The 54,615-nt window shown below is 59.7% G+C and carries 62 protein-coding genes and 2 tRNA genes (2 of these 64 only partly in view); 26 read left to right on the forward strand and 38 right to left on the reverse strand.

The window, feature by feature from the left end; translation table 11 throughout:
* From XMD517_RS06800 to XMD517_RS06860, 13 genes are all read right to left on the reverse strand, one after another.
* A protein-coding gene (locus tag XMD517_RS06800) for a DNA gyrase inhibitor YacG (RefSeq protein ID WP_173485635.1) crosses the window boundary here: on the reverse strand, positions 1-140 show its 5' portion. It extends 55 nt beyond the left edge of the window; only the first 140 of its 195 coding nucleotides appear in the window; its start codon is at positions 138-140; its stop codon lies off the left edge, out of view.
* Entirely contained in the window at positions 137-1,171 is a 1,035-nt protein-coding gene (locus XMD517_RS06805; RefSeq protein WP_173485636.1) for a ribonuclease E/G, read from the reverse strand. The genes XMD517_RS06800 and XMD517_RS06805 overlap by 4 nt, the downstream gene beginning before the upstream one ends.
* A gap of 12 nt (positions 1,172-1,183) precedes the next feature.
* Complete coding sequence (locus XMD517_RS06810; protein WP_173485637.1) at positions 1,184-1,765, reverse strand: nucleoside triphosphate pyrophosphatase; 582 nt, start codon at positions 1,763-1,765, stop codon at positions 1,184-1,186.
* Positions 1,766-1,781: 16 nt separating this feature from the next.
* Positions 1,782-2,000 (reverse strand): translation initiation factor IF-1, encoded by a 219-nt coding sequence (gene infA / locus XMD517_RS06815; RefSeq protein ID WP_008186030.1) that lies wholly within the window; start codon positions 1,998-2,000, stop codon positions 1,782-1,784.
* 86 nt (positions 2,001-2,086) lie between these two features.
* Positions 2,087-2,974, reverse strand: coding sequence for a carbon-nitrogen hydrolase family protein (locus XMD517_RS06820; RefSeq protein WP_173486308.1), 888 nt, complete (start codon positions 2,972-2,974; stop codon positions 2,087-2,089).
* 50 nt (positions 2,975-3,024) lie between these two features.
* Entirely contained in the window at positions 3,025-3,621 is a 597-nt protein-coding gene (locus XMD517_RS06825) for a GNAT family N-acetyltransferase (protein ID WP_173485638.1), read from the reverse strand.
* Positions 3,618-4,013, reverse strand: a complete 396-nt coding sequence (locus XMD517_RS06830) for a ketosteroid isomerase-related protein (protein ID WP_173485639.1) — start codon at positions 4,011-4,013, stop codon at positions 3,618-3,620. Before XMD517_RS06830 ends, XMD517_RS06825 begins: the two co-directional genes overlap by 4 nt.
* Before the next feature lie 138 nt (positions 4,014-4,151).
* A complete protein-coding gene (locus XMD517_RS06835) occupies positions 4,152-4,616 on the reverse strand; it encodes a low molecular weight phosphatase family protein (protein ID WP_173485640.1) in 465 nt (154 codons plus the stop codon).
* A gap of 3 nt (positions 4,617-4,619) precedes the next feature.
* Entirely contained in the window at positions 4,620-5,102 is a 483-nt protein-coding gene (locus XMD517_RS06840) for a UPF0262 family protein (protein WP_173485641.1), read from the reverse strand.
* A gap of 10 nt (positions 5,103-5,112) precedes the next feature.
* Positions 5,113-6,414: a histidinol dehydrogenase gene (gene hisD, locus XMD517_RS06845; RefSeq protein WP_173485642.1), complete on the reverse strand. Its 1,302-nt coding sequence runs from the start codon at positions 6,412-6,414 to the stop codon at positions 5,113-5,115.
* A 259-nt stretch (positions 6,415-6,673) separates the two neighbouring features.
* Entirely contained in the window at positions 6,674-7,159 is a 486-nt protein-coding gene (locus XMD517_RS06850) for a DUF2948 family protein (protein ID WP_173485643.1), read from the reverse strand.
* 6 nt (positions 7,160-7,165) lie between these two features.
* Positions 7,166-8,431 carry a UDP-N-acetylglucosamine 1-carboxyvinyltransferase gene (gene murA, locus XMD517_RS06855; RefSeq protein ID WP_173485644.1) on the reverse strand — a complete coding sequence of 422 codons (1,266 nt, stop codon included), beginning with the start codon at positions 8,429-8,431 and terminating at the stop codon, positions 7,166-7,168.
* Between the two features lie 15 nt (positions 8,432-8,446).
* A complete protein-coding gene (locus tag XMD517_RS06860; protein WP_055189795.1) occupies positions 8,447-8,629 on the reverse strand; it encodes a hypothetical protein in 183 nt (60 codons plus the stop codon).
* 90 nt (positions 8,630-8,719) lie between these two features.
* On the opposite strand from XMD517_RS06860, the gene XMD517_RS06865 reads away from it, so the two are divergent.
* The 4 genes from XMD517_RS06865 to XMD517_RS06880 all read left to right on the forward strand — a co-directional run bounded on the left by XMD517_RS06865 (position 8,720) and on the right by XMD517_RS06880 (position 11,344).
* A tRNA-Thr gene (locus tag XMD517_RS06865) sits at positions 8,720-8,794 on the forward strand.
* A gap of 273 nt (positions 8,795-9,067) precedes the next feature.
* A complete protein-coding gene (locus XMD517_RS06870) occupies positions 9,068-9,679 on the forward strand; it encodes an autoinducer binding domain-containing protein (RefSeq protein ID WP_173485645.1) in 612 nt (203 codons plus the stop codon).
* 76 nt (positions 9,680-9,755) lie between these two features.
* Entirely contained in the window at positions 9,756-10,343 is a 588-nt protein-coding gene (locus XMD517_RS06875) for an acyl-homoserine-lactone synthase (RefSeq protein ID WP_173485646.1), read from the forward strand.
* A 419-nt stretch (positions 10,344-10,762) separates the two neighbouring features.
* Positions 10,763-11,344 (forward strand): outer membrane protein, encoded by a 582-nt coding sequence (locus XMD517_RS06880; RefSeq protein WP_173485647.1) that lies wholly within the window; start codon positions 10,763-10,765, stop codon positions 11,342-11,344.
* Between the two features lie 116 nt (positions 11,345-11,460).
* On the opposite strand, the gene XMD517_RS06885 is transcribed toward XMD517_RS06880, so the two are convergent.
* The gene (locus tag XMD517_RS06885) at positions 11,461-13,353 is read right to left on the reverse strand and encodes an acyl-CoA synthetase (protein ID WP_254449854.1); all 1,893 of its coding nucleotides are present in this window, start codon (positions 13,351-13,353) and stop codon (positions 11,461-11,463) included.
* 209 nt (positions 13,354-13,562) lie between these two features.
* Positions 13,563-15,362, reverse strand: coding sequence for an ABC transporter transmembrane domain-containing protein (locus tag XMD517_RS06890; RefSeq protein WP_173485648.1), 1,800 nt, complete (start codon positions 15,360-15,362; stop codon positions 13,563-13,565).
* 256 nt (positions 15,363-15,618) lie between these two features.
* Here XMD517_RS06890 and XMD517_RS06895 point away from each other — a divergent pair, with 256 nt between their 5' ends.
* Positions 15,619-16,773, forward strand: coding sequence for a class I SAM-dependent RNA methyltransferase (locus tag XMD517_RS06895; RefSeq protein ID WP_173485649.1), 1,155 nt, complete (start codon positions 15,619-15,621; stop codon positions 16,771-16,773).
* Between the two features lie 12 nt (positions 16,774-16,785).
* Here the strand turns inward: XMD517_RS06895 and XMD517_RS06900 are convergent, their stop codons facing one another.
* Positions 16,786-17,175 (reverse strand): carboxymuconolactone decarboxylase family protein, encoded by a 390-nt coding sequence (locus tag XMD517_RS06900; protein WP_173485650.1) that lies wholly within the window; start codon positions 17,173-17,175, stop codon positions 16,786-16,788.
* A gap of 39 nt (positions 17,176-17,214) precedes the next feature.
* Positions 17,215-17,913: a GntR family transcriptional regulator gene (locus XMD517_RS06905; RefSeq protein WP_173485651.1), complete on the reverse strand. Its 699-nt coding sequence runs from the start codon at positions 17,911-17,913 to the stop codon at positions 17,215-17,217.
* A gap of 100 nt (positions 17,914-18,013) precedes the next feature.
* Here XMD517_RS06905 and XMD517_RS06910 point away from each other — a divergent pair, with 100 nt between their 5' ends.
* From XMD517_RS06910 to XMD517_RS06930, 5 genes are read left to right on the forward strand one after another with little or no spacing between them, the layout of a single operon-like run.
* Positions 18,014-18,616, forward strand: a complete 603-nt coding sequence (locus XMD517_RS06910; protein ID WP_173485652.1) for an amino acid synthesis family protein — start codon at positions 18,014-18,016, stop codon at positions 18,614-18,616.
* The gene (locus XMD517_RS06915; RefSeq protein ID WP_173485653.1) at positions 18,588-19,412 is read left to right on the forward strand and encodes an alpha/beta fold hydrolase; all 825 of its coding nucleotides are present in this window, start codon (positions 18,588-18,590) and stop codon (positions 19,410-19,412) included. The genes XMD517_RS06910 and XMD517_RS06915 overlap by 29 nt, the downstream gene beginning before the upstream one ends.
* Positions 19,405-20,331 carry a flavin reductase family protein gene (locus XMD517_RS15810; RefSeq protein ID WP_173485654.1) on the forward strand — a complete coding sequence of 309 codons (927 nt, stop codon included), beginning with the start codon at positions 19,405-19,407 and terminating at the stop codon, positions 20,329-20,331. The genes XMD517_RS06915 and XMD517_RS15810 overlap by 8 nt, the downstream gene beginning before the upstream one ends.
* A complete protein-coding gene (locus XMD517_RS06925) occupies positions 20,328-21,365 on the forward strand; it encodes an LLM class flavin-dependent oxidoreductase (protein ID WP_173485655.1) in 1,038 nt (345 codons plus the stop codon). The genes XMD517_RS15810 and XMD517_RS06925 overlap by 4 nt, the downstream gene beginning before the upstream one ends.
* Before the next feature lie 18 nt (positions 21,366-21,383).
* Positions 21,384-22,847, forward strand: a complete 1,464-nt coding sequence (locus XMD517_RS06930) for an aldehyde dehydrogenase (RefSeq protein ID WP_173485656.1) — start codon at positions 21,384-21,386, stop codon at positions 22,845-22,847.
* Between the two features lie 31 nt (positions 22,848-22,878).
* On the opposite strand, the gene XMD517_RS06935 is transcribed toward XMD517_RS06930, so the two are convergent.
* From XMD517_RS06935 to XMD517_RS06955, 5 genes are all read right to left on the reverse strand, one after another.
* Positions 22,879-24,102 carry an NnrS family protein gene (locus XMD517_RS06935; RefSeq protein ID WP_173485657.1) on the reverse strand — a complete coding sequence of 408 codons (1,224 nt, stop codon included), beginning with the start codon at positions 24,100-24,102 and terminating at the stop codon, positions 22,879-22,881.
* Between the two features lie 109 nt (positions 24,103-24,211).
* A complete protein-coding gene (locus XMD517_RS06940; protein ID WP_173485658.1) occupies positions 24,212-24,733 on the reverse strand; it encodes a DUF2478 domain-containing protein in 522 nt (173 codons plus the stop codon).
* Between the two features lie 14 nt (positions 24,734-24,747).
* The gene (locus tag XMD517_RS06945; protein ID WP_173485659.1) at positions 24,748-25,653 is read right to left on the reverse strand and encodes a U32 family peptidase; all 906 of its coding nucleotides are present in this window, start codon (positions 25,651-25,653) and stop codon (positions 24,748-24,750) included.
* 13 nt (positions 25,654-25,666) lie between these two features.
* Positions 25,667-26,644 (reverse strand): peptidase U32 family protein, encoded by a 978-nt coding sequence (locus XMD517_RS06950; RefSeq protein WP_173486310.1) that lies wholly within the window; start codon positions 26,642-26,644, stop codon positions 25,667-25,669.
* Positions 26,644-27,186: an SCP2 domain-containing protein gene (locus tag XMD517_RS06955; RefSeq protein ID WP_254449680.1), complete on the reverse strand. Its 543-nt coding sequence runs from the start codon at positions 27,184-27,186 to the stop codon at positions 26,644-26,646. Before XMD517_RS06955 ends, XMD517_RS06950 begins: the two co-directional genes overlap by 1 nt.
* A gap of 143 nt (positions 27,187-27,329) precedes the next feature.
* Between XMD517_RS06955 and XMD517_RS06960 the strand changes: the two genes are divergently transcribed.
* Both XMD517_RS06960 and XMD517_RS06965 read left to right on the forward strand, forming a co-directional pair.
* Positions 27,330-28,835 (forward strand): UbiD family decarboxylase, encoded by a 1,506-nt coding sequence (locus XMD517_RS06960; protein ID WP_173487806.1) that lies wholly within the window; start codon positions 27,330-27,332, stop codon positions 28,833-28,835.
* Positions 28,832-29,398 carry a UbiX family flavin prenyltransferase gene (locus XMD517_RS06965; protein WP_173485660.1) on the forward strand — a complete coding sequence of 189 codons (567 nt, stop codon included), beginning with the start codon at positions 28,832-28,834 and terminating at the stop codon, positions 29,396-29,398. Before XMD517_RS06960 ends, XMD517_RS06965 begins: the two co-directional genes overlap by 4 nt.
* A gap of 44 nt (positions 29,399-29,442) precedes the next feature.
* Here the strand turns inward: XMD517_RS06965 and XMD517_RS06970 are convergent, their stop codons facing one another.
* From XMD517_RS06970 to XMD517_RS07015, 10 genes are all read right to left on the reverse strand, one after another.
* Positions 29,443-29,856, reverse strand: coding sequence for a CBS domain-containing protein (locus XMD517_RS06970; protein WP_173485661.1), 414 nt, complete (start codon positions 29,854-29,856; stop codon positions 29,443-29,445).
* The gene (locus XMD517_RS06975; protein WP_173485662.1) at positions 29,853-30,206 is read right to left on the reverse strand and encodes a P-II family nitrogen regulator; all 354 of its coding nucleotides are present in this window, start codon (positions 30,204-30,206) and stop codon (positions 29,853-29,855) included. Before XMD517_RS06975 ends, XMD517_RS06970 begins: the two co-directional genes overlap by 4 nt.
* The gene (locus tag XMD517_RS06980) at positions 30,203-30,985 is read right to left on the reverse strand and encodes a DUF1538 domain-containing protein (protein WP_173485663.1); all 783 of its coding nucleotides are present in this window, start codon (positions 30,983-30,985) and stop codon (positions 30,203-30,205) included. The genes XMD517_RS06975 and XMD517_RS06980 overlap by 4 nt, the downstream gene beginning before the upstream one ends.
* Positions 30,982-31,737 carry a DUF1538 domain-containing protein gene (locus tag XMD517_RS06985; RefSeq protein ID WP_173485664.1) on the reverse strand — a complete coding sequence of 252 codons (756 nt, stop codon included), beginning with the start codon at positions 31,735-31,737 and terminating at the stop codon, positions 30,982-30,984. Before XMD517_RS06985 ends, XMD517_RS06980 begins: the two co-directional genes overlap by 4 nt.
* Positions 31,738-32,006: 269 nt before the next feature.
* A complete protein-coding gene (nqrF, locus tag XMD517_RS06990) occupies positions 32,007-33,230 on the reverse strand; it encodes an NADH:ubiquinone reductase (Na(+)-transporting) subunit F (protein WP_173485666.1) in 1,224 nt (407 codons plus the stop codon).
* 10 nt (positions 33,231-33,240) lie between these two features.
* Positions 33,241-33,849, reverse strand: a complete 609-nt coding sequence (nqrE, locus tag XMD517_RS06995) for an NADH:ubiquinone reductase (Na(+)-transporting) subunit E (RefSeq protein WP_173485667.1) — start codon at positions 33,847-33,849, stop codon at positions 33,241-33,243.
* Positions 33,849-34,502: an NADH:ubiquinone reductase (Na(+)-transporting) subunit D gene (locus XMD517_RS07000; protein ID WP_173485668.1), complete on the reverse strand. Its 654-nt coding sequence runs from the start codon at positions 34,500-34,502 to the stop codon at positions 33,849-33,851. Before XMD517_RS07000 ends, nqrE begins: the two co-directional genes overlap by 1 nt.
* The gene (locus tag XMD517_RS07005) at positions 34,502-35,320 is read right to left on the reverse strand and encodes a Na(+)-translocating NADH-quinone reductase subunit C (protein ID WP_173485669.1); all 819 of its coding nucleotides are present in this window, start codon (positions 35,318-35,320) and stop codon (positions 34,502-34,504) included. The genes XMD517_RS07000 and XMD517_RS07005 overlap by 1 nt, the downstream gene beginning before the upstream one ends.
* The gene (locus tag XMD517_RS07010; protein ID WP_173485670.1) at positions 35,313-36,512 is read right to left on the reverse strand and encodes an NADH:ubiquinone reductase (Na(+)-transporting) subunit B; all 1,200 of its coding nucleotides are present in this window, start codon (positions 36,510-36,512) and stop codon (positions 35,313-35,315) included. The genes XMD517_RS07005 and XMD517_RS07010 overlap by 8 nt, the downstream gene beginning before the upstream one ends.
* A 3-nt stretch (positions 36,513-36,515) precedes the next feature.
* A complete protein-coding gene (locus XMD517_RS07015) occupies positions 36,516-37,868 on the reverse strand; it encodes a Na(+)-translocating NADH-quinone reductase subunit A (RefSeq protein WP_173485671.1) in 1,353 nt (450 codons plus the stop codon).
* Between the two features lie 173 nt (positions 37,869-38,041).
* On the opposite strand from XMD517_RS07015, the gene XMD517_RS07020 reads away from it, so the two are divergent.
* Both XMD517_RS07020 and nqrM read left to right on the forward strand, forming a co-directional pair.
* Positions 38,042-39,070, forward strand: coding sequence for an FAD:protein FMN transferase (locus tag XMD517_RS07020; protein WP_368493334.1), 1,029 nt, complete (start codon positions 38,042-38,044; stop codon positions 39,068-39,070).
* Between the two features lie 106 nt (positions 39,071-39,176).
* Entirely contained in the window at positions 39,177-39,425 is a 249-nt protein-coding gene (nqrM, locus tag XMD517_RS07025; RefSeq protein WP_055189845.1) for a (Na+)-NQR maturation NqrM, read from the forward strand.
* Positions 39,426-39,467: 42 nt separating this feature from the next.
* Here the strand turns inward: nqrM and XMD517_RS07030 are convergent, their stop codons facing one another.
* Positions 39,468-39,662, reverse strand: a complete 195-nt coding sequence (locus XMD517_RS07030) for a hypothetical protein (RefSeq protein ID WP_055189847.1) — start codon at positions 39,660-39,662, stop codon at positions 39,468-39,470.
* Between the two features lie 80 nt (positions 39,663-39,742).
* Here XMD517_RS07030 and XMD517_RS07035 point away from each other — a divergent pair, with 80 nt between their 5' ends.
* Positions 39,743-40,264: a CBS domain-containing protein gene (locus XMD517_RS07035; protein WP_173485672.1), complete on the forward strand. Its 522-nt coding sequence runs from the start codon at positions 39,743-39,745 to the stop codon at positions 40,262-40,264.
* 272 nt (positions 40,265-40,536) lie between these two features.
* On the opposite strand, the gene XMD517_RS07040 is transcribed toward XMD517_RS07035, so the two are convergent.
* Positions 40,537-40,623 (reverse strand) — tRNA-Leu (locus XMD517_RS07040).
* A 171-nt stretch (positions 40,624-40,794) separates the two neighbouring features.
* Here XMD517_RS07040 and lipB point away from each other — a divergent pair.
* The 4 genes from lipB to XMD517_RS07060 all read left to right on the forward strand — a co-directional run bounded on the left by lipB (position 40,795) and on the right by XMD517_RS07060 (position 44,915).
* Positions 40,795-41,466, forward strand: coding sequence for a lipoyl(octanoyl) transferase LipB (lipB, locus tag XMD517_RS07045; RefSeq protein ID WP_254449679.1), 672 nt, complete (start codon positions 40,795-40,797; stop codon positions 41,464-41,466).
* Between the two features lie 461 nt (positions 41,467-41,927).
* Positions 41,928-42,404, forward strand: a complete 477-nt coding sequence (locus XMD517_RS07050; protein ID WP_173485673.1) for a cytochrome c family protein — start codon at positions 41,928-41,930, stop codon at positions 42,402-42,404.
* Between the two features lie 203 nt (positions 42,405-42,607).
* Complete coding sequence (locus XMD517_RS07055; RefSeq protein WP_173485674.1) at positions 42,608-44,281, forward strand: cytochrome c oxidase subunit 1; 1,674 nt, start codon at positions 42,608-42,610, stop codon at positions 44,279-44,281.
* A gap of 130 nt (positions 44,282-44,411) precedes the next feature.
* Entirely contained in the window at positions 44,412-44,915 is a 504-nt protein-coding gene (locus tag XMD517_RS07060) for a DUF2244 domain-containing protein (RefSeq protein ID WP_173485675.1), read from the forward strand.
* Positions 44,916-44,963: 48 nt separating this feature from the next.
* Here XMD517_RS07060 and XMD517_RS07065 read toward each other — a convergent pair whose 3' ends face one another.
* Positions 44,964-45,422, reverse strand: a complete 459-nt coding sequence (locus XMD517_RS07065) for a GatB/YqeY domain-containing protein (protein WP_173485676.1) — start codon at positions 45,420-45,422, stop codon at positions 44,964-44,966.
* Positions 45,423-45,611: 189 nt separating this feature from the next.
* On the opposite strand from XMD517_RS07065, the gene carA reads away from it, so the two are divergent.
* On the forward strand, positions 45,612-46,775 hold the full coding sequence (carA, locus tag XMD517_RS07070; protein ID WP_173485677.1) for a glutamine-hydrolyzing carbamoyl-phosphate synthase small subunit: 1,164 nt from the start codon (positions 45,612-45,614) through the stop codon (positions 46,773-46,775).
* A 166-nt stretch (positions 46,776-46,941) separates the two neighbouring features.
* Positions 46,942-48,885 carry a glycosyltransferase family 2 protein gene (locus tag XMD517_RS07075; RefSeq protein WP_173487781.1) on the forward strand — a complete coding sequence of 648 codons (1,944 nt, stop codon included), beginning with the start codon at positions 46,942-46,944 and terminating at the stop codon, positions 48,883-48,885.
* A 73-nt stretch (positions 48,886-48,958) separates the two neighbouring features.
* On the opposite strand, the gene XMD517_RS07080 is transcribed toward XMD517_RS07075, so the two are convergent.
* Entirely contained in the window at positions 48,959-49,597 is a 639-nt protein-coding gene (locus XMD517_RS07080) for a GntR family transcriptional regulator (RefSeq protein WP_371732381.1), read from the reverse strand.
* Positions 49,598-49,751: 154 nt separating this feature from the next.
* On the opposite strand from XMD517_RS07080, the gene XMD517_RS07085 reads away from it, so the two are divergent.
* The 4 genes from XMD517_RS07085 (at position 49,752) to XMD517_RS07100 (ending at position 52,592) form a co-directional block, all read left to right on the forward strand.
* Positions 49,752-50,399, forward strand: coding sequence for a pyrimidine 5'-nucleotidase (locus XMD517_RS07085; protein WP_173485680.1), 648 nt, complete (start codon positions 49,752-49,754; stop codon positions 50,397-50,399).
* A gap of 7 nt (positions 50,400-50,406) precedes the next feature.
* Positions 50,407-51,606, forward strand: coding sequence for an FAD-dependent monooxygenase (locus XMD517_RS07090; RefSeq protein ID WP_173485681.1), 1,200 nt, complete (start codon positions 50,407-50,409; stop codon positions 51,604-51,606).
* A 160-nt stretch (positions 51,607-51,766) separates the two neighbouring features.
* Positions 51,767-51,967, forward strand: coding sequence for a hypothetical protein (locus tag XMD517_RS07095; RefSeq protein ID WP_173485682.1), 201 nt, complete (start codon positions 51,767-51,769; stop codon positions 51,965-51,967).
* Between the two features lie 298 nt (positions 51,968-52,265).
* Positions 52,266-52,592, forward strand: coding sequence for a helix-turn-helix transcriptional regulator (locus XMD517_RS07100; protein WP_173485683.1), 327 nt, complete (start codon positions 52,266-52,268; stop codon positions 52,590-52,592).
* Here XMD517_RS07100 and XMD517_RS07105 read toward each other — a convergent pair.
* Positions 52,589-53,044 carry an Lrp/AsnC family transcriptional regulator gene (locus XMD517_RS07105; RefSeq protein WP_055189896.1) on the reverse strand — a complete coding sequence of 152 codons (456 nt, stop codon included), beginning with the start codon at positions 53,042-53,044 and terminating at the stop codon, positions 52,589-52,591. The two genes, XMD517_RS07100 and XMD517_RS07105, sit on opposite strands and share 4 nt — an antisense overlap.
* On the reverse strand, positions 53,041-53,496 hold the full coding sequence (locus XMD517_RS07110; RefSeq protein WP_173485684.1) for an Lrp/AsnC family transcriptional regulator: 456 nt from the start codon (positions 53,494-53,496) through the stop codon (positions 53,041-53,043). Before XMD517_RS07110 ends, XMD517_RS07105 begins: the two co-directional genes overlap by 4 nt.
* Before the next feature lie 142 nt (positions 53,497-53,638).
* Between XMD517_RS07110 and ilvC the strand changes: the two genes are divergently transcribed.
* Positions 53,639-54,615 carry the 5' portion of a ketol-acid reductoisomerase gene (gene ilvC / locus XMD517_RS07115; RefSeq protein ID WP_173485685.1) on the forward strand. It continues 46 nt past the right edge of the window, so 977 of the gene's 1,023 nt are visible here — the first part of the coding sequence; it begins with the start codon at positions 53,639-53,641; the stop codon falls past the right edge of the window.

A 54,615-nucleotide genomic window follows, 5' to 3' on the forward strand; every position in this document is an offset into this window, starting at 1 on the left:
TCATCCGCATCCTCCGGTGTGTCCGCCGGAACAGCGTAGGAGCCGTTCAGCCAGCGCCCCAGGTCCACATCTGCGCAGCGCCGCGAACAGAACGGGCGGTATTTCGGATCGGTATCCTTGGCACAGATCGGGCAGCTCATGACAGGCTTTCCTTGAGCGCGATACGCTCTCTTTTACGCTGCAATTCGAAATTTCCCAGCACGGTCCACCCCGCCAGAGAGGTCTCAACCCCATCCGCCCTGAAGGCGTTGCGCAAAGCCGTTTCGATCTGGTGGCGTTCTTTCTTGGGGCTGGGGGCGAAATCGACAACAATCTGCCCGCCGAGCCCCCGCACCCGCAACGCACGCGGCAAAACCTTTGCCAGGGCGATATTGGCCTTAAGACCCGCCGCAGGGCTGGCATCCGGGCCGGTATTCACATCCACCGCAACCAATGCCCGCGTGGCTTCAACAAAGGCATACGCCCCGCCCGGAAGACGCACCCGCGCCCCGAGGGCCTCATCAATCAGCTCCTCGACACCGTGACGTTCAAACGCCCCCTCGGCATCATCAAGCTGGTCGGGCAGGTCCCATTCACGCCAGGCAAGCGCATGGGCATCCGCCCCTTCCACCAAAAGCTCCGGATCGCTCCCCTCGGCATCGGCCATGACCGCGCGGGACAGATCCAGCATCGACACAATATCATCCGCCACTTCCGCATCGGATCCGCTGACCGAGACCGACCGCAGAATCAGCCCCTCCTCGGCCTCCCCCATCACGTCATGGGCAATTTCCAGCAGGCGCTCGCGTTCCTCTTCATCCCGAATGGCGCGGCTGACATTCAGACCGGGCGCGCCGGGGGTGACAATGGCATAGCGGCTTTTAAAGAGCACTTTCTGCGTGACCGGCACCGCCTTGCCCGCCTCGGCAAATCCGATCACCTGCACCAGGATCGCCTGACCGGGCGAAAGCCCTTTGCCCTGACGCAGAAACGCCGTTTCCCCATCCGGCAGGCGCAGCATCATGCCCCCCTGCCCCTTCAACGGACGGTCACAGATCGCCCGGTAAATGGCACCGGGCAGTGCGTATTGCGCGGGTGGTTCGATCAGAAGGTCATCCAGTTGCCCATCGACAATGCGCGCCGCCGCAAGGCGGCCCCGATAGGTGTCAAGCGCGACAATGCTGCCCTTCATGATCTTCGTTCCTTATATATCGTAAAGCGGAAAGCCGGCGGCGATCAGCAGGTTGGCGGTCTCATGCACCGGCAATCCCACCACCGAGGTATAGCTCCCCTCGATCCAGCTGACAAAAGCGCCCGCCGGACCCTGAATGGCATATCCGCCCGCCTTTCCCTGCCAGTCCCCCGAGGCCAGATAGGCTGCAAGCTCCTGATCTGACAGGCGTTTCATCTTGACCGCGGTCACGACATCCCGCGCCCAGCGGCCTGTCGCGTTGCGCACCACAACCGAGGTGATCACTTTGTGACGCCGCCCTGCAAGCGCGCGCAGGAACGCGGCGGCCTCGGCCTCATTACGGGGTTTTCCCATGATCCGACGCCCCAGCGCCACGGTGGTATCGGCGCACAGCACAACCTCATCGGTGGCCACGTCCATCGCATCGGCCTTGGCACCGGCAATGCGGCGGCAGTAATTCAACGGAAGCTCGCCCTTCAGCGGAGTTTCATCCACATCCGGTGGGCGCACCGCATCAGCACGAAGGCCGAGCTGACCCAACAGCTCGGCCCTTCGGGGGCTTCCAGACCCGAGAATCAACTTGGGACGCGTCATGCGCCTGTGATCCCGATTACTTGAAGCGGTAATTGATCCGACCCTTGGTCAGATCATAGGGGGTCATTTCGACCTGCACCTTGTCGCCAGCCAGAACACGGATGCGGTTTTTCCGCATCTTGCCTGCCGTATGCGCGATGATCGTATGGCCGTTTTCCAGCTCGACCAGAAATGTCGCGTTCGGCAGGAGTTCCTTCACGACACCGGGGAATTCGAGCAGTTCTTCCTTGGCCATGTTCACTCCTGTTAAAACACCCGTCCATCACGGGCGCCCTTTAAATGGTCCCAAACGGGAGGGTTTTCAAGGGAAATTCGGCCGTTTCAGCACAAAGTGACATTTGTGACGGGGAAAACGCGGTTTTCCTGTTCATCCCAATGGGTTTTGGTCAGCACATTGCCGTCGCGCCGCACCTCTCGGATCGCCTGCAAATCGACCTCGGCCAGGGTCCATCCCGGCGTGTCGAAACTGCCCTGTGCAAGGATGCCATTGGCGGGGAACCCCTTGTCGGGCGGGCCATAAATGGCCGCAGCCCCCGTGTTGACATCCACCACCTCATTCCAATCCGCCCGTCCCTGCGTCGGGGCATGAACGGTGATGCATTGCCCTTCCAATGCCCGCGCCATGGCCCCCACCCGCACACGGGTATAGCCCTCCAGCCCTTCCGTGGCAGAGGGCACCAGAATGATCTCGGCCCCCGCGTCGATCAGCGCCCGCCCCAACAGGGGAAACTCGCTGTCATAACAGATCAAGACACCGATCTTGCCCAGCGCAGTGTCCATCACGACAAGCGGCCGCCCGCCCTGCACCTGCATCGGGTCCCGCTCCCACCGGGTCATGATCTGCTTGTCATGAATGACCTGCGCCCCGTCCGGGGTGAAAAATGTGGCGCGGTTCACAGGGCGTGAAAAATCCGGGTCAAAACACGGGCCGGAGGGACCAAGGATGTGGACACCCTGCGCCGCTGCAAGCCCCGCGAGAACCGCGTTCATCTCGTCCATCCGGTCCGCAACCGCCTGCATCGAGCCCTGCACGTCAGCGGCAATATCGCGCCCCGCCAGCGACGCGAGCTCCATTGCACCATATTCGGGGAAAACCAAAAGCTCTGCCTTCTGCTCCGCCGCCGCCCGGACCCAGCGCGTGAGCTTGTCTTCAACGCTGGCCCAGTCGTCATGCCAGTCGATCGGATAGGCCGCCGCCGCAATATGCAGTTTGCTCATGATCTTCCTCTTATCGTTCAGGGGCGCTGCCCCTGCCTCCCTCACAGGGCGCGGATCCAGAACTGAAGTTGCTTTACATCTTCTTTCACTTTTCCAACATCTTTCCAGGAAAAAGACGCCAGAACCCCATCAATCTTTTCATATCCCCGCTTTCGCCAAAAATCATCCAACGGGCGATAGTTGGCGGGTCTGGCCGGGTGGTCCAATGGGCGGATCACGCTGCAAAACGCGGCGTATCGGCGCCCGAGGGTGCGGGCATGCGCTTCGCGGATGTCAAAAAAGCGATGCCCGATACCGCGCCCGCGAAAGCTCGGCAACAGCACGCTTTCCGCATGATAAAAGATGTCGCCAAGCTCATATCCGCTCTTTGCAAAAGCCGCGGCGAAATCATCAGCATGATCTTCCATCGGCGTGCCAGTTGCCGCACCGACCAGCTGGTCATCCTCAAAGGCCCCAACCAGCACCGCCCCTTCGGATTTGCGATAGCTCTGCAGGTAGCGGTGTTCATATTCGAAGGTCCCATCATAAAGATAAGGCCAGTCGCGAAACACCTGCATGCGCAGCCGGGCCACGTCTGCCAGATGATCCTCCAGATCCGCACCTGTCAGGGGGCGAACATCAATCCCCGCGGACGTCATGAGACCTGCCGGATCCAGTCGTTGAGGTTGTAATAGGTGGTCACCCGCGTGATCAGCCCGTCCTTGAGCGAGAAGAATGCCCCGGCGGGCAGTACATAGGTCTGGCCATGCGCCTCTGGCAGTCCCGGATCGGTTTTCAGATAGGTGCCATTCACGGTAAATTCGGCCGCGCCACGGGTGCCGTCCGCGCTGACCATCACCACCATATCGGTGAGCTGCTCGCGATAGGTTTCATTCATATGGGCACAAAACTCACCAAACGCGTCTTTGCCCACGCGCCGCGCCCCTTCATTCACGTCATGCACGAACTCATCCGACAGGCAGGCCACCATGCCCGCGATGTCCCCCGCATTGAATGCGGCATAGTAGCGTTGAATAGTGTCGCGGCTCATCCGGTTTCCTCAGCTGATCTCATGGACTTTTTGCCAAACTGCCGCCATGGCACCAGCAGCACAAGCCGGAATGCGACGCTTCACGCCGTATTCCCACCGCAAGTGTCCCGTTTCCACCCGGCAACAGCGCCCGGATGATTAAAGCGGTGACACCCCTTCGGGCAGACCGAAATGCGCCTGCAGCTTTGCGCGGATCTGGTCGCGGGCCTGACGGTAAGCGTCAAGCTTTTCCTCGCGCCGCGTTCCAATCGCGGTGGGATCAATAATGGGCCAGTAGATCACCTCAAGATGACAGCGCCGGGTCAGTTCCTCAGCGCGGGCCTGACTGGCGGGCGACAGCGCAATCACCAGATCGAAACTGGACAGGTCATCCCCCCATTCCTCCATCTGGTCAAAACTGCGCACCTTATGCGCCGACAGTTCGACCCCAAGTTCGGAACAGACCGCCACGGCAAAGCCGTCGATTTCCAGCTCGGAATGCACCCCCGCTGACTGGACATATATGTCCTGCCCGTAAAGTGCCTTCATCAGCCCTTCGGCCATCGGTGAGCGCACCGAATTATGATCACAACAAAAAAGAACCGACTGCGGTCGATCAACCATGTATTATCCCCAGTGCAATACACAGATCAGAGTGAACAGGCGGCGCGCGGTGTCAAGATCAATTTCCGCTTTGCCCTCAAGCCGCTCCTGCAGCACCCGCGCCCCTTCGTTATGAATCCCACGCCGCGCCATGTCGATGGCTTCGATCTGGCTCGGTGGCAGGGTCTTGACCGCATCGAAATAGCTTTCACAGATCGCAAAGTAATCCTTCACCACCTGACGAAATGGCCCAAGCGACAGAAGAACCAGACCCGCAGGCGTGCCCTCTTCGGTCTTGGCCTCCATCACCAGACGTTTTTCCTGAATGGCCAGACGCAGATGATAGGGGCCTTCCGGCACGACCTGATCGCCCCGTGCCTCCAGGGCAAAGCTGTTGTCTTCCAGCAGGTCGAACACCGCCACCTTCCGCTCCTGCTCAATCGCAGGGGTGGGGGCGGCCAGTCCGGTCTCGTCAATGTCGATATGGGTGATACGGTTTGTGCTCATGGTCTCAGGTCTACTCGTTCAGGGCGTCAAGCCGCGCACGCACGGACAGGCCATGCGCCTCAAGGCTTTCGGAAATGGCAAGGGTTTCAGCCGCTGGTCCGATCGCGGCCAATGCGGCCGGGGTCATCCGCGCCAGGGTGGTGCGCTTGATGAAATCCATCACCGACAGACCCGACGAAAAACGTGCCGAGCGCGCGGTGGGCAGCACATGGTTCGGCCCCCCAACGTAGTCGCCAATGGCTTCCGGCGTGAACTGACCAAGGAAAATCGCCCCGGCATGGGTGCATTTCTGACCCAGCGCATCCGGGTCCGCGACGCAAAGCTCCAGATGTTCCGGCGCAATGCGGTTCGACAACGCCGCCGCCTCATCCAGATCGCGCACGGTGATCACCGCGCCAAAATCACGCCAGCTTGCCCCGGCAATCGCGCGCCGTTCCAGCGTCTGCAACCGGGCATCAACGGCATCCGCCACTGCGCGCCCAAACTCCTCATCGGTGGTGATCAGGAGAGATTGCGCGCTCTCATCATGCTCGGCCTGGCTCATCAGATCGAGCGCCAGCCAGTCCGGGTTGTTATCCGCATCCGCAATCACAAGGATTTCCGACGGGCCCGCAATCATGTCGATGCCCACCTTGCCAAACACCCGGCGCTTGGCAGCCGCCACAAATGCGTTGCCCGGCCCGGTGATCTTGTCGACCGGCGCGATGCTCTCTGTTCCATAAGCCAGCGCCGCAATCGCCTGCGCCCCGCCAACCCGGTAAATCTCATCCACACCTGCAATTTTCGCAGCCAGCAGCACAAGCGGATTGACCTGTCCATCCGGCGTGGGCACGGTGATCGCCAGACGCTCAACCCCCGCCACCTTGGCCGGAATTGCGTTCATCAAAACCGAGGACGGATAGGTCGCCAGCCCGCCGGGCACATAAAGCCCCGCCGCCGAGACCGGCGTCCAGCGCCACCCCAGATCAGCACCGCTGTCATCGGTCCACATGGCGTCCGCAGGCAGTTGTTTCTCGTGATAGGCCCGGATCCGCGCGGCCGCCAGCTCCAGCGCCTCCCGGTCGGCCTCTGCCACCTTCGCACATTCCGCCGCAATTTCGCTTTCGCTAAAACGCAGACGATCTGCCGTCAGCTCCAGACGGTCAAACTTCGCCGTCAGCTCCAGAACCGCCGCATCCCCACGCGCACGCACATCCGCAATGATGCCCGCCACGATATCATCCACCTCCGGGCTGTCCTCACGCTTCATCGACAAAAGTCCGGCAAAGCGCGCTTCGAAATCGGCGTCCTGACTGTTCAGAAACTGGGGCATGGTGATCTCCTTTGACCAACCTCTAACGGCCCGCCCCCCTGCCCTCAAGCCCGCACCCGCCACTTGGGCGCATTTTTCCGCCCTTACAGCGTTTCGACTTCAACCTGAGACAAGGAAAAATCGAAACGCCGCAAGAGATATCAATGTCGTGGGCGTTTCGGAATAATCATGTGTCTCAAGCTTATCCCGAAACGCTTTATTTTCTGGTTTGAAATATCCTGGGGTGAATTGGCGCAGCCAAGAGGGGCAAAGCCCCTGTTTACTGAGGGTGCCCCGGCGTATGTTTCGAGGGCGCAATATAGGGTCGGGTCACATCCTGAAGCGTGACATCCAGGGCCTCAACCTCCAGCTGGATCGCGCCATCGCCCGCCAGTGTCAGTTCGACCACGCCGGTGCCATCCTCACCGGCGGCAAATGACAGCGACAACAGGGACAGGATCGTGTCCGCATCTCGTGACACTCCCTGACTTTTCACCTTCATCACATCTGATACCGACAGCACCGCCTGCACCCGCTCCACCTCGCGTCCCCGCAGCTTTGCCGCCTCCAGGTCTTCCCAGCGGAACCGGTTCAGGAGCAGGGAAAACCGGCGTTTCCCTGCCTGCCACGACATCTCGGACGCCGGAAACACCGCATCTTGCGTCAGCGTCGACAGAACCTGCAGATCTTCCGTGTCATAGGCCAGAAGGCGCAGCGCCTCTTCGCCGCCATCTTCGAACCGGGCATCCGCGATCTCGTGTGTCATGTGGGCTTACTCCTTGATCCGTTCGATCTTCGCCCCGATCGACGACAGTTTGCGCACCACTTTCTCATACCCCCGATCAAGGTGATAGACCCGGCTGACAATGGTTTCCCCCTCGGCCGCCATGGCCGCCAGGATCAACGAGACCGAGGCGCGCAGATCGGTGGCCATCACCGGAGCGCCCTTCAGCTTCTCAACCCCATGCACAGTGGCCGTGCCCCCATGCACCTCGATATTGGCCCCCATCCGCATCAGTTCCGGCGCATGCATGAACCGGTTTTCAAAGATCGTTTCATGCAGGGTCGACGTGCCTTCCGCGGTGCAGAGCATCGCCATCATCTGCGCCTGAAGGTCGGTCGGGAAGCCGGGGAACGGTTCGGTGGTCACATCCACCGCCGAGACACGCCCGTTGCGGCGGGCCACTTTCAGCCCCTTTTCGGTCTCTTCCACATGGATGCCTGCCGCGTCGAGCTTTTCACAAAAGCTCTCAACCAGCGAAATGCGCCCGCCGAGGCATTCCACCTCACCCCCGGCAATCGCAGGCGCCAGCATGTAGGTGCCCAGTTCGATCCGGTCGGTGACAACCGGATGGGTGGCGCCATGCAGGCGATCAACCCCCTGAATGACGATCTCGGACGTGCCATCCCCCTCGATCTGCGCCCCCATCTTGCGCAGGCAATCCGCAAGGTCGACGATCTCGGGCTCGCGGGCGGCATTTTTCAGCACCGTTGTGCCCTTTGCCAGTGTGGCGGCCATCATGATGTTCTCGGTCGCCCCTACCGAGGCAAAGCTGAGCTCGATCTCGGCCCCTTTCAGACCGCGCGGCGCCTTGGCGTGCAGATACCCTTCCTTGAGCTCGATCTCGGCACCCAGTTTTTCGAGGCCAAAGATATGCAGGTCCATCGGGCGGGCGCCAATCGCGCAGCCGCCGGGAAGCGACACAACCGCATGGCCAAGCCGCGCCAGCATCGGCCCCAGCACGAGGTTCGACGCGCGCATTTTGCGCACGATGTCATATTCGGCCACGTGGTTGTCGATGTCATGGCTGGACATGGTCAGGACCTGCCCCTCCTGCATTGACGCAGCTTCAGCCCCAAGGCTTTCCAGAAGCTCGGTCATGGTCTTGATATCAGACAGGCGCGGCGCGTTGGTCAGGGTCAGCGGCTCTTCGCTTAAAAGCGTCGCGGGCATCAGGGTCAGGCAGGCGTTTTTGGCCCCTGCAATCGGGATTTGCCCGTTCAGAGCACCACCGCCTGTTACAATAATCGAATCCATCTGAACCGCCTCTCTTTACTCTTTCTGCTCTGGTCCGGGCTGTTCACCCGCCTGATATGCCTGATTTTCAGCCTGATCCGCCCGCGCACGGGCCTGGGCCTTGCGCCGCCCCATATTGGCCTTCAGCGCAGCCTTCAATCGGTCTTCACGGGATAGCCCTTTTTTTGCGGGCTTTGCAGGGGAGTTTTTCTGTTCCATGGAAAATTATTTACCCCAGACCAAAAAAAGGGTCCAGAAGGGGCTTGCACCCCTGAGCGAATATGAGTATTCCCCGCCTCACACAACGATGCTGTGGTAGCTCAGTGGTAGAGCGCACCCTTGGTAAGGGTGAGGTCGGGAGTTCAATCCTCCCTCACAGCACCATCCCCTCCCCCAGAAAATCAGAATGCACAGCAAGCTAAAACCTGTGAGCCATGACCTGTGGAATTCAATCCTCGCGGGTCTTCTGTGACATCCTACCGCATGGGAAGAGCTGGATTTTTCGGCGTTTTTTCCACGGACCCCCAAAGAAAAAAGAACTTTGCGCAGCCGGCGTGGCACAAAGGAGTGTGGCGCAGCGCGCGCTATGGCGGATTACCTTAAGGTAATGCGCAATTTTGGGTTGTAAAGCCCCGTTAAGGTAAACAGAATTTGCCCATGGGACGTAACCAGAGTATCGATTCTTTGTTGTCAGAACTGACCCCCTTGGCGGAAGCGGGGTATTTCATCGGTTTGCACATCCGGTTTGTCTCGCCGCTGATGACATTTCAGACCTTCCCGCAGGCCTGGACCGATCACTACACCCAAAATGCCTACGCCCTGCGCGATCCGCTGATCGCAACCGGGATTTCCCATACCGGCGCCATCCGCTGGAGTGCAATCACCCTGCCGGATCCGTTTGGCATTATGGACGAAGCCAAGACCTTCGGACTGGCCTACGGGGTCTGCGTCTCTTGTGGGCCTGTGACCTCGCGCACGGTTGCAAGCGTGGCGCGCAGTGATCGCGAATTCACCGACGAAGAGATTGCCACGATTACGGGCATCGTCCTGAGATTGCATCATGAAACCCAGCCCCCTGACAGCCTGACCAATGCCGAAATCGAAGCCCTGCGCATTCTGGCCGCAGGGGAAAGATATGCCAATGGCGCTGCCCTGCTTGGCATTTCGGAAAGCGCGCTGAAGGCCCGACTGAGCTCGGCGCGCAAGAAACTGTTTGCGCGCACCTCGGCCGAGGCCATCCAGCGCGCCAAAGATTACCGCCTGATCTAGGCGGCGACCCCGGGACATCGACCACTGCCACTGGCGGTGTCCTCTACATTTGCTCAATCTTACCTGGAGGGAAGTCATGCAAACCACCACTCTTTCGTTCGAAAATCTGCACAACCATGGCGAGCTTTTCGCAAATCTGCTTCGCGCAAGACGGCAGAGTTTCATCGTTCAAAACAACTGGGACCTGCCCGAGGCGCTGGGGATGGAATATGACCAGTATGACACCCCGGCCAGCCGTTGGGTTGCGGTGCATGAATTTGGACAGATCCTTGCCGGGATCCGGCTGACCCCGACCACCACGCGCTGCGGCATCTACAGCTACATGATCCGTGACGCTCAGCTGGGCCTGCTGGAGTCGATCCCGCAGGATCTGCTTTATGACGAGGCCCCGGTGGCCGACAATATCTGGGAATCGAGCCGCGTTTTCGTGGCCCATGACACGCCGCAGCGCATTCGCAACGTGGTGCATGGGATGCTGATCAGCCAGATGACCAAAACTGCCCGCGATCTGGGGGCAACCCAGGTTCTGGGCCTCATTCCCGCTGCCTGGCCCCGCTTTGCCAAACGGCTGAAACTGGATATCGAAGCCGCCGGGCGCATCATGCATCTCGACGGTGTCGACAATCAGGTCGTGAAGATCAACCTGACCAAGAAACTGCACTGACCCTGCCGAAGGCAGGGCAAGAAGGGCGCAACCCTGCGCCCTTTCTTGCCGGTTTTGACCGATTTTCTCCCCGCTCTGGCGGAACAATATTATTTTAGCTAGTCTTTCAGGGCATTTTCGCACCACGAATGCGCCTTAAGACGTCCCCGCCCACGCAATGATTATCCGTGTTCAGTGGGTGTTTCGGCTGCCATGAACACCCACTCATATGCAGCGGATCCGGGGGCTGGCATTCTGATCAGGCCCTTGGGGGTCTGGCAAAATAAACGTTTCGGGACATCTGGGTGTCCTATCTTTCCAGTGACGTTTCCTGTGACCATTATTTTCCCGAAGCGCCCAAAACATTGACATCTCTTGCCGCGTTTCGGCTGTTCAAACCCTCTGGGAAAGGCCGATCCGCATTAGGAAAGGATCAGACCATGTTCAAAACGATTTCCTGTTTTTCAATTGTTGCACTTATGGCTGGCGGCAGCGCCCATGCGGGCAACCCCAGCCCCGCCCCTGCGCCCCAGCCGGTTTACGTGGCCCCGGCCCCACCCCCCTCGGTCGACTGGACCGGCGCGTATATCGGCGCGGAGATTGGCTATGGCGATGTTGGCACAAATGTTCCCGGCGCAAATGGGGACGGGCTGATCGGCGGGATCATCGCCGGGTATGACTATGATTTTGGCACCTGGGTGGCCGGGCTTGGCATTGATTATGACGTCACCGATATCGATATCGGCGGCGAGGCCAATCTGGAGCACGTCCTGCGCCTCAAGGCCCGTGGCGGACCCAAGCTGGGACGAGGGCTGGCCTATCTCACCGGCGGCTATGCCCACACATCCGTTGAGGATCGGGACGACAGCGGATATTTCATCGGCCTTGGATATGAACACCGCATGACCGACAATTTCAGCGTCGGGGCTGAGCTTCTGTATCACGAGTTCTCGGATTTTGACGGATCCGGCGTGGATGTGGATGCCACCACCATCCAGCTGCGCGCCAGCTATCGGTTCTGATCCGATCAAGGCGTTTCGGGGACACGCGACTGACACCTGATGTCACGGCGCTTCAAACGCCAAACGCCCGGGATCGGTCCCGGGCGTTTGCGGTGATTTTCTTTGTGGACTGCGTGTCATTCCATCCATTCATAAGGCCGGGTGAACTCCCCCAGCACATGGGAAATCGCTTCGTAATCCACCTCACCGCGGGCCTTGAGGCGCGCCACAAGACCGCGTTTCTTGTCGTCGATCACCTCAGCCACAAACGCCTCATGCCCAGCCTCAGAAAGGGCCTGATCATAGATCCGGGCAATTGCCTTTTTACGCAGATCCGGTTTGAACACCTTGCCCACGGCAGTTTTCGGCAGCTCGTCCAGGATCTCGATATATTTCGGCAGGGCGGCCTTTTCATGGATATGGGTCTTGGCATAGGCGCGCAGTTCTTCCGGGGTGGTCGAGCCCCCCGCAACCAGTTCCACATAAGCGCAGGGCAGCTCACCCGCATAGCTGTCAGGCTGGCCAATGGCGCCCACCATGGCAATGGCGTCATGCCCGGCCAGGCATTCCTCGATCTCGGCCGGGTCGATATTGTGACCACCGCGAATGATCAGATCCTTGGCGCGGCCGGTGATCCACAGATAGCCATCTTCATCCAGACGCCCGAGGTCACCGGTGCGCATATAGGTGCCGCCCGCGAACATGCCAGCATTCTTTTCGACCTCGGTATAGGTATTGCCGGTGAACACACCGGGGTTGGTCAGGCAGATCTCACCCACCTCATCCACACCATGTTCCTTCAGGATCGTGCCGCTTTCATCGCAGCTGAGGATCTTGATTTCGGTATAGGGGAACGGCACCCCGACCGACCCCACCTTCTTGGCCCCGGTCGGTGGGTTGCACGACACCAGACAGGTGGCCTCGGTCAGACCATACCCTTCGACGATGTTCACACCAGTCGCGTCAACAAAGCGGTTGTAAAGCTCGATCGGCAAGGGGGCGGATCCCGAAAACGCCGTCTTCAGCGTTGACACATCCGCATCCACCGGGCGCTGCATCAGGGCGGAAATGGCGGTGGGCACGGTGATCATGAAACTGACCTTGTAACGCTCGATCAGCTTCCAGAAATTGTCAAACACGCCATCCCCGCGATAACCCGCCGGGGTCGGATGCACAAAATGCGCCCCCGACATCAGGCAGGACATCCAGATCACATGCACCGCAAAAACATGAAACAGCGGCAGCGGGCACATGATCACATCTTCTTCGTTGAACAGAAGATTGGCCCCCAGCCAGCCATTATAGACCATGCCCGAGTTTTTATGCTGCGCCACTTTCGGCGTGCCGGTGGTGCCGCCGGTATGGAAATAGGCCGCCACGCGATCCTCGCCGCTATCGGAAAAGTCCAGAACCTTGTTCTGCTTGGCCATCTCGGCATTGAAATTCAGCACGCGCGCATTGTGTTTCACCGGCACTTTCGGGCGGATGAGTGGCACGATCCAGCTTTTCGGCGGCTTGAGATAGCGGTTGAGGTCAATCTCCAGCACCGTTTTCACATTGGGCGCCATCGCCACGGCTTCATTGGCAAGCTGGGCAACCTCGGCCTTGGGAAAGGCCCGCAGCGTGACCAGCACCTTGGCGTTGGTTTCCCGCAGGATGCCCGCCACCTGTTCGGCATCCAAAAGCGGGTTGATCGGGTTCACGATCCCAGCGATCCCGCCCCCCATCAGCGTATACATCGTCTCGTTCGAGTTCGGCAGCAGATAGGCGATCACATCGTTTTCACCAATCCCCAGCGACCGAAACAGGTTTGCCGCCTGACAGGACCGCTCCAGCATCTCACGCCAGGTCACGGTCTCCTTCGGATCCGCCGCCCCGGAAGTCAGCTGAAACGACACGGCCGGACGGTTCGGGAATTTCTTCGCCGTGCGTTCCAGCATCTGGTAAAGCGACTTTGGCGTGCCGCGCTCCTCCCATGTCATTTCGGCCTCAACCGCGTTCCGGTCAATCATCGAGCCAAAATCATACATTCTTCTTCCTCCCGCGCCCTTTTATGTGGGTCGTCTGATCCGAAAAGAATGGTCGCAAAAGCGAGGCCGGGCAAGGGGAACCTGACGCGCGAGTAAAGTGCAGTTGCGTCACTTCATAAAAACAACGGAAAAAACGAAAAAACGGACCGATCCCAAAGGGTCGATCCGTTTCTTAACGTGTTTGCAATAGTTTACCTTAGGTTAGACCCTCAGGCCCCGCCTTCGGTGAATTGCAGCTTGGCCAGGCGCGCGTAAAGCCCGCCCCCCTCGACCAGCTCATCATGGGTGCCCTGGGCCACAATCCGCCCCTCTTCGAACACCACAATCCGGTCCGCCTTTTTCACCGTTGCCAGGCGGTGGGCCACGATCAGCGTGGTGCGCCCCTGCGCCAGCTCATCCACCGCAGCCTGGACCAGACGTTCACTTTCGGCATCCAGCGCCGAGGTCGCCTCATCCAGCAGCAAAACCGGCGCGTCGCGCAGGATTGCACGGGCAATGGCGATGCGCTGCTTCTGTCCGCCTGACAGCATCACGCCGCGTTCACCCACATAGGTGTCATACCCGTCCGGCAGGCTGGTCAGGAACTCATGCGCCGCCGCCGCCCGGGCCGCGGCCTCCACCTCGGCATCACTTGCATCGGGGCGACCAAAACGAATGTTTTCCCGCGCCGACGTGGCAAACACCACCGCATCCTGCGGCACCATGGCGATATATTTGCGGAAATCATCCCGGCGCATGTCGCGCAGATCCACGCCATCCAGTTCCACCGAGCCGGAGGCCGGATCGTAAAACCGTTCCAACAGCTGGATAATGGTTGACTTCCCGGCCCCGGACGGCCCCACAAGGGCCACGGTCTCACCGGGTTTCACCTCCAGCGTGATCCCCTCAAGGGCTGCGAAATGCGGCCGCGACGGATAGTGGAAGGTCACATCCTTGAACGAAATCGCCCCTTCCGGACGGGCTGAGATCAGCTTGGGCTCAGCCGGGTCCTGCACCTTGTCCTCGGCATTCAAGAGCTCCACCAGCCGCTCAGTGGCCCCCGCTGCCCGCTGCAGCTCCGACCAGATCTCGGACAGGGCGCCCACCGCGCCCGCCACCATGATCGAATAGATCACAAACTGCACCAGCGCGCCGATCGACATGCCGCCAGCGGTCACATCATGCATCCCGATCCACAGGATCCCCACCACGCCTGAGAAGATCAGCGTGATCACGATCACCGTCATGATGGCCCGCGTCGTGATACGGATCCGCGCGCTGTCAAAACTTTCCTCGGTCAGGTCGGCAAATTCACGGCGGCTCAGATCCTCATGGGTAAAGGCCTGCACGGTCTGCACCGACAAAAGCGATTCCGACGCATTGCCTGAACTTTTGGCGATCCATTCCTGGTTCTCACGCCCCAGATTGCGCAGGCGCCGCCCAAGGATGATGATCGGCACCACCACAATCGGCACCAAAAGCAGCACAAGCCCGGTCAGCTTGGCCGAGGTGAACAGCATCAGGATCAGGCCACCCAGGAAAATGAACATATTGCGCAGGGCCACCGAAACCGACGACCCGATCACCGACAGGATCAGCGTGGTGTCGGTGGTGATCCGGCTCAGAACCTCCCCGGTCATGATGCGTTCGTAAAAGGCCGGGCTCATGCCCACCACGCGGTCAAACACCGCCTTGCGAATATCCGCAACAACCCGTTCACCCAGACGCGTCACCAGATAATAGCGCAGCCCGGTGCCCAGCGCGAGCAACCCCGCCACCGCAAGCGCGGCTACAAAATACTTGTCCAGCAGATGTGCCGTGGCCCCGTCAGCGCCAAAGCCATCCACCACCCGGCGCACCGCAATCGGCAGGATCAGCGAAATCCCCGCCGTGAACACCAGCGCGGCAAACGCCCCGAGGATCCACAGCTTATACGGCGCCATGAAGGGCCACAGCCCACTCAACGCGCCAATCCGCTTGGATTTCTCCCGCTCGTCGATATCCATCCCAGCGTTCTGTCGTCTTGCCATGCGGCTCTCCCTCATCGGGGCGGAAATGCCCCCGGCTCTGGCGAGGAATAACGGCCCTGCCGCGCGGGAACAAGAGGCCGGGCCGGAATTGACGCCGGAAACACCGTTCGCCGGCTCCCCTGCCCCCTTTCCCCAGATCCCGCGACTGCCATGCGTCGGAACCGGATCCATCGGTTGCACCGCGGGGTTTGCCACAGGACATGACTGCTTTACATGACCGCTTTCCCTTTGTGGCCCCGCGGGCTACACCAGCGCCATGACACAGCATCACCCCGCAAAAAACACCCGCCTCGACATCTTCCTTGTCGCCCCCCCCGGCCTTGAACAGGCCCTGCGGGGTGAGGCACTTTCTGCCGGGTTTTCCGCGCCCAAATGCGTGCCCGGCGGGGTGCAGTTTCAGGGGCGCTGGCAAGAGGTCTGGCGCGCGAACCTGACCTTGCGCGGCGCAACTCGTGTGCTGGTGCGCATCGACCAGTTTCCCGTGACCCACCTGTCGCAGCTCGACAAACGCGCCCATCAGGTGGATTGGGCCGCCGTTTTGCCGCGAGGGATCCCGGTTCGGGTCGAAACCACCTGCCGGAAGTCGAAAATCTATCACGACCGCGCGGCCAGTGAACGCATTGAAAAGGCACTGGTTGATGTGATCGGGGCGCAGCTGCCTGACCGCGCCGAAGAGGCCGAGATCACGGTGAAGGTGCGGATTGAAAAGGACCTCTGCACCATCAGCCTCGACAGCTCAGGCGAAAGCCTGCACAAGCGCGGCCACAAAACCGCCACCGGCAAGGCGCCGATGCGCGAAACCCTCGCCTCTCTGTTCCTGCGGGAGATGGGATTTGACGGCAATCAGCCCGTGCTGGACCCGATGTGCGGCTCCGGCACATTTGTGATCGAGGCCGCAGAGTGGGCGGCGGGGCTGCTGCCCGGCCGCAGCCGCAGCTTTGCCTTCGAAAAACTTACAACTTTCGACTTTGAGACCTACCAAAAGTTGAAAGAACGCCCGTCGCGCCCCCTTATAAACTTTAAAGTTTCCCCGCCGCAGTTCTTTGGCTCGGACCGCAACGCCGGCGCGGTTGAGAACAGTCGCAAGAACGCAGACAGCGCGGGGGTGGCGGCGCTCACCCAGTTCACCCACGCCGCGATCAGCGACCTTACCCGCCCCGACTGTGATCCCGGCATCGTGATTGTGAACCCGCCCTATGGCGAACGAATTGGCGATAAAAAACAACTCTTTGCGCTGCATGGTCGACTGGGGCAGGTGCTGCAAGAGCGGTTTTCCGGCTGGCGTGTGGGCCTCATCACCTCGGATGGGGGGCTGGCAAAAGCCACCAAACTGCCGCTCCTGCCCCCCGGCCCGCCCGTGGATCACGGCGGTCTGCGGGTCAAGCTTTACCAGACGGATCCGCTGCCCTGACCTGATCGGGACTCACGCGCCCTTCGGCAAAAGATCTCGCTCTTCCAACACCTTACGGGCAATGCGAAAACACTCCACCCCCTGTGGCACGCCGCAATAGATCGCAATCACATGGATCGCAGCGCGGATTTCTTCGAAGCTGACACCATTGTTGATCGCGCCATTCAGATGCAGTTCCCATTCGTGCATCTTGCCCAGCGCGCCAATCATCGACAGGTTCATGAGCGAGCGCGTTTTCGCGTCAATCGCCTCATCCCCCCAGCCAAAGCCCCAGCACCAGGCGGTCATCGCCTCCTGGAACGGACGAGAGAACTCATCCGCCGCTGCCAGATTTTTCTCAACATATTCAGCACCTAAGGTGGCTTTTCGCTTGGCCATACCGGCCTTGAACAGATCATCCATTATTGGTCCTTTCAGGAAATTTGGAAACCGCAGCGGCGCTCACTCCAGCCCTGCCTCAGCCCCCTGTTCCGTTTCCGCCAAGAGCCGTTCGGCAATTTCGGTGGTGTCATCCAGATGTTGGTTGACAGCCCTGCGCGCCGCCTGCGGATCCCCCGAGGTGATGGCATCACAAATCGCCTGCATATGCTCCGCGCCCGATCGCACCCGGTCAGTTGAGGACAATGTCATCATCCGCAACCGGGAGATCCGCCCATTCAGCCGCTGCACGATTTCCCATGCGATATGATGTCCGGCCCCTTGGAAAATCTCGGAGTAGAAATCGGCAGAGGCCCGAAACAGATCGCCCGGCTCGCCCCCCCGCTCACGCTGCAACCGCACCAAAGCAGCACAGAGGGTCTTGGCCCGCTCCGGTGTGATCCGACGCGCGCAACTCTCGGCGGCAGCGGTTTCCAGCATTCGGCGGATGTCATAGATCTGGCGCGCATCTTCCCGGCTGATCCTGGCCACGATCGGGCCGCGTCCGGGCAGGATCTCCACCAGACCTTCCGCCTCAAGATACCGAATTGTTTCACGAATGACGGTTCGGCTGACCCCTAGCTGATCACATAAGGGGCGCTCGACCAGGCGGTCTCCCGGCTTGAAATGCCCCTCGATGATCGCATCCCGCACCCGCTCCTGCACCATGTCACGCAGGGTTTGGGGGGGCTGTTCAATCGGTGAAAGTGTCGGTTTGGTCATGGGTCTCCCTTAGCAGTGACACGCATTTCAGGCAAGAGTATATTGACTGACTGCATTATGGTATACCATGATACTGGCATCGAATCGAGAAAGGCACCCCATGCCCGCAGAAATCCGCAAAACACTGCTCCATATCGAAGATACGCTGATCGAAGGGGGCAAACCCGCCGAGACCCCTCTCAGGATGATTGCCGCCATCGCCGTGATCAAAAACCCCTGGGCCGGGCAAGGGTTCACCGAGGATTTGCGCCCCGCAATCCATGACTGTGCGCCGGGGCTGGGCAAGCTCCTGACAGATATGGTGCTGGACGCGGCAGGGGGTGGCGACAAGGTCGAGGGCTATGGCAAGGCCGCCATTGTCGGCATGAATGGAGAGGTCGAACATGCCTCTGCGCTGATCCACACCCTTCGTTTCGGCAACCACTATCGCGAAGCCGTCGGGGCAAAATCCTATCTGGCCTTCACCAACACCCGCGGCCCGGCCAACGCTCCGTTGCAAATTCCACTGATGGACAAAAACGATGGCGGTCGGCGCAGCCATTACCTGACCATCGCCCTGCAGGTGGCGGATGCGCCCGGAGCGGATGAGATTGTTGTGGCGCTTGGGGCCTCGATCGGCGGGCGCCCGCACCATCGTATCGGTGATCGCTATCAGGATCTGAAGGAATTGGGGCATGACCTCGACAATCCTGCCGCCGTATAAATCCTGCCCGCTTTCGGGGGGCACGCTGGCCTATCGCGAGACGGGGCTTGGCCAGACCGTGGTTCTGATCCACGGGGTTGGCATGCAATCTGCCACCTGGGCACCGCAAATTGCCACTCTGGCCCGCTCACATCGGGTGATCGCGCTGGACATGCCCGGTCATGGCGGCAGTTCCCCCCTTTCCGCACAGGCACAACTGGCAGATTTTGTAACGTGGCTGGGCGCGGCTTTGGATGTCTTGGAGTTGGGCGCGGTCAGTCTGATCGGTCATTCCATGGGCGCGCTGATCGCCGCAGGATACGCCGTCACCCACCCCGAGCGGGTTGAGCGGGTTGCGCTTTTGAACGGTGTCTTTCGCCGCAGCCCAACCGCCCGCGCGGCGGTCCTGTCCCGCGCAGAAACGATCCGGTCCGGCGCGTTTGATCTGGAGACACCGCTGGAGCGCTGGTTCGGATCGACCCCGGCAGAAATTCAAGCCCGCAGTCAGGTGTCAGGCTGGTTAACCGAAGTTAATATCGACGGCTACGCAACGGCCTACACTGCTTTTGCACGCGGAGATCAGACCTATGCGGATCAGTTCAAACAGATCCAATGCCCGCTCCTTGCCCTTACCGGAGACGGTGACCTGAACTCAACACCTGCCATGGCGCAGGCCATGGCAGCCGAGGCCCCAAACGGTCATGCTGTCATTATCGAAGGCCACCGTCACATGGTAAACCTGACGGCCCCGGAAGCGGTCAACGCCGCCCTGGCAACCTGGCTCACATCCTCAACAAAGGAGCAATATCATGCGTGAGATTGATCCCCGTGCCCTTCGCAACGCCTTTGGGGCCTTCCTGACCGGGGTCTGCGTGGTGACCACCCATGACGCGGAGGGGCACCCGGTGGGGTTCACCGCAAACTCTTTCTCCTCGGTGTCCCTCGACCCGCCGCTGGTGTTGGTCTGCCTTGCCAATACATCAAGCAATTACAACACCTTTGCGCAGGCCGATGGATTTGCGGTGAACATCCTCTCCGAAGGGCAGATCGATGTGTCAAACACCTTTGCCCGCCCGGTTTCCGATCGCTTTGCAGCGGTCGACTGGCAGGCGGGGCCGAAGGGCAGCCCGATTTTTTCCGGCACCTCCGCCTGGTTTGATTGTTCCATGTTCAACACGATCGAAGCAGGGGACCACCTGATTTTGATCGGCCGGGTCGAGGCGTTCGAGAACGGCACCGCCCCCGGTCTGGGCTATGCCCGTGGCGCCTATGTCACCCCCGCGGCCGAAGTCGAAGCCCTGTCCAATCAAGCTGACCTGATCATCTCGGCCCTGATTGAGCACAACGGCAAGGTCCTGCTGGTCGACACGCAAGAGGGAAAACTTACCCTGCCGGAAACCAAGGTTAAGAAAGACGGGGCATCTGCGGCCCTGACCCGACTGATCGACGGTCTTGGCATATCCGCCGATCCGGGCTTCATTTACTCGGTCTACGAAGATGAAAACCGCGGGCATCAGCATATCTCATTCCTCTGTCAGGCGGCGGAGGGCACCCCCGCGCAGGGCCGTTTTTCCGACCTGTCCCCCGCTGCCCTGAAAGACATCGCCGACCCGGCCATGTGCACCATGCTGGAACGGTTCGCGTCCGAAAGCCGGATGGGGAATTTTGGGGTGTATTATGGCAATCGAAACAGCGGCCATGTGCGCCCGCTGTCGCAAGGGAGTTCGTCCAAATGAAGTTTTCACTTTTTGCCCATATGGAGCGCATCTCACCCGATCAGGACCAAAAACAGCTTTATGACGAGTTCATCACCCTGTGCAAAATCGCCGATCAGGGTGGGATGCACGCGATCTGGACCGGCGAGCATCACGGGATGAACTTCACCATCGCGCCGAACCCGATGTTGAACCTGATCGACGTGGCGCGCCACACCAAAAATGTGCGCCTTGGCACGGGCACGGTGATTGCGCCGTTCTGGCATCCGATCCGGCTGGCCGGTGAAGCGGCGATGACCGACATCATCACCGAAGGGCGTCTGGAGCTGGGCATTGCGCGCGGCGCTTATGAGTTTGAATATGAACGGCTTATGCCCGGTATGGACGCCTGGGAAGCGGGCCAGCGGTTGCGCGAGCTGGTGCCAGCGGTCAAGGCGCTGTGGAAGGGCGATTACGCCCATGACGGCGAATTCCACCAGTTCCCCAAAACCACCTCGGCCCCGCAGCCGGTGCAGGCAGGCGGCCCGCCCATCTGGATCGCTGCACGCGACCCGAACAGCCATGAATTTGCCGTGGCCAATGGCTGCAACGTGCAGGTCACGCCCCTGTGGAAAGGCGACGAAGAGGTTGCCGATCTGATGGGCAAGTTTAACGCCGCCTGCGAGAAGCATTCGGACCAGCCGCGCCCGAAGGTCATGCTCCTGCAGCACACCTATGTGGCGGAAGATGCTGCCGACACCAAGCTTGGCGCCCAGGAACTGAACCGGTTCTACTGCTATTTCGGCGCCTGGTTCATGAACAAGCGCGAGATCACCCAGGGGCTGATCGAGCCGCTCACCGATGAGGACATCGCAAACCATCCGTTCTATTCTCCCGACGCGATGGAGCGCGATCTGGTGATTGGCACGGCGGATGAGGTGATCAAGCGCCTGAAGGGATATGAGGCGCTGGGATATGATGAATATTCCTTCTGGATCGACAGTTCGATGAGTTTTGAGCGCAAGAAAGCGTCGCTGGAACGGTTTATCAAGGACGTGATGCCCGCATTCCAATAGCGGTTAAGGGACAGAGAAATGCAGAGATTTCAGCAGTATATTGGCGGCACCTTCGAAGATGGAACCGCACAGTTAGACAGTCTCGACCCCGCCTGCGGGCAGGTCTGGGCAAAGATGCCCAATGCCTCGCCCGAGGATGTGAACCGCGCGGTGGAGGCGGCTGAAACGGCGTTTTTCTCATCTGAATGGTCGGGGATGACCGCAACCTCCCGCGGCAAGCTGCTGATGCGACTGGCGGATCTGATCGCGGAAAATGCACCGCGGCTGGCAGAGCTGGAAACCCGCGACACTGGCAAGATCATCCGCGAAACCTCGGCGCAGATCGCCTATGTGGCGGAGTATTTCCGCTATTACGCCGGGTTGGCCGACAAAATCCAGGGCGCGCACCTGCCGATCGACAAACCGGATATGGAGGTCTGGCTGCGGCGTGAACCCCTGGGGGTTGTGGCCGCAATCGTGCCGTGGAATTCGCAGCTGTTCCTGTCTGCGGTCAAGATCGGCCCCGCGCTGGCGGCGGGCTGCACCATGGTGCTGAAAGCCTCAGAAGACGGGCCGGCACCGATGCTGGAATTTGCCCGGATCTTTGATCAGGCCGGCTTTCCCAAAGGCGTATTGAATGTGATCACGGGCGGGCCAGAGGTGGGCGCGGCCCTCACCCGCCACGAAAAAATTGCCCATGTGGCCTTTACCGGCGGACCGGAGACCGCGCGCCATATCGTGCGAAACTCGGCAGAGAACCTTGCCTCGACCTCATTGGAACTGGGCGGCAAATCCCCCTTCATCGTGTTTGACGACGCGGATCTGGAAAGTGCCGTCAATGCCCAGGTTTCCGGGATTTTTGCGGCGACCGGGCAAAGCTGTGTCGCCGGGTCGCGCCTTGTTGTGCATGAAGACATCAAGGAAGCCTTTCTTGCCCGGCTCAAGGAAAAGGCCGAAGCTGTGGTGATCGGCGCACCGGATGACATGGCGACCGAGGTCGGGCCCCTTTGCACAAAGCGCCAGCGCGATCTGGCACTGGACCTGATCGAACGGTCGGTGGCCCAGGGGGCAAAGCTCGTCACTGGCGGGCAACCCATTGACCGCGAAGGGTTCTATTTCCCGCCAACCATTCTGGATTGCGACGCGGCGCCCGATGCGGACAGCCTGACCCACGAGTTTTTTGGTCCGGTGCTGTCTGTCGTGTCCTTTCGCAACGAAGAAGACGCCATACGCATCGCCAATGAGACAAAGTTCGGCTTGGCCTCTGGCCTGTTCACCCGGGACCTGACCCGCGCGCATCGGATGATCCGCGCCATCCGGTCAGGCATTGTCTGGGTCAACACCTATCGGGCGGTTAGTCCAATTGCCCCGTTCGGGGGGCACGGGCTGTCTGGTCATGGGCGCGAAGGGGGGATCGAGGCGGCGATGGAGTATACCAAGGTGAAATCGGTCTGGCTGCGGACCTCAGATGACCCGATCCCGGATCCATTTGTAATGCGGTAAAGGCGTGACGTGGTGGTGGCCACGTTGGTGGTCAGAAACGTTTTGGGATCGGTTTTGCGCACCAGACCGGCCAGTAATGCGCGGTGAAAAGCGCAAAACCTGCAAGCCAAAGCAGGGCTGAGAGGTGGTTTGCCCAGCCATCCGCCCCCGGATAGGCCCCACCAAAACGCAACAGAACCGATCCGATGATCAGGTGATAGACAAGCGTCAGCCGCCCACCGGCATGGAGCGGCAACCCGGCATGAGCGAGGCTCGCCCGCGACATGATGGCCAGGGTCATCACACCAATCCCCCCCGCCATCCAAAGGTGAAGCGCCCCTGCATAAGGCAGCGCCACCGGGTCCAGAATGGACAGGCCCATGGCAATAAAGCCAAGCGGCACAAAGAGATAGCCCATATGGAGCACCCAAAGCAGGGCTTCTCCACGTGTCAGCCAACCTTTCCAGCGCAGCAACCGCAGCAAATGCCCGCCCCCCACCAGCAGCATCACGGGGGCAAGTGCAGTTTGGGTGGGCGATACGCTCCAGCCAAGCAACACCAGCACGGATGCGACAAAAACGATAAGGTCAAATGGACCAAGAGCAGCCGGGCGCCCCTCCTGCCCCTGTTTGACCAGCCAGTTGCGGGTAAAGCTGGGGATCACCCGTCCGCCAACAAGGGTGATCAGCAACAGGGCCGCCGACAGGCCAAGGCGCAGGCCGGGACCACGGGCAGGAAAGCCCCCGTTCAACCCCTCGATGTGAAACAGCGCATTGCCGAGAATGTAGAGCGAAAACAGCGCGAGCAGCGGCAGGTTTTTCCAGTTCCGACCGGCGAGGACTTCGCGCAGGGACATTGCCAGAAGCGAAAGCGGGAAGGCCAGATCCAGCGCCATGACAAGCGGGCCGGGAACAAGCGCAGAGACCAGCATCACCGCGCGCCCCACCGCCCAAAGCCCGGTCAGGATCGCCAGCGGCCAGCCCAGAATTGGCAGGCGCCCGGTCCAGTTCGGCACGGCAGTCAGCATGAAGCCGGCAAGCGCCGCACCGAGATAGCCAAACAGCATTTCATGGGCATGCCAGCCGATTGGATCAAGGTGGGTGGCCAGCACCCGCGTCCCGGTCAGCTCGACCAGCCACAGCACCATGGCCAGCACCGCCCAAAGGCCAGCCCCCAAAAACAGCGGTCGGTAGCCAAAGCTCAGAAGCGCGGGACCGGTCCAGCGGCGCACCCGCGCCGAGCTGTTTCGGGTGTTGGAGGGATGCGGGTCGGCCATGGGTTTGCCTCTGAATGCGAAGAGAAAAGCGTTTCGGGTTCAACCCGTGACGGGCCCCGGAACTGGGAAAGGCCAAACCGCCACAGGAGATGTCAAAATTCTGGGTGCCTCAGGTTTGGGGAACGTCACCGAGGACAGAGCGACACCAGTTCAGGATCGCCTCTTTCTCCGGCGCAAGCTCAACCGCTTCGCCCCCGGCAAACGCGTCGAACTCAGCGCGGCTGTTCACCCCCACGCCAACCAGAACCGGCACGTCCCGCGTGACCGCCTTGCCGATGGCCGAAACAAAACCACGCCCATTCAGCTCTTCCGGGCCGAACTTGTTCAGCACAAACAGGTCCGCGCCGGACAAATCCCCGCCTTCCACCGCGGATACCGCGTTGGCAATTGCGCCGGGATCTAGGCGGCAGGCATCTGATCCCGCCCCCAGGTTCTGGGTGATCTGGATCACCGGTCCACCGGGCAACACGCGCACTTTCATATCACATCCATTGTCGAACTGGCTGTCATGGCTATGATCCTTGACGATGCCGGCCAGCTGTCGTCCCTGCGACTGCAACAATTCAGCCACCTCGCTGAGCAGTTGATCCACCTTGCCACGTTCCGTGGAACTGATCCGTGCAATTCTCATGTCACATTTCCCTTTTACGCCAGAGCACCATCCCCGGACCAATCCACCCCACGCGCACCGGTCAGAAAGCCATCCGACAGGCGGGTATTGGCGTCCAGTTCAGAAATTTCCTGTGCCGCCATGTCCGGCATCATCTCACCTGCCAGGACCTGCGCATAGATCGCACATAGTCGCAGGAAGCCATTGGATTGCGGCGACAGGCGCAGCGCAGTGACGCCCGCATCCCGCAATATGTCAATCTGGTGCACCGTGCAGGCATAGCTGTCAGACAGGGTCTGAACCCCGTTCATGGTCAGGAAGGGTTTGTCTTCCATCGTTCGCACGTCCAGCCCATCCAGATCCTCTTCGCAGGCAAACTGGCAATTGTCCTTGGTGCGCCCATGACGACGGGCGTGATAACAGCGCCCGGAAATGGCCAGCGGCAGGCGCCCGTGGCCCCAGGCCTCGATCACCAGTCCCAGCTCTGCCCCTTTGGCGCCCAGCGCCTGCACCGATGCAAGCGGCAATTCAGGTGGCAGGCAGATCCGGGTTGCCCCCCGGCGGGCCAGCCAGTCGAGCGTTCCTTCATTATAGACATTCACCAGCGGCCCCACGGAAAACGCCGTTCCTTCGGGCAGATAGCTGATCGCAGTCAGGTCATTGATTTCGACCTCAACCCCCATCTCTGCCAGCTCTGCGGTCAGTTTGCGTTCACGTTTCAGGGTCACCAGCGCAAGCGATGTCAGGGCCACAGCCTTGCCCGCCTCCTGCAAGGTGGCGACGGCCTCGGGAATGCGGTCGTGATAGAATGGCAGGCGTTTTGAGCACACAAGCTCGCCCAGCGACACCCGGTCCACCGGCGCTTTGGCAAGGTCCGAATAAAGCTCGGACCAGCGATCGGCAGTCCAGAAAAACTGGTTCGGTCCAACGGTCAGTTCCATGGTCATCTTTCCTTCACCGCCATGTTTTCTTGTAAGCACCCGTGGTCATCGCGCCCCCTTCGGACAGGCGGGCAAGCATGCCTTCCGGCATCGGCAACCCGGCCTCAAGCGCGTCCACCGCCGCCCGGAAATTGCGCACCACCTGCGCCACATAAGACCGCGACCGCTGCCGCCCCTCGATCTTGAGGGCAGTCACGCCGGCCTTTTGCAATTGCGGGATCAGCTTCTCGGCGTTCAGGCTTACCGGGTCCTCAAACAGGTGCCCGTCCTTGCCGCCAGCGGTAAAACACCCCTTGCACAATGTGGGGTAAGGGGCGTTTTCATCTTTGCCGACACGGTGGATCGTGTATCCGCCCAGCTTTGCATCCAGCACCCCACCTTCGTCGTGATATTCCACATGGCTTGCAGGCGAACAGACCCCGTTCATATTGGGCGAGCGCCCGGTGGCATAAGAGGAAAGCGAACAGCGCCCCTCCGCCATCACGCACAGGCCACCAAACACGAACACTTCGGTCTCGACCTCGGTTTCCGCATTGATCGCGGCGATTTCCGGCACCGACAGCACCCGCGGCAGCACCACGCGTTTCACGCCGAACTCCCGGGCATAAAAGTTGATCACATCCGCATTCGCTGCCGCCGCCTGCACCGAAAGGTGACGGCGCAGGTTCGGGTGGTTGCGTGCGGCATAATCCAAGAGACCAACATCCGCGAGGATCACCGCATCCGCGCCGCATGTCTCGGCATCCGCCACCGCCCGATGCCAGATTTCCTCTCGCCCGGCACAGGGGAACGTATTGATTGCAATCAGCACTTTCGAGCCGTGCTGGTGGGCAAAACGGATGCCTTCGCGCATCTCCTCCCGGTCAAAATTCAACCCCGGAAAATTGCGGGCATTGGTTTCGTCGGCAAAGCCGCAATAGATCGTGTGGGCACCCGCCTTGACGGCTGCGCGCAGGGCGGCAGGGGTGCCGGCGGGACAGACAATTTCCATCACCATGCGCCCAGCTCCTCTTGCCGGCTGAGCACAACTCCGGTGCGCGCTTCGGCAAAGGCCAGCGCCTTTTGCACATACGCCCCAAGCGGGCCAGAGATCCGCGCCACCTCCTCGCTCAGGTCCAGTTCCGCATCATCCACCGCATTACGCAGGGCCAGCGCGGCAGAGGTGTCCCCCTCGATCACCAGATCGCGTGAGAAAAACAGCGCATCCCCATCATAAGCCCCGTGCACAAGCCCTAAAAGGGCGGCCAGCGGCCCGGCGATCCGCGCCTCGCCGCGTCCCGTGCCCCGCACCACGCGAATCTTCGGCTTGCCCCCTCCCGGCTGCAGCTCAATCACAAAAGGCAGGTCGGTCGGGTCGAGCACAAACGGCGTGTGATCATGCTCTCCCAACCGGCGAAACAACCCCGGATGCTGCACCGCAATCTTGCGGGCATATGCAGTGAGCGAAAAGGATAGTGGCATCAAGGGCAAGCCCCGCAGGGCCCGCGCGGCAAGCTGCGGGACATGCGGGATCGTCAATGTTGGCTGGGTCAAATGGAGCTCCTTTCCCACCCGAGTTGAACCTGGTTCTGGTCAATTGCTACGCCCCTGCCCCCTGCGACAAATTGATCATTGTCAATTCAGGGGCAGATTTTTGCTGCTAGGACCCGAAGGACCTGATGCAGGAGATCCCAGCCGTGCGTGCCCACCCGTCCTTTCCCAGCCTGCGCCATTACCTCGACTGGTGCCGCGAGAGCGGCCAGTTTCAGAGCATTTCCGATCCGGTTTCGATCCGCCACCAACTGACTGCCGTGCATCGTCAGGTGCTGGAACACGGCGGGCCGGTTTTGCAGTTTGATCATCCGGTGGCGGAGGGGGCTGGGCCACTCATGCCTGTGGTGACAAACCTGTTCGGCACAACATCCCGCGTGGCCGCCGGGCTGGGCATCGGGCTGGAGCAAGTGCCCGAGCTTGGCGCGTTTCTGGCGGCACTGCGCGCCCCCACCCCACCCGAAGGCATGCGGGATGCGCTGTCACGCTGGCCGATGCTGAAAGCGGCCCTGGCAACCCGCCCCAAAACGGTGCGCAAAGCCGCCGTGCAGGAGGTTGTCTGCGAAGGTGACGCGGTCGATCTGGCCTCGATCCCGGTCTGCACCCACTGGCCCGGCGATGCGGGCCCGCTGATCACATGGCCCATTGTTCTGACCCGCCCCCAAGACAGCTCTGCCGAGGATGTGGCGCGCTACAACGCCGGCGTCTATCGGGCGCAGGTGATCGGCCGCGACAAGATCATCATGCGCTGGCTGGCCCATCGGGGCGGCGCGCATCATCATGCAAGCTGGGTCCGGGCGGGCGAGAAAACCCCCGTTGCAATTGTGCTTGGTGCAGACCCCGCGATGCTTTTGTCAGCGGCCCTCCCCCTGCCCGAAAACGTGTCCGAGCTGACATTTTCCGGCGCATTGAACGGCCAGCGTCCCCGGCTGGTGCCGGCCCGGACCATTCCGATGATGGTGCCCGCCGAAGCCGAGATCGTGATCGAGGGGTATGTCTCCCCCACGGAGATGGCCCCGGAGGGACCGTTTGGCGACCACACTGGCTATTACAACAATGCCGAGGATTTCCCGGTCCTGACCGTGACCGCAATCACCCACCGCAAGGACCCGCTGTATCTCTCCACCTATACCGGTCGTCCCCCCGATGAACCGGCCATCATTGGTGAGGTTTTCAACCAGCTGGCATTGCCCACCATTCAGGCACAGATCCCCGAGATCCACGACCTCTGGCTGCCACCAGCGGCCTGTTCCTACCGGATGGCGGTGATTTCAATCCGCAAACGTTATCCCGGGCAGGCGCGCCGGGTGATGATGGCGCTTTGGGGGATGCTGGCACAGTTCAGCTACACCAAGATGATCATCGTCGTGGACGAGGATATCGACCCGCGCAACTGGGATGACATCTCCTGGGCGCTGGCCACGCGGATGGATCCGTCCCGCGATGTGATGATGGTGGAAAACACACCGATGGATTATCTGGATTTTGCCTCTCCCGAGCCGGGGCTTGCGGGAAAAATGGGGATAGATGCCACCAATAAGCTGGGGGCAGAAACCCGTCGCGAATGGGGCAGTGTCATGCAGACCGCCCCCGAAGACGCCGCCTTTGCCACCGATCTTCTGGCACGAGTGATGCCGGAGATGACATCATGAAACAGCGGGTGATATTGGGTTTATCGGGCGCCTCGGGCGCCGCCCTCGGCCTGTCGGTTGCACGACAGCTTGCACAAATGGAGACGATGATCGACCTCGTGGTCAGCCCGGCGGCAGAGCGCACCCTGGCTGAGGAATGCGGCGCAGGGGCTCTTGACGAGCTGCGCGCGCTTGCCGCGGTCCATTACGATGTGCGCAATATTGGCGCCAGCATCGCCTCGGGTTCCGTGCCCGTGGCCGGGATGATCGTCGCCCCCTGCTCCATGCGCAGCCTCGCGGCAATTGCCAATGGTCTGGACGATAACCTGCTGACCCGTGCGGCCGGGGTGCAGCTCAAGGAACGGCGCAAACTGGTGCTTCTGGCGCGCGAGGCCCCGCTGACACTGGCCCATCTGCGCAATATGACCGCAGCCACCGAGATGGGGGCCATTGTCCTGCCGCCCGTTCCCGCCTTTTACCTCAAACCAAGCAGCGTGGATGACATCGTGACGCAGATTGCCGCCCGTGCGATTGACCTGCTCCGGCTGGGGTCTGCGCAGGCACAGGCCTGGTCGGAAACGTAACTTCGAGCAGGCACCGGGGCGCGTGGCCGCAGCCCCCCTGCACGTTACTCTTTTGGAAACTGGTCGCGGAACTCGGCCAGGGTCAGGTCGCGCAGGGTTACATAGCCCACCACCAGATCCATCTCGGTCACCAGCGCGTGGGTCGCCTCAAGCCGTGTCAACAGGCGGATCGCATAACGCGCCTGCATCGCGGCGGATACGGTCAGGGTGGGTTTTTCCATGATCTCGTAAATGCTGACGCGATTTGGATTGCGATTGTGCGAGATCACATCCCGGCCAATCATGCCGATGGTGATCAACCCATATTCATCCGCTTCATCTCGCTTGCCGATCACCAATGCGTCCACACCGGTTTCTTCCATGATTTCCAGCGCCTTGCGGGTCGAAGACAGCCCGTCCACCACACGCGGATCCGGCTGCATGGCATTGCGCACGCGGGTCACTTCCGGTTGGCTCATAGCTCATCCTCCTTCAGCGCATCACGCAGGGCCGCCACCTGGGTTTCCAGCCCGATCGCATCTTCGATATCAATCTGGAACACCACGCCGCTGCCCGGCTCCTCACAAAAAGCACCGGCGCCGGCGACCGCCTCCATGATTGAGGCCGCCTTGTGCTCTTCGACCAAAAACAGGGTCATATCGCGCTGACCGGCGACGGTCAGACCCAGAAAGGTCTTTTTCTGTTTCAGCCCTTCACCACGCACAGAGGTGATCACACTGGCCCCGGTGGCCCCGGCGGCGCGGGCTGCATCCAGCACCGTGTCGGTCTTGGAATCCTCAACCAGGGCAATGATCAGTTTGAATTTCATGGCGCATCCTCTCTGTCGCCTTCGATGACTTGTTTCATACCATTCCGTCGCGCGTTCCATTCCACAAGCTGCGCATAGCCCATCACCGTGATCATCGGGAAGAGGCTGGCCAGCGCCACCAGCCCGAACCCGTCCAGCACCGGGCTGCGCCCCGGCACGGTCGAGGCCAGCCCCAGCCCAAGCGCCGCCACCAGCGGCACGGTCACGGTAGAGGTGGTCACCCCCCCGCTGTCATAGGCCAGCGGCACGATCATCCGCGGCGCCGTCATGGTCTGGGCAATAACAATCACGTAGCCGACGATCATGTAAAGATAGAGTGGCGTCCCTGTGACAATTCGGTAGGTGCCGACCGCCAGGCTCAGCGCCACACCAATCGCCACAGCGATCCGCAGCCCCCAGGCGCTGACCGCCCCGCCCGAGACATCCCGTGCTTTCAAGGCAACGGCGATCAGCGAGGGTTCGGCAATGGTGGTGGAAAACCCGATGGCAAAAGCAAAAAGATAGGTCCAGCCATGGGCGCTCCAATCGGCCGGATTGCCGATAAAAGACGGATCTGTCAGCTGCCGCGCCATGCTTTCGCCAATCGGGAACAGCGCATGTTCAAGGCCAAACAGGAACAATCCAAGGCCCAGCACCACGTAAACCGATCCAAGCAGGACCTGCCGCAGATGCGGCACTGGTTTACGCAGCACGACCACCTGGAAAAACGCCAAAATCACCGCGATCGGCAGAATATCCAGCACCGTGGACAGGATGGTTCGAATGAGGTCGGCAATCATCCCGTCTCTCCTCCGGCGACGGCCACGATGCCAAAGCCCAACACGAAAATGATCGGCAGAAGAGAGGCAAAGGCCACCAGCCCGAACCCGTCAATCATCGGGTTGCGCCCCTTGATCACAGAGGCCAGCCCCACCCCCAGCGCGGTGGTCAGCGGCACGGTCACGGTTGAGGTGGTCACCCCCCCGCTGTCATAGGCAATGCCGATGATTTCGGGCGGTGCAAACCAGGTCATGATCACCACAATCACATAGCCGCCAATGATCAGATACTGAATGGGCCAGCCCAACAGGATACGCAGCACGCCGATCACCAGCGACGCCCCCACCGCCACGGCAACGGTATAGCGCAACGCATCTGCATAGGCGTTCTGCGCGGCCGGCGCATCCGCCACGGCGCCGATCATGCTCATGGTGCGTGCGGCTTCTCCGGTGACGGCAATCAGTGCGGGTTCCGCCACGGTGGTGCCGAACCCCAGCGCAAAGGAAAAAAGCAACAGCCAGAATAGGTTACCCTTGTTAGCAAAGGCATCTGCAAGGCTTTCCCCCAGTGGAAACAGGGCAAGCTCCAACCCGCGGATAAACACGGCCAGTCCGATCATCACGAATAAAAGCCCGATCAGCTTGGTCGAAATGTCATCAATCGGCTGCTTCAGCACCAGAAACTGAAACACCGCCACCACGCCGACAATGGGCGCAAGGTCGCGCGCCGTGTCCAGCGTCAGGCGGGAAAGAGCCTTGAATTCAGCGATCATGGGCGGGTGCTCAGCCTCGGTGTCTTTTTAAACAATCTAACGGACAGGGCCGCTTATGAACATGTATCAGATCAAGGTAAAAGATTTGTGCCGGGGGGGAAAGAAAACTGTGCGCGAAAACTGCGCCGAGGTTGCGGATTTGATACGCCTGCTGCGCCCGCCTTGCCGGAAGAAAAACTTGCCGGAAGAAAAAGGGCTGCCCGCAAAATGCGCACAGCCCTTGTTGTCTTTTTCGTCCCGTCCAATGCGGTGCGGTCCGGTTGGACGTGTCAGCCGCCGAAATCATCCAGCATGATGTCTTCGCGATCCACACCCAGCTCCAGCAGCATATTGATCACCGACGAGTTCATGATGGGCGGGCCACACATGTAGAATTCACAATCCTCCGGCGCCGGGTGGTCCTTGAGGTATTCATCATGCAGCACATTGTGGATGAAGCCGGTATAGCCAGTCCACTCATCCTCGGGCAGTGCATCCGACAGGGCCACATGCCAGGTGAAGTTCGGGAACTCCTTGGCCAGCTCGTCGAAATCTTCGACAAAGAACATCTCGCGCTTGGAGCGTGCCCCATACCAGAAGGTGATCTTGCGATCCTTGTTCTTGAGGCGCTTCAATTGGTCAAAGATATGCGAACGCATCGGCGCCATACCGGCCCCGCCACCGATGAACACCATTTCCTTGTCGGTCTCACGGGCGAAGAACTCACCATAGGGGCCGGAAATGGTGACCTTGTCACCGGGTTTGAGGTTGAAGATGTAAGACGACATCTTGCCCGGCGGGATACCCTCGGCCCCCGGGGGCGGCGAGGCAACACGGACATTGAGCATGATCATGCCCTTTTCATCCGGGTAGTTGGCCATCGAATAGGCGCGCTCGACCGGCTCATCCACGACACTTTCATATTGCCACAGATTGAACTTGTCCCAATCTTCGCGATACTCGTCTTCGATGTCGAACTCAGTATAGCTCAGCTTATGCGCGGGGGCTTCGATCTGGATGTAACCACCGGCGCGGAAATTCACATCCTCACCTTCGGGCAGATCCAACACCAGCGCCTTGATGAAAGTGGCGACGTTTTCGTTGGAACGCACGGTGCATTCCCACTTTTTCACGCCGAACACTTCTTCGGGGACTTCGATCTCCATATCCTGCTTCACGGCCACCTGGCACGACAGGCGATCACCACAGGACGCTTCGCGCTTGGTGATGTGGCTTTCCTCGGTCGGCAGGATCGAGCCGCCGCCGGAATGCACCTTCACCCGGCATTGGGCACAGGTGCCACCGCCGCCGCAGGCGGAAGGGACAAACATCTTCTCGCCCGCGAGGGTCTGCAACAGCTTGCCCCCCGCCGGGACCGAGATGGTCTTTTCGCCATTGATGGTGATGTTCACATTACCGGTCGAGACCAGTTTCGACCGCGCGGCGAGGATGATTGCCACCAGCGCCAGAACGATCAGGGTGAAGAGGATGATACCTAGGCTGAAAGTTTCCATGTCTTCCCCCTCAGAGTTTCACGCCAGAGAAGGACATGAAGGCCATTGCCATCAGCCCTGCGGTGATGAAGGTGATCCCCAGACCTTGCAGGCCATCCGGGATATCCGAGTATTTCAGCTTTTCGCGCACCCCGGCCATTGCCGTGATCGCCAGCGCCCAGCCAAAGCCCGAGGAAATCCCATAGGTCGCAGCCTCGGCAAAGTCATAGCCACGCTCGACCATGAACAGCGAGCCACCAAGGATGGCGCAGTTCACGGTGATCAGCGGCAGGAACACACCCAACGCGTTGTAAAGCGGCGGGAAATACTTATCGAGCACCATTTCCAGGATCTGCACCAGTGCTGCAATCACGCCGATATAGGAAATCAGTCCGAGGAAGGTCAGATCCACATCCGGGAACCCCGCCCAGGCCAGCGCGCCGGGGGCGAGAAGATAGGTCAGGATCAGATTGTTGGCCGGCACGGTGATCGCCTGCACGATCATCACCGACACCCCCAGACCGATTGCGGTTGAGATCTTTTTCGACACGGCGATGAAGGTACACATGCCAAGGAAAAAGCTGAGCGCAAGGTTTTCAACAAAGATCGCCTTGACGGCAAGTGAGATGAGCCCTTCCATCAGTGCCCCCCAACGTTCTGAATTTTATATTCACGTTCCTCGACCTGCGCAGGCTTCCAGGTGCGGAAGGCCCAGATGATCAGACCGATGATGAAGAATGCCGATGGCGGCAGCAGCAACAGGCCGTTCGGCACATACCAGCCACCGTTGTTCACGGTTTCCAGAATGGTCACACCAAACAGGCTGCCCGAGCCAAACAGCTCACGCACAACGCCGACCAGCATCAGGATCAGCCCATAGCCCAGACCGTTACCGATCCCGTCGATGAAACTGTCGATCGGCGGGTTCTTCATGGCAAATGCCTCGGCCCGGCCCATCACGATACAGTTGGTGATGATCAGGCCAACAAAGACCGACAGGGTTTTTGAAATCTCAAACGCATAGGCCTTGAGAAGCTGGTCCACCAGGATCACGAGGGACGCGATGATCACCATCTGCACGATAATGCGGATCGAGCCGGGAATGTGGTTGCGGATCATCGAGATGAACATCGAGGAGAACGCCGTCACAAAGGTCACGGCAATCGCCATCACGAAAGCCACCTGCAGCGACGAGGTCACCGCGAGCGCCGAACAGATCCCCAGAACCTGAAGCGTGATCGGGTTATTGTCGACCAAGGGGTCGGTCAACATGTCTTTGCGTTTATGCGCCATCAGATGTTCCCCGCTTTCAGATTTTCCAGAAACGGCTTGTAGCCCGCTTCACCCATCCAGAAATTGACAAGGTTATGCACCCCTGCCGTGGTCAGAGTGGCCCCGGCCAGCGCATCCACATGATACTCCGCCCCGGCGGCTGGCATCGCTTTGGTCACGCTGATCTTCAGGTCTCCGCTCGCATCCGCCAGCTTCTTGCCCTTCCACAGTGCTTTCCAGCGCGGGTTGTCCACCTCGGCGCCCAGACCGGGGGTCTCGGCGTGCTCATAGAATTGCAGACCAAAGATGTCGTTGCCGTTCTCTTCGAGGGCGATAAAGCCGTAAAGCGTCGACCACAGGCCATAGCCGTGCAGCGGCAAAATCACCTTGTCGATGGCGCCAGCCTCATCGCGCAGCAGATAAACGGTCACGAACTGCCCCTGACGGCCAATGCCTGCGGGGTCGTCCTCCAGCGCAACCGAGGTCGCGGGATCATCGGCAGCCTTGCGGTCATCAAAGCTGGCCGGATCAAAGGCGTCGGTGAACGCCCCGGTTTTCAGCTCCAGCACCTGCGGTTCAAACGCGGCAAAGCTTTCCAGCACATCGGCGTTCGGGTCATAAATCCCGGCAACCTGCAAAATGTTGATCTGCTTGTCTTTCAGCGCATTCACCGCCTGCAACGGGCGCAGGGCCACGGCCGCGGCGGACACGACCATCGAGGCCACAAGGCAGAGGGTCACGGCGACGAAAACGGTTTTGGCAACGGAATCTGCGGGCAGATCCAGGAACCGGCGGATCGCGCCCTTTGGCGCGGTGTCGTTTTGAAGATCGTTAGGCATTTCGCTTCGCCCTACGTTTGATATTGGCCTGAACAACGAAGTAGTCAATCAACGGCGCAAAGACATTGCCGAACAGGATGGCAAGCATCATGCCTTCCGGGAAGGCCGGGTTCACAACGCGGATCATCACCACCATGAAACCGATCAGGGCGCCATAGAAATAACGGCCCATATTGGTTTGTGAGGCCGACACAGGCTCGGTGACCATGAACACCAGACCAAAGGCGTACCCGCCGACAACCAGATGCCAATACCACGGCATGGCAAACATCGGGTTGGTGTCCGACCCGATCCAGTTCAAGAGCGTCGAAAACCCGATCATCCCAATCAGGCAACCCAGCACCAGACGGTAGTTGGCAATCCGGGTGGCCAGAAGGAAGACAAGACCAATCAGCGCCGCCAGGGTCGACGTTTCCCCCATCGAGCCAGGAATGAACCCCATGAAGCTGTCCCACCAGGTCACGCCCCGCGCGGCGAGTTCCTGAAAACCATCAGCGGCAGAAACGGCCAGAGCGGTTGCCCCGGTGAACCCATCCACCGGCACCCAGACACTGTCGCCTGACAGTTGGGCGGGATAGGCAAAGTAAAGGAACGCCCGGCCGGTCAGCGCAGGGTTGAGGAAGTTCTTGCCGGTGCCGCCAAAGACCTCTTTGCCGATCACCACGCCAAAGATGATCCCCAGGGCCACCTGCCACAGCGGCGTGGTGGCGGGCAGGATCAGTGCATACAGCATCGAGGAGACAAGGAACCCCTCGTTCACCTCATGTTTGCGCACGGTGGCAAAGATCACTTCGAAAATGCCGCCCGCCACGAGGGTCACGATATAGATCGGCAGGAAGTAAAGCAGCCCATGCAGCATATTGGCCACCGGGTTGGCGGCATTAAAGCCAATACCCAGCGCCTCAATGATGCCCGCACGCCAGCCCGAGGGGCCAAATTCGGCAATCGCAAGGTTGCTTTGCAGCCCAGTGTTGTAAAGCGCCATCAGGATACAGGGGATCGTCGCGATGACCACATAGGTCATGATCCGCTTCATATCCACGTAGGACCGCGCATGAGGGGCGACCGTGGTCACGGTCTTCGGCGTATACACCAGAGATTCCACCATCTCGTAGATGGAGTAATACTTGTGGTATTTGCCGCCCTTCTCAAAATGCGGCTCGATCCGATCGAAAAAGTTTCGCAAGCCCAAGGTTTACCCCTCCTTCTCGATCTTCGTCAGCACATCGCGCAACGCCAGACCGTATTCATATTTGGCCGGGCAGGCAAAACCCATCAGGCCAAGATCTTCTTCGTCCAGCTCCAGCGCGCCCAGCGCCTGAGCCTGATCGGTGTCCATCACCAACAGCGCCCGGAGCAGCTGGGTTGGCAGGAAATCCTGCGGCATCAGCGTCTCGAACGTGCCGGTCGGCACCATTGCACGGCGGCCACCATTGAGGTTCGAGGTCAGCGGGAAGGTGCGGTTCGACAGGCGCGACAGCGCCGAACCGAGCACCGGCTGCACCGCGTATTTCGCAAACATCGGACGGATCCAGCCCAGCGGGATCTGCGTGTGATCCTCTTCGATCAGGGTGATCTGGCGCGCATAGCGACCCAGATAGGCGCTTTCGCCCGCGCCCGCGCGGCCGCTTAGGACAGACCCGGAAATCATCCGCACCGGCAGATCCGCAGGCAGGTCGCCCGCCACCAGATCCGCCATCGACGCACCAGCCACCGTGCGCAGAAGGCGGGGATCCTTGCAGACCGGACCCGCCAGCGAAATCACCCGCCGGGCGTCATATTTACCGGTCAGGAGCAGGCGACCAATCATGATCACGTCCTGATAGGAGATGGTCCAGACGGTCTTATCCGCGCGGGGCGGTTCCAGGAAATGCATATGGGTGCCGGAAAGCCCCGCCGGATGCGGCCCGGCAAAAGCTGCGGCCTCCACCCCGGCCAGATCCTGCCCCGGCAGAGAGGTTCCATCGCTGTGACACAGATAGGTCTTTCCGTCCGAGAGCGAGGCCACTGCCTCAAGCCCGCTGGTGAAGGCGTCGCCCTCTTCGGCAATGATCAGGGCCGGGTCCGCAGCCAGCGGTTCGCTGTCCATCGCATTGACATAGATCGCGGCAGGACGCGTGTCCGGGGCCGGAGTTTTGGAATAGGGACGGGTGCGGAACGATGTCCACAGACCGGCGGCGCACAGACGCTCCACCACACCCTCGGGTGAGGACACATCCCCTACCCCGGAAAAATCAACAGGCTCGGCTGCGCTCTCATCCACCTCGATCTCGATGCTGATCAACTTGCGCCGCGCGCCCCGATTGATCGCAGAGATCCTGCCGGTCACAGGGGAAACCACCTGCACATCTGGCATGTCCTTGTTGACGAGCACAGGGGCACCGGCCCCAACCACATCACCCACCTCCACGGGGATGCGTGGCTTCCACCCAAGATAGTCATCTCCAAGGATACCGACACGACGCAGCTCAGCCCCGTTTTCGATGTCAGCCCTTGGCGCTCCGGATATAGGGATGTTCAATCCCTTGCGTAGCAAGAAACGCTGCACAGTGTTCACCTCTTCAGATTGGCTGGGTAGCTTATGCAATGAGATTGCCCTGGGTGAAAGTGGTCATTTCCCCTCTTACCCAAACTTTTTTGGTTGAATTGAACCGCAATGTCGCAGAAAAGCGCCTTGTTGTAGTGCAAAACGACCGATCCGTGACCAAAAGGGGTTTCCACGTGCCTGACCTGACCAAATTCTCACGCCGCAGTTTCCTTCTGATGCCTCTGGCTTTTGCAGCCTGCAAACCATCGCAGGCCTTCTACAAGCTGACCGGCCTCACCATGGGCACGGTCTACAACGTGATTGCCCGTGATCCGGGGAACGGGGTGAGCGAAGCTGACATTCAGATTGCCATCGACACTGCCCTGGTCAAAGTGAACCAGCAGATGTCGAACTGGGATCCGAAATCCGAAATCTCGCGCTTCAATGCACAGACCGGCACCGCCCCGGTCCAGGTCTCTGCCGATCTGTCCAATGTGATGCAGGCCGCGGAACAGGTGCATGTGGCCAGCGATGGTCGCTTCGACACCACAATCGGGCCGCTGATCGAGCTTTGGGGCTTTGGCGCGCCCGGAGCACAGGCCACGCCCGACATGACGCAGATTGCCGAGGCTCAGGCGCGTTCAGGTCACGCGAACACGCTGCAGGTTGGCACCAATGCGCTGCAGAAAACCCGCACTGACGCACAGGTTTATCTGGCGGCCATCGGCAAAGGCTATGGCGCTGACATGGTTGGCAAGTCGCTGGAAAAAATCGGCATTTCGGACTACATGGTGGAAATCGGCGGTGATCTTTACGCCTCGGGCCGCAATGAGGCCGGTCTGCCCTGGCAGATCGGGATCGAGAAACCCGCAGCCCTTTCCGGTGGGATGCAGGACGTGATCGGCGTCTCGGGTCTGGGCCTCGCATCCTCCGGCGATTACCGCAACTACTACGAAAAAGACGGTGTGCGCTACTCGCATGTGATCGACCCGAAAACCGGCCACCCGATCACCCACAAGACCGCCTCGGCCACGGTGCTGGCAGAAAACTCGATGCTGGCAGATGCCTGGGCCACGGCGATGCTGATCCTGGGCCGCGAGCGTGGTCTGGAAATCGCAGAAGCCCATAACCTCGCCGTGCTGTTCATCGACCGCGACGAAGCGGCAAGTGATCTGCGGTTCAAAACCTCGGCCAGCTCGCGTTTCACCGCGCTGACCGCCTGACAGTTTCGAGATCAAGCCGCGACCCGGCTTGATCTCCGCCTTGCCGGTCCCGATATGATATAGGGACACGCAGCAAGACCTGCCCGACAAAAAGAGGCGCACCGAGATGACCACCTTCTTCATGACTTTCGCCATTTTGCTGATTGTGATGCTGGGCATGGCGCTTGGGGTGATTCTCATGGGGCGCACGATCAAGGGAAGCTGTGGCGGGCTGAACGCGATCAGCGGCGCGGATCATTGTCTGGTCTGCAACAAGGAAATTGACCCGGACAGCCCCCTGCGGGACCGGCTGGAATGCCCGCGCAAGCGTGAGGCCCGCGAAAAGGCCGAACGGCTGGCCGCCGGCAAGGGCTGATACCCCTCCTGCCCTTCACGGCATTCACGACCAGCGACTGAGTTATCCCGCCGACAGCGGCACAAACGCCAGCACGGCCAGCGCACTTGCGGCCAGCCCCCCAAATACCCAAAGCTGCCAGCGCGGCCCTTCTGCCTTCCACACACGGCGATACTGATAGCCGCACAGGCAAGCCAGAACAAAGATGATCGTCGCCCAGAACGAGCTCAGCATCAGGCTATCTGTCGCAACTTCCATGTTTTTTCTCCGCTTTCCAATATTTGGGTTATGCTGAAACCATACGAGAATGACAATCCGTTCGGGAAGGAGAGGCCGCCATGCCGACATCTTACCAATCACCGATGCGCGGAGATGACAAAACTCCGCACACCCACAGTCAGGACACGCGCAGCATTCAGCGGGTCGAAAAATCCCACATCCACACGATTCTGGATCACAAAGGGCATGAGGTGATCACCACATCACCAACGACCAGCGTCCGTGACGTGGTCGCAATCCTACGTGACAAACGCATTGGCGCCATCGTGGTGATCGATCCGGAAGGAGAGCTGGTTGGCATCCTGTCGGAACGTGACATCGTGCGGGCCCTTGCGGATCGCCCAGATCACACCCTGCCGGGACAGGTTCAGGAGCTGATGACAACAGATGTTCAGACCTGCAGCCCGGATGACAGCAGCGAATCCGTTCTGACGCGCATGACCGAGGGTCGGTTCCGGCATATGCCGGTGATCGAGGGGGGGCAGCTGGTCGGATTGATCTCCATCGGCGACCTCATTCATCAAAAGCTGCTGGAACTCGAACACGAAGCCCTGCAACTGAAACAGCTGATTGTCGGGTAAGGCCCTGATCCCCTGCCCTGCGACAGCGGTATCGGATCGCTGCGATCCAGAACAAGGTCGCAAGGACCGGGGCAGGGTTGCATAGTCGAAGCCATTGGGATCAACACCATTGGGCAAATTCGCTTGCCCAATGGACATACACGCCAAGTCCTGCGGCGCCCCTGCCTGAAAACTTGGCATGCAAAAGTGAAGCCTCAAATCATATAGATTTCAGGATCTTACCTGCTCTTCCCAAAAGCAATTTTTCTGGGTGTATTTTCTGGGGAAGTAAATGGTGCGGTCGAGAAGACTCGAACTTCCACTCCTGTTAAGGAACAGCGACCTCAACGCTGCGCGTCTACCAATTCCGCCACGACCGCACATCTAGGCTTGGTGAGGGGCGATATAGCGAAGGCTGAGGGGGATGTGAAGAGGAAAAGCGCCAGATCTGCAAAAAGATTTTCGCAATCCTCGCCCTGCCTGCGGGCACCCTGTCGGGTCCGACATGCTGGCCTTTGACATTTCGCCTGTTCACTGCCAAATGAAACCCTATGAAAGCACCTGAAAACATGCCGTCCGTCACCTGGGAAACCGCCGAAACACTCGTAGATTATGAACAGGCCGTTGCCCGGATGGAGGCCCATGCCGACGCGATGGCCCGTGATGAGGCCGGTGAGATGATCTGGCTGTTGGAGCATCCCCCTCTTTATACAGCGGGCACCTCGGCCGATCCGAAAGATCTGGTCGCGCCAGACCGGTTCCCGGTCTACCCGTCAAAGCGCGGGGGGCAGTATACCTATCATGGGCCGGGGCAGCGCGTGGCTTATGTGATGCTGGATGTGGGGGCACGGGGCCGCGATGTGCGGGCTTTTGTGGCCGCCCTTGAGGATTGGGTGATCAAGACACTGGCCGAATTCAACGTGACCGGAGAGAAACGCGATGGGCGCGTCGGCGTCTGGGTTGTGCGCGATGACAAACCGCTGACCGCTCTGGGGCAGAAACCCGAAGACAAGATTGCCGCGATCGGTGTGCGCCTTCGAAAATGGATCAGCTTTCACGGCATTTCGATCAATGTGGAGCCGGATCTGGAGCATTTCTCGGGCATCGTGCCCTGCGGAATCTCTGAACATGGGGTGACCAGCCTGGTGGATCTGGGCCTGCCGGTCACGATGGAGGATGTGGATGTGGCGCTGCGACGCTGCTTTGACGAGGTGTTCGGCTGACCCCGACCGCCGTTCCCCACAAGAGATTCGCCTGATCGCACGCTGGTGTCACGAAACGAGCTGGTGTCACGACGCCGGGCGGCGGTTTTTTGCGTATACACAACCGCCCCGGACACGCCATCTGATCACAATCCGATGATCGACAGGAGCGTAAATCGCCTCTGGAAAGAGTCGCTTTATGTGCCCTCATATTCCGGTCAGGAGGTGATATTCCGGTATTTTTCCCCAAAACAGCGGTTTTCTCCGGCATTTTCAAGGGCATCCCGCCGGCCCTCACGCCCCCCCGCATCCTTCCCCGCGCAAAATCGGAGAATTTCTTTCCATGTTAAGCACTTCTCTTTTGCAATCCGTTACAATCCGTCACAGCTCTGCCCCTTTCATTTCACCCGATTTTGCGGCAAGGTCTGCGCGGAAATAATGTCACGTGCAGTAGCGTGGTTCTGTCAAACACGAGGACAAACATGAAAAAAGCTCTTACATCCGCCGCCCTTCTCTTCGCTCTGGCCGGTGCTGCCCAAGCCGAAGGTGATGCGGCCGCAGGCGAAAAAGACTTCAAGAAATGCAAAGCCTGTCACACCGTGGTCAGCCCGGAAGGCGACGTGATCTTCAAAGGTGGTAAAACCGGCCCGAACCTTTACGGCATCGTTGGCCGTCAGGTTGCTTCGGTTGAAGGGTTCAAATACGGCGCATCGATTGCCGCCCTCGGCGAAACCGGCGCTGTCTGGACCGAGGAACTGCTGGCCGCCTATATCATGGATCCGAAAGGCTTCCTGCAAGAGCAGCTGGGTGACGGCAAAGCCAAGTCGAAAATGACCTTCAAGTGGAAAAAGCCGGAAAACATCATTGCTTACCTGGCAAGCGTGGCCCCGGCAATGGAAGCCCCCGCTGAAGAAGCTGCTGAAGAAGCGGCCGAGGGCGAATCGACCACCAGCAACTAAGGCTGGCCCCTCAGGCGGGCGCTGTTTGGCGCCGCCAACCGCACAGAATATGCGTCCCGGCAGGCTAATCCCCTGTCGGGACGTTTTTTTTACCCTGCCGCCTGCATCACATTGTTGCGCGCAGCCCCCTTCCTATACTAAACACGTTAAAAAACAGACGGGATGACTCCCCCGTCAAAATCTAACCCGTAGGGAGGGTATCTATGGCGGACGCAGCCATTTCGAGCCATGACCACCACGATGATCGTGGGTTCTTTACCCGGTGGTTCATGTCCACCAACCACAAGGATATCGGCATCCTTTACCTGTTTCTGGCAGGTCTCACCGGCCTGATTTCGGTCAGCTTCACCGTTTACATGCGGATGGAACTGATGGAGCCGGGCGTTCAATACATGTGTATGGAAGGCGCACGCTTCTTTGCCGACGCGTCCGCCGAATGTACCCCGAACGGGCACCTTTGGAACGTGATGATCACCTATCACGGCGTTCTGATGATGTTCTTTGTGGTGATCCCTGCCCTTTTCGGCGGATTTGGCAACTATTTCATGCCGTTGCAGATCGGCGCGCCGGATATGGCGTTCCCGCGGATGAACAACCTGTCGTTCTGGCTTTACGCGACCGGTGTGGCACTTGGTGTGGCCTCGCTCCTCGCGCCTGGTGGCAATGATCAGCTGGGGTCAGGCGTGGGCTGGGTGCTTTACCCGCCGCTGTCGACCACCGAAGGCGGGTATTCGATGGATCTGGCCATTTTCGCGGTGCACGTTTCAGGTGCCTCCTCGATCCTTGGCGCGATCAACATCATCACCACTTTCCTCAATATGCGCGCACCGGGCATGACGCTTTTCAAAGTGCCGCTGTTTGCCTGGTCGGTATTTGTCACCGCATGGCTGATCCTTCTGTCGCTGCCGGTTCTGGCGGGCGCCATCACCATGCTTCTGGTCGACCGTAACTTTGGCGGCACCTTCTTTGACCCATCGGGTGGCGGTGACCCGATCCTTTACCAGCACATCCTGTGGTTCTTCGGACACCCGGAAGTGTATATCGTGATCCTGCCCGGGTTCGGCCTGATCAGCCACGTCTTCGGCACCTTCGCCCGCAAACCGATCTTCGGCTATCTGCCGATGGTCTGGGCGCTGATTGCCATTGGCGTGATCGGGTTCGTGGTGTGGGCGCACCACATGTACACCGTCGGCATGTCACTGACACAGCAGAGCTACTTCATGCTGGCCACGATGGTGATCGCAGTGCCGACCGGCGTTAAGATCTTCTCGTGGATTGCGACCATGTGGGGTGGTTCGATCGAGTTCAAGACACCGATGCTGTTTGCCTTCGGCTTCCTGTTCCTGTTCACCATTGGCGGCGTGACCGGCGTGGTGCTGTCGCAGGCAGGTGTGGATCGTCTGTATCACGACACCTATTACGTGGTTGCCCACTTCCACTACACCATGTCGATGGGTGCGGCCTTCTGTATCTTTGCCGGTATCTATTACTGGATGGCAAAGATGTCGGGCCGTCAGTACCCGGAATGGGCTGGCAAGCTGCATTTCTGGCTGTTCTTCATCGGGGTGAACCTGACCTTCTTCCCGCAGCACTTCCTGGGTCGTCAGGGCATGCCGCGCCGCTATATCGACTATCCGGAGGCCTTCGCCTACTGGAACAAGATCAGCTCGATCGGCGCCATGATCTCATTCCTGTCCTTCCTGTTCTTCATCGGCATCGTGTTCTACACCCTGCTGGCGGGCCGTCGCGAAACGCGCCCGAACTACTGGAACGAATATGCGGATACGCTGGAATTCACCCTGCCCAGCCCGCCGCCGGAGCACACCTTTGAAATCCTGCCGAAGCAGGAAGAGTGGGATAAGGGCCACTCGCACTAAGGTGAGAGAATTAGGCGAGGCCCGGGCTCAGTCCCGGGCCTTTTCTTTTGAGGACATGCCGGGGGCGCTGCCCCCAGACCCCCGAGGTATTTTGCGCAAGAAAAAGGGGCACCTATGTGGGAGAGGTGGAATGCCGTATGAATGGGTAGAGCCAACGGGCGAGGCACCACCGCGTGCCGAGCTGCATCTCTGGCCTTACCGGTCACTGTCGCGGCGCGGGTTCGTCTGGGTGATCTCAGCAGTTTGCTTCGGGTTTGCGCTGCCGTTATTGGGGCTGCTGGGTCATCCCAGCCTTTGGTTATTCCTGCCCATTTTGCTGGGCACGGTTGGTGGCCTTTGGTTTTTCATTGATCGCTCTTACCGGGACGGTGAGATTTTGGAGGAGCTGAAGATCTGGCCCGACCGGATCACCCTGACCCGCGACGGGCCACGTGGCGCCCATGCCGAATGGGAGGCCAACCCCTATTGGGTGACGGTAGAGATGCACCCCGAGGCGGGACCGGTGAAGCATTACATCACCTTGAAGGGCAATGAACGCGAGGTGGAGATTGGCGCGTTTTTGTCGGAGGGCGAACGGCCACAGCTTTACAAAGAACTGGTTCAGACCCTGAGGGATGTGAAGTCTGCGCAATAAAAAACCCCGCAGGACATGCGGGGTTTTCAAACGGTGCCGAACAGGTGTTCAGCCCAGCTTGTCTTTGACCATGGGGCCGACCCGACCGAAATCCATCTGGCCGGTGTATTTGGCCTTGAGTTCGCCCATCACCTTGCCCATGTCGCGGATGCTCTCGGCCCCCACGGCGGCAATGGCCGCGGCAACGGCAGCTTCGGTTTCCGCTGCATCCAATTGTTTTGGCAGGAAATCCTCGATGATTTCGATCTCGCCACGTTCTTTTTCAGCAAGTTCCAGCCGGCCGCCTTCTTCATAGGCGCGCGCGCTTTCCTGTCGCTGTTTTACCATCTTGCCGAGAATCGCCAGCACGTCAGCGTCCGAGGTCTGACCCTCCTCGCCACCCCCACGCAGGGCAATATCACGATCTTTGATCGCAGCATTGATCAAACGCAGGGTCGACAGCCGCACGGCGTCTTTGTCTTTCATCGCCGTTTTCAGGGCGTCATTGATACGGGCACGCATGTCCATGTCCTTTGGTCCGTTGTTGGTCCGAAGTCTGAATGTATCGAAAACCGCATTTTCAGGCAACACCCAACATATTGCGTCAGGCCTTTGAAATAAGGGAAAATATGTTTTTCAAGACTCGGCATCTCCCCCTTGACCCATCCGGCTCCTCCCCTTAGGTTCGCGCCAATTTGGCCTGCCGGAGTCGAGAAAATGTCAGCTGCCCCCCAACCAGAAACCGCCACCCCCACCGCCTGTCTTGCCCTTGCCGATGGCACCATCTTTTACGGGATGGGCTTCGGGGCCACCGGCATGACGACCGCAGAGCTGTGCTTCAACACCGCTATGACCGGGTATCAGGAAATCATGACCGACCCGTCATATGCAGGTCAGGTTGTCACCTTTACCTTCCCGCATATCGGCAACACAGGCACCAATGTCGAAGATGACGAAACGGGCGATCCGGTTGCCGCAGGCATGGTTGTGAAGTGGGATCCCACCGATCCTTCGAACTGGCGCAACACCGAAGAGCTGACCCTGTGGCTGGAGAAACGTGGCCGCATCGGCATTGGAGGGGTGGATACCCGCCGCCTGACCCGCGCCATTCGTCAGCAGGGCGCACCGCATGTGGCCATCGCCCATGACCCCAACGGCACGTTTGACGTCGAAGCCCTTGTGGCTGAGGCGCGGGCTTTTTCGGGCCTCGAAGGGCTCGATCTGGCCAAGGATGTGACCTGTGCACAAAGCTACAAATGGGACGAAATGCGTTGGGCCTGGCCGGACGGTTTTCCCAAGCAGGAAAACCCGCGCCACAAGGTTGTGGCCCTCGACTTTGGCGCCAAACGCAACATTCTGCGCTGCCTTGCCTCGGCGGGCTGCGATGTGACCGTGTTGCCGGCCACCGCCACCGCTGAAGAGGTGCTGGCCCACAATCCCGACGGGGTCTTCCTGTCGAACGGTCCCGGCGACCCCGCTGCCACCGGCGAATACGCGGTGCCCATGATCCGCGAAATCCTGGAAACCGACTTGCCGGTTTTCGGAATTTGCCTTGGTCACCAGATGCTTGCACTGGCACTGGGCGCACAGACCATCAAGATGAACCACGGCCACCACGGTGCCAACCACCCGGTCAAGGAACATGAGACTGGCAAGGTAGAGATCACCTCGATGAACCACGGTTTTGCGGTAAACGCTGACACCCTGCCCGAAGGGGTTGTGGAAACCCATGTCTCCCTGTTTGACGGGTCAAACTGCGGCATCAAGATCGAAGGCCGCCCGGTCTTTTCGGTGCAGCACCACCCCGAGGCCAGCCCCGGCCCAATGGACAGCTATTATCTGTTTGAACGGTTCGCATCGGCGATGGATGCCCGCAAATAAGCCAGCGGTTAAGTAAACGGCCGCGTTATAAATCCTAAAGCCCGCTCAGAAATGCGCGGGCTTTTTTGGTTAACACCCGATCAACTCGCCAATTATGGGTAAGGTTAACCGGGCGTTAATCATTTTCCACGCATGGTGACCGGATATAACTCCAAATCCGGTCACCATGTCTGCAACACCGCTTCGCCTAATTCAGAACCATGACACATCGCCGCCCGCCCCGGCGATGACGGATGCGCAGCACCCGCAGCGCAAGCCATTGGGACAGGTTCTGCTGGATATGGGCGCGCTTTCGAAAGAAAACCTTGAGATCGCAACCGCCTTACAGCGCACGCAGGATGTGCGGCTGGGCGATATTCTGTTGGCTCACGGCTTCGTGCGCCGGGTTGACCTCTATGCGGCACTTGCGCGCCAGTATGGGTGCAGTATCGCCGATCTGCACAGGCATCCCCCGGATGTGCGGCTTATCGATGATCTCAGCGCAGATTTCTGCATTCGAAACCGCGTCGTGCCGTGGAAAAATGTTGGTGGTGGAACCGTCGTCATTTGTTCACGACCCGATGAATTTGAGGCCCTGCAAAAGGAATTTCCCGCGCATTGGGGACGCAGCTTTCTGGCCATTGCCCCGGAGGAGGACATCCTCGACAGCCTTGTGGCCATGCGCCATCGCGCCCTGACCCAGCGCGCCGAGACCCGCGTGGCCGGGCATGAAAGCTGCCGGGGCTGGAACCCCCACACCGTTATCCGCTATGCAGCCCTCCTTCTGGCCATCCTGTGTGGCCTTTTCTTTTATTCCACCCTTGTTGGATTTTCGGTTCTGGTGGGCTGGGCCGTGTTCACCCTGCTGATGAATTCGGCGCTGAAACTGACCGCCAGCATTCTGTATTGGCGACGACAGAAAACCCCGGTGGATGATTTTGCCAGATCGGCAGATCTGCCCAGGCCTCATCGCCTGCCGATGATTTCGATCATGGTGCCGCTTTACAAGGAACGCGAAATCGCCGGACGGTTGGTGAAACGCCTGGAACGGATCATCTATCCCCGCGAATTGCTAGAAATCTGCCTGGTTGTCGAAGAAGATGACACCCTGACACAGAACACGCTGGCACAGGCAGATCTGCCGCGTTGGATGCGTCAGGTCATCGTGCCGCGCGGCGTGGTGAAAACCAAACCACGCGCCCTGAACTTTGCGCTCGATTTCTGTCGCGGGTCCGTCATTGGCGTCTATGACGCCGAGGATGCCCCCGCCGCAGATCAATTGCTGAAAGTGGCCCAGCGGTTTTCAGATCGCGGTCCGGAAGTGGCCTGCCTGCAGGGAAAGCTGGATTTCTACAATGCCCGCACAAACTGGCTAAGCCGTTGTTTTACTGTGGAGTATGCAAGCTGGTGGCGACTGGTTCTGCCGGGGGTCGAACAAATCGGCTTTGCCATTCCCCTGGGCGGGACAACGTTGTTTTTCCGCAGACGCGCCCTGGAAGAACTGGGCGGGTGGGATGCCCATAACGTCACCGAAGACGCGGATCTGGGCGTGCGCCTCGCGCGTCATGGATATCGCACGGAACTGATTGATACCGTTACCGAAGAAGAGGCGAATTGCCGGGCCTGGCCCTGGATCAAACAACGCTCGCGCTGGATCAAGGGATATGCGATGACCTATGGGGTGCATATGCGCCATCCCGCGCGGCTCCTGTCTGATCTCGGGCTTTGGAAATTCATCGGGTTTCAATTGATTTTTCTCGGATCGCTGTCCGGGGTGTTGCTGGCCCCCCTGCTCTGGACCTTCTGGGCCTTCCCGCTGGGCCTGCCCCACCCCTTGCGCGACGTGATGCCCGATACCCTTCTGGCTTTGCTGGGGATCAGTTTTGCGGCTGCGGAACTCTTGACCATAGCCATCGGCATTCAGGCCGTGAGCGGCCCCAAACACAAATGGTTGCGAGGTTGGGTGCCCACCCTGCACTTCTACTATCCGCTTGCATCCATTGCCGCATTGAAAGGTTTTATCGAGATCGTCACCCACCCGTTTTACTGGGACAAGACCCAGCACGGGAAGTTTGACACGCCGGCCACAGCCACCATTTCAGAAAGCTCTGCAAAACCGGTTCGGGTTTGACCCGCGGCGGGACATTTCCAGCGTCTCAACCAGGTTCAAAGCGGTGCTGCGCTTCAGGTTAGCCCTGCCACCGTCATGCGCCGTCTTGCGCGGAATCCAATTTAAGCCGGGTTTCAAACGCCTTGGAAATATGGGTTTTTAACGCCGCCCGGGCAGCCTCCCGGTCGCGGGCCTCTATTGCGGTCACAATCGCATCATGCTCAGCAATTGCCACCTCGCTGCGCCCCTCTGCCGCCAGAGACGTGGTGGCCAGCAGCGCCATGGTGCGATGCACGAGATCAAGCTGTTGCACGAGATAGCGATTATGGGACGCGAGGTGCAGGCGCTTGTGGAACCGGCGATTGGAGCGTGCCAAGGCCGCCGGATCATCCAGACGCGCCCGATCGTCCTCAACCATTTCGCGCAACACGCGGATTTCTTCCGGTGCAGCGTGCTGGGCGGCAAGTGATGCGGCCAGGCCCTCAAGCTCGGCCCGCACAACATAGAGTTCGGCAAGTTGGTTATGCGTGAGGGACGCGACAATCAGGCTGCGCCCATCACGGGTCAGAAGCGATTGTGTTTCAAGCCGTTGCAAGGCTTCGCGAATGGGGGTGCGGGACACGCCGAACCGATCGGCCAGTTCACTTTCAACCAGCCGATCGCCGGGTTTGTAAACCCCGACGTCAATTGCCTCAAGGATCAGCTCGTAGGCATCTTTGTGCCCTGATTTCACGTCTGCCACCTGTTCCTCCCGGATCCATCTTCGCGCAAGTTATGCACAGCGACGCGGCACAAAGCAAACCCCAAGCCGTCACATCTCGTCGCAGATGCGTCCTGATCGCGTTTCTCACCTTTCCCCCATCGGGCCGAGAGGATAGATTTGCGCCATGGTAGCTGATCAGTTCTCGCATATCTCGGAGTGGGTGTTCGACCTCGACAACACGCTCTACCCCCCTTCGGTCCGGCTGTTTGACCAGATCGAGCAGCGGATGACGGATTGGGTCATGCGAGAGCTTGGCGTGTCCCGGGACAAGGCCAACCACCTGCGGCAGACCTATTGGCGCGATCACGGAACAACCCTTGCGGGCCTGATGAGAGAGCATGATGTGGATCCGGCCCCCTATCTGACTGATGTGCATGATATCTCCTTCGACGCGCTGGAGCCGGACCCGGCGCTTGCGGCCCGGATCAGGTCACTGCCCGGGCGGCGAATTGTCTATACCAACGGTTCAGCCCCCTACGCAGAACGCGTGCTTGAGGCGCGCGGGCTGTCCGGGCTGTTTGACGCAATCTATGGGGTGGAGCATGCGGATTTCCACCCAAAGCCGGACCGTGCCGCATTCGAGGCGGTGTTTGCGCGGGATGGGATCACACCTCGACAGGCGGCTATGTTCGAGGATGATCCCCGCAATCTGGCAGTGCCACATGACCTGGGAATGCGCACCGTGCATGTGGCGCCCGACGCAGTCCCCGCCCAGCACATCCACCATCACACCGACGATCTTGCGGGATTTCTATCCCACCTGACAAGTTGAGGCCCTTATGACCGATTACAACGTGGATCTTTTCATTTCCGGCGGGGGGATCGCCGGGCAGGTCACGGCCTGCGCCTTTGCCGCAGCCGGATTTTCAGTGCTGCTTGCGGATCCTTTTGTGCCGGTCACCACGGCAGATGAAGAAAAATCCGACCTGCGCTCCACTGCGTTTTTACAGCCGGCACGTGGGCTGTTTGACCGGATCGGCCTGTGGGACGTGCTTGCGCCGCATGCCAAACCGCTGGAGCAACTCGCTGTAATCGACACCGTGGGCTGGCCTCCGGAAATTCGGGACCGCCGTGTATTTCAGTCCGCAGATATGAGCAACGACCCTTTCGGATGGAACCTGATGAACTGGGTCGTGCGGCGCGAAATCTGGGGATATCTGCAGGATCAGCCTGATATCACCGCGCTTTATGGCCACGGGTTCAAATCAATCGTGAACCGTTCGGAGGAGGCGATTGTCACGCTGGACAATGGCGCGCGGGTGCGTGCCCGGATGGCGGTGGCGGCCGATGGCAAATTCTCTCCCCTACGAGAGGCGGCCGGGATCACCGTCAGCACCACACGTTATGGTCAGAAATCCCTTGCCTTCACGGTTACGCATGAGCTGCCACATGACAATATTTCAACCGAAATCTACAACGAGGGCGGTCCTTTCACGATTGTGCCATTGCCTGACATAGACGGGCGCAATGCCTCGGCCATTGTCTGGATGAACAAGGGGCCGCGTGCGGTCGAACTGATGCAGATGCCGGTGCGGGAGTTTGAAGAGGTGATGTTTCATCGCTCCACCGGGCTGCTGGGGCGCATGCGGCTAGAGGGGAACCGCTCTGTCTGGCCAATCATTACACAAACCGCTGATCAACTGACGGCAGGGCGGGTTGCGGTGATTGCCGAAGCGGCACATGCATTGCCACCGATCGGAGCTCAGGGGCTGAATACTTCGCTGAATGATGTCATCGCCCTGCTGGATCTGGCACAAGCCCGCCCGACGGGGCTGGGTGATTCCGCAATGATGGCGGCCTATGCCAAGGCGCGGAGCGCTGACATTGCCAGACGCGCCCGCGCCATTGACCTGTTCAACCGTGTCACCCGTTCTGGCGACGGGACCATGCAGGCGGTTCGCCTGATGGGCCTCAAGGCAGTGCACGATGTCGCTCCGATGCGAAAAACCGTTATGAGAGCGGGGCTTGGCCCGAGATAGAAGCCCTCTCTCAACATCCCCCAGTCGAACCTTCACCGGGGAAGCACCGAAGGGCTGGCCACCAGCCATGCGACCATATGGCACAATTTGAAAATACAGCATTCCCTTTCGTGAACAGCTGCAGCATAAGGCGGCAAGCAAAATTCTAGGAGAAACGCACATGGCTGCCGAACTGACCCCCGAACAAAAAGCTGCCGATGCCAAGGCAGAAAAAATGGCCTGGGGTATCTGCGCCCTGATCGTTGTTGCGCTTGCAGGGGGTTTCCTGACCCTTGGCCTGCCCGGTGTGGGTCTGGTTGCGCTGGGGTTGGTTGCCGTGATCTATGTCCTGCTGATCCTGATGGCTGGTGGCAAAGGCTGACCGACCGGAAATGGCATTACGAAAGGCGCGCTCACCCGGCGCGTCTTTTTTTATTGCCCGAGGGCACTTCAGGCCGGCATCACGTTGTCTGCCCGCCTAACAACTAGAAAACTAGTTTTCTAGTTTTCTAGTTTTCTAGTTTTCTAGTTTTCTAGTTTTCTAGTTTTCTAGTTTTCTTCGAAATGCGCTTCCCTTCAGTCCAGTCAAGCAGTGTGGGCATGCTTCACCACACATTAACCATTCGCCCCCATAATGAAAGAACATTTCAAGAACACACTCTGAACGACAAAGGTCTACCATGATCGACAGCACAAATGAGGATATTTCCGCCAGCCTGACCGCTCTCTCGCACCCGCGGCGCATGGCCATTTTCCGCCTGCTCGCCGCCCAGCCCAAAGCAGAAATGTCCTTTCAGACCCTTCAGGCCGCCACCAAAATCCGAACCACACCTCTGGTGCACCACCTGCGAGAGATGGAAAAAGCCTGGCTGCTTTCACGCCAACGCAAGGGGCAGGAAACCTACTACACCCTCACCCCGGAAAGCCTCATGAGTTCGATGGACTGCCTGTTCGAAATTCTCAACATGCGGTATCGGCGGGCCATAGATCTTGGCGCTGCGGCCTAAAGAGGACCCGGTCTGCGCTCCTCAGACAAAAGCACATTGGCCTCAACATCCCCAACCCCGGGCAAGGTCATGATACGGCGACGCAATACCCGTTCAAAATCGGCAAGGTCACGCGCCACGACGCGCAGGCGATAGTCATAAAGCCCAAGCACATGCTCAACCGTCTGCACTTCAGGAATGGCAGAAACGGCGCGTTCGAAATCTTCAAGGCTGACACGGCCTTTGGTCGCAAGTTTCACGCCGAGAAACACCGCCACCCCAAATCCAAGCGCCTCTCGGTCAAGATCCAGCCGCCGGCCAGCCAGCACTCCCTCTTCAGTCAGGCGCCTGATCCGCCGCCACGTGGCGGGTTGCGACAGCCCCACCTCGCGCCCCAGAGCCCCCGCGGATTTCGTTGCGTCTTCCTCCAAGGCCCGAAGAAGCGTACGGTCGATGTCATCAAGCTCCATCATAGCGGCAAACCGTCATCATTCTTGATCCGTGCAACATGCATCAGGGCTTCAATATCGGCAATATGTGGAAGGGCGAGGATCTGGTTGCGATATATCGACTGATAATGCGGCATATCACGCGCAATCACAGAAAGGCGCACATCCACCCGGCCAAGGAATGTCTGGATCTCGATCACTTCGGAAATCGTGCGCGCCGCTTCGATGAAATCATCAAATGCGCGCGGTTGAGTTTTGTCCAGCGTCACCCGTAGACTGACTTCTACCGCATACCCCAAAGCTTGCCAGTTGATCACCGCGCGCGGTCCACGTAGCACTTTGCGGTCACGCAGACGCTCGATCCGCCGCGTGAGCCGAGCTGATGAAAGCCCCAGCCGGTCCGCAAGGTCCGGCGTTGACATCATCGGATCCGCCTGCATCTGTCGCAGAATGCGCCGATCAAGATCATCGAGCATGATTTTTCCATATTTTTCTAATTTTGCGCATGAACTATATCAATTATTCCAAAACTTCCAACCATTCTCATCTCGCATCCCGGATTGCACTGCCTATGATGCCCTCAAACACACACCGCAACACGAACCGCGAGGGAAAATCATGCGCGTTTATTACGATCGCGATTGCGACATCAACCTGATCAAAGACAAGAAAGTGGCCATTCTGGGCTACGGTTCGCAAGGCCACGCCCACGCGCTGAACCTGCGTGACTCGGGTGCCAAGAACCTTGTGGTTGCCCTGCGCGAAGGCTCGGCCTCGGCCAAGAAAGCACAGGCCGAAGGTCTGGAAGTCATGGGCATCGCCGAAGCCGCTGCCTGGTGCGACCTGATCATGTTCACCATGCCCGATGAACTGCAGGCTGAAACCTACAAGAAATATGTGCATGACAACATCAAACCGGGCGCAGCCATCGCATTTGCCCACGGTCTGAACGTGCACTTCGGCCTGATTGAGCCGAAAGAAGGCGTTGACGTGATCATGATGGCCCCCAAAGGCCCGGGTCACACCGTGCGCGGCGAATACGTCAAAGGCGGCGGCGTGCCCTGCCTCGTGGCCGTTGACACCGACGCCACCGGCAAAGCGCTGGAAATCGGCCTGTCTTACTGCTCGGCCATCGGTGGCGGTCGCTCGGGCATCATCGAGACCAACTTCCGCGAAGAGTGCGAAACCGACCTCTTTGGCGAGCAGGCTGTTCTGTGCGGCGGCATCGTTGAGCTGATCCGTTGCGGCTTTGAGACCCTGGTTGAAGCTGGCTACGCACCGGAAATGGCTTACTTCGAGTGTCTGCACGAAACCAAGCTGATCGTGGACCTGATCTATGAAGGCGGCATCGCGAACATGGATTACTCGATCTCGAACACTGCAGAATACGGCCAGTATGTGACCGGCCCGCGCATCCTGCCCTATGAGGCCACCAAGAAAGCCATGAAAGAATCGCTGGAAGACATCCAGACCGGTAAATTCGTGCGCGACTTCATGCTGGAAAACGCTGTTGGTCAGCCGACCATCAAAGCCGCCCGTCGCCACAATGACGAGCATCAGATCGAAGTTGTCGGCAAGAAGCTGCGCGACATGAT

Origin of the sequence: Aliiroseovarius sp. xm-d-517, assembly GCF_013283135.1 — a bacterium.
Classification (GTDB): Bacteria; Pseudomonadota; Alphaproteobacteria; order Rhodobacterales; family Rhodobacteraceae; genus Aliiroseovarius; species Aliiroseovarius crassostreae.

Excerpts from the sequence above, each read along its gene's own strand:
- XMD517_RS07005 (WP_173485669.1), bottom strand. The coding sequence starts at position 35,320 with ATGCCTAACGATCTTCAAAACGACACCGCGCCAAAGGGCGCGATCCGC.
- XMD517_RS07100 (WP_173485683.1), top strand. The coding sequence starts at position 52,266 with ATGATCGACAGCACAAATGAGGATATTTCCGCCAGCCTGACCGCTCTC.
- nqrF (WP_173485666.1), bottom strand. The coding sequence starts at position 33,230 with ATGGAAACTTTCAGCCTAGGTATCATCCTCTTCACCCTGATCGTTCTG.
- hisD (WP_173485642.1), bottom strand. The coding sequence starts at position 6,414 with ATGCCCCAGTTTCTGAACAGTCAGGACGCCGATTTCGAAGCGCGCTTT.
- carA (WP_173485677.1), top strand. The coding sequence starts at position 45,612 with ATGTCAGCTGCCCCCCAACCAGAAACCGCCACCCCCACCGCCTGTCTT.
- nqrM (WP_055189845.1), top strand. The coding sequence starts at position 39,177 with ATGACCACCTTCTTCATGACTTTCGCCATTTTGCTGATTGTGATGCTG.
- XMD517_RS06970 (WP_173485661.1), bottom strand. The coding sequence starts at position 29,856 with ATGAGCCAACCGGAAGTGACCCGCGTGCGCAATGCCATGCAGCCGGAT.
- XMD517_RS06940 (WP_173485658.1), bottom strand. The coding sequence starts at position 24,733 with ATGAGAATTGCACGGATCAGTTCCACGGAACGTGGCAAGGTGGATCAA.
- XMD517_RS06900 (WP_173485650.1), bottom strand. The coding sequence starts at position 17,175 with ATGGATGATCTGTTCAAGGCCGGTATGGCCAAGCGAAAAGCCACCTTA.
- XMD517_RS06840 (WP_173485641.1), bottom strand. The coding sequence starts at position 5,102 with ATGAGCACAAACCGTATCACCCATATCGACATTGACGAGACCGGACTG.
- XMD517_RS06925 (WP_173485655.1), top strand. The coding sequence starts at position 20,328 with ATGAAGTTTTCACTTTTTGCCCATATGGAGCGCATCTCACCCGATCAG.
- XMD517_RS07110 (WP_173485684.1), bottom strand. The coding sequence starts at position 53,496 with ATGCTCGATGATCTTGATCGGCGCATTCTGCGACAGATGCAGGCGGAT.
- XMD517_RS06805 (WP_173485636.1), bottom strand. The coding sequence starts at position 1,171 with ATGAAGGGCAGCATTGTCGCGCTTGACACCTATCGGGGCCGCCTTGCG.
- XMD517_RS06950 (WP_173486310.1), bottom strand. The coding sequence starts at position 26,644 with ATGGAAATTGTCTGTCCCGCCGGCACCCCTGCCGCCCTGCGCGCAGCC.
- XMD517_RS06870 (WP_173485645.1), top strand. The coding sequence starts at position 9,068 with ATGGGACGTAACCAGAGTATCGATTCTTTGTTGTCAGAACTGACCCCC.
- XMD517_RS15810 (WP_173485654.1), top strand. The coding sequence starts at position 19,405 with ATGCGTGAGATTGATCCCCGTGCCCTTCGCAACGCCTTTGGGGCCTTC.
- XMD517_RS06905 (WP_173485651.1), bottom strand. The coding sequence starts at position 17,913 with ATGACCAAACCGACACTTTCACCGATTGAACAGCCCCCCCAAACCCTG.
- XMD517_RS06810 (WP_173485637.1), bottom strand. The coding sequence starts at position 1,765 with ATGACGCGTCCCAAGTTGATTCTCGGGTCTGGAAGCCCCCGAAGGGCC.
- XMD517_RS07000 (WP_173485668.1), bottom strand. The coding sequence starts at position 34,502 with ATGGCGCATAAACGCAAAGACATGTTGACCGACCCCTTGGTCGACAAT.
- XMD517_RS06860 (WP_055189795.1), bottom strand. The coding sequence starts at position 8,629 with ATGGAACAGAAAAACTCCCCTGCAAAGCCCGCAAAAAAAGGGCTATCC.
- murA (WP_173485644.1), bottom strand. The coding sequence starts at position 8,431 with ATGGATTCGATTATTGTAACAGGCGGTGGTGCTCTGAACGGGCAAATC.
- XMD517_RS06830 (WP_173485639.1), bottom strand. The coding sequence starts at position 4,013 with ATGAGCCGCGACACTATTCAACGCTACTATGCCGCATTCAATGCGGGG.
- XMD517_RS06885 (WP_254449854.1), bottom strand. The coding sequence starts at position 13,353 with ATGTATGATTTTGGCTCGATGATTGACCGGAACGCGGTTGAGGCCGAA.
- XMD517_RS06875 (WP_173485646.1), top strand. The coding sequence starts at position 9,756 with ATGCAAACCACCACTCTTTCGTTCGAAAATCTGCACAACCATGGCGAG.
- XMD517_RS06835 (WP_173485640.1), bottom strand. The coding sequence starts at position 4,616 with ATGGTTGATCGACCGCAGTCGGTTCTTTTTTGTTGTGATCATAATTCG.
- XMD517_RS07065 (WP_173485676.1), bottom strand. The coding sequence starts at position 45,422 with ATGGACATGCGTGCCCGTATCAATGACGCCCTGAAAACGGCGATGAAA.
- XMD517_RS06915 (WP_173485653.1), top strand. The coding sequence starts at position 18,588 with ATGACCTCGACAATCCTGCCGCCGTATAAATCCTGCCCGCTTTCGGGG.
- XMD517_RS06895 (WP_173485649.1), top strand. The coding sequence starts at position 15,619 with ATGACACAGCATCACCCCGCAAAAAACACCCGCCTCGACATCTTCCTT.
- XMD517_RS06825 (WP_173485638.1), bottom strand. The coding sequence starts at position 3,621 with ATGACGTCCGCGGGGATTGATGTTCGCCCCCTGACAGGTGCGGATCTG.
- XMD517_RS06850 (WP_173485643.1), bottom strand. The coding sequence starts at position 7,159 with ATGACACACGAGATCGCGGATGCCCGGTTCGAAGATGGCGGCGAAGAG.
- XMD517_RS07030 (WP_055189847.1), bottom strand. The coding sequence starts at position 39,662 with ATGGAAGTTGCGACAGATAGCCTGATGCTGAGCTCGTTCTGGGCGACG.
- XMD517_RS06910 (WP_173485652.1), top strand. The coding sequence starts at position 18,014 with ATGCCCGCAGAAATCCGCAAAACACTGCTCCATATCGAAGATACGCTG.
- XMD517_RS07085 (WP_173485680.1), top strand. The coding sequence starts at position 49,752 with ATGGTAGCTGATCAGTTCTCGCATATCTCGGAGTGGGTGTTCGACCTC.
- XMD517_RS07055 (WP_173485674.1), top strand. The coding sequence starts at position 42,608 with ATGGCGGACGCAGCCATTTCGAGCCATGACCACCACGATGATCGTGGG.
- XMD517_RS07090 (WP_173485681.1), top strand. The coding sequence starts at position 50,407 with ATGACCGATTACAACGTGGATCTTTTCATTTCCGGCGGGGGGATCGCC.
- XMD517_RS06985 (WP_173485664.1), bottom strand. The coding sequence starts at position 31,737 with ATGATCGCTGAATTCAAGGCTCTTTCCCGCCTGACGCTGGACACGGCG.
- infA (WP_008186030.1), bottom strand. The coding sequence starts at position 2,000 with ATGGCCAAGGAAGAACTGCTCGAATTCCCCGGTGTCGTGAAGGAACTC.
- XMD517_RS07035 (WP_173485672.1), top strand. The coding sequence starts at position 39,743 with ATGCCGACATCTTACCAATCACCGATGCGCGGAGATGACAAAACTCCG.
- XMD517_RS06945 (WP_173485659.1), bottom strand. The coding sequence starts at position 25,653 with ATGGAACTGACCGTTGGACCGAACCAGTTTTTCTGGACTGCCGATCGC.
- XMD517_RS07075 (WP_173487781.1), top strand. The coding sequence starts at position 46,942 with ATGTCTGCAACACCGCTTCGCCTAATTCAGAACCATGACACATCGCCG.
- XMD517_RS07060 (WP_173485675.1), top strand. The coding sequence starts at position 44,412 with ATGCCGTATGAATGGGTAGAGCCAACGGGCGAGGCACCACCGCGTGCC.
- XMD517_RS06980 (WP_173485663.1), bottom strand. The coding sequence starts at position 30,985 with ATGATTGCCGACCTCATTCGAACCATCCTGTCCACGGTGCTGGATATT.
- XMD517_RS06880 (WP_173485647.1), top strand. The coding sequence starts at position 10,763 with ATGTTCAAAACGATTTCCTGTTTTTCAATTGTTGCACTTATGGCTGGC.
- XMD517_RS06930 (WP_173485656.1), top strand. The coding sequence starts at position 21,384 with ATGCAGAGATTTCAGCAGTATATTGGCGGCACCTTCGAAGATGGAACC.
- XMD517_RS07095 (WP_173485682.1), top strand. The coding sequence starts at position 51,767 with ATGGCTGCCGAACTGACCCCCGAACAAAAAGCTGCCGATGCCAAGGCA.
- XMD517_RS06975 (WP_173485662.1), bottom strand. The coding sequence starts at position 30,206 with ATGAAATTCAAACTGATCATTGCCCTGGTTGAGGATTCCAAGACCGAC.
- nqrE (WP_173485667.1), bottom strand. The coding sequence starts at position 33,849 with ATGGAAGGGCTCATCTCACTTGCCGTCAAGGCGATCTTTGTTGAAAAC.
- XMD517_RS07050 (WP_173485673.1), top strand. The coding sequence starts at position 41,928 with ATGAAAAAAGCTCTTACATCCGCCGCCCTTCTCTTCGCTCTGGCCGGT.
- XMD517_RS07105 (WP_055189896.1), bottom strand. The coding sequence starts at position 53,044 with ATGATGGAGCTTGATGACATCGACCGTACGCTTCTTCGGGCCTTGGAG.
- XMD517_RS06965 (WP_173485660.1), top strand. The coding sequence starts at position 28,832 with ATGAAACAGCGGGTGATATTGGGTTTATCGGGCGCCTCGGGCGCCGCC.
- XMD517_RS06935 (WP_173485657.1), bottom strand. The coding sequence starts at position 24,102 with ATGGCCGACCCGCATCCCTCCAACACCCGAAACAGCTCGGCGCGGGTG.
- lipB (WP_254449679.1), top strand. The coding sequence starts at position 40,795 with ATGAAAGCACCTGAAAACATGCCGTCCGTCACCTGGGAAACCGCCGAA.
- XMD517_RS06890 (WP_173485648.1), bottom strand. The coding sequence starts at position 15,362 with ATGGCAAGACGACAGAACGCTGGGATGGATATCGACGAGCGGGAGAAA.